A 55,849-nucleotide genomic window follows, 5' to 3' on the forward strand; every position below is an offset into this window, starting at 1 on the left:
CACTTCACCCTCATACATGATCGCCACATGTGTACAGATTTCACGCACAACCGACATCTGATGAGTAATGATCACTATGGTGATTCCAAACTGCTTATTAATCTTTTTCAGCAATTCCAGAATGGAAGAAGTAGTCTGCGGATCCAGTGCACTGGTAGCCTCATCACAAAGTAAGATCTTCGGATCCGATGCAAGTGCTCTTGCAATAGCAACCCTCTGCTTCTGTCCACCGGAGAGCTGTGCAGGATAAGCATTCTGCCTGTCCCCCAGACCAACGATTTCTAAAAGCTCTGCTGCCCTCTTTCTGGCCTCTGCCTTCTTCTTTCCTTTTATATAAAGGGGAAAACAGACATTATCGATCACTGACTTCTGCATCAGCAGATTGAAATGCTGGAAGATCATACCAATCTCTTCCCTCTGTTTCCTCAATTCCTTCTCTGTCAAATCTCCAAGAGCCTTCCCATCTATCAGAACCTGTCCCTCTGTAGGAACCTCCAGAAAATTCATACATCGTACCAATGTACTCTTACCTGCCCCCGACATACCGATAATCCCATATATATCACCGGAATCGATATTCAGGTTCACATCCTTCAAAGCCTCGACCACGCCATCTTTCGTGTCAAAAGACTTCCGGACCTTTTCAATCACAATCCCAGACATCTCATTCTCCCTCTCTCTTATTCCCCGCTCTGTTGAGCATGAACATACTATACCACTACACTTCCGATTATGCCAATTCATAATACCTAGTACCAGTTATAGTTTAAAGTTATATTTTTAATGCTTTACCTCATTGAAATCTATATCTCTTGAATTTATTCAGACAGAAAAACAGCAGGAGAAAGGTCGCATTCCTTTCATCCTACTGCTTTGAAAACGTAATATTCATTAAAGACCATATTCCTTATTTAGTTGCTCACGTCTTTTAGAATCTGTTGATACAATCGGGATTTCTTCCGTTCTCTGATCCTGAATCAGTCGAGTAATCAGACTTCCCAGTCGAACTTCTCCCTGAATCTGCCCGATTGCCTCGCCTCTTGCCTGTCCGATTGCCTCTCCTTCTGCACGTCCAATTGCTTTTCCCTCTGCTTTAAGTCTTTCAGATTCCAATTCCAGAACTTTTCCTCCCATAATATCACCTATTCCTTTCCGAACATTGTCCTCTTCGCGAAAAATATAGTCCGCAATTTTTATAATTAGTTTTGTCAAATCTGTATACAATTCTGACTTTCCTATTTCTGTCAGTTCTTCTTCCAGATTTACAACGAGTTTTATTTTAAGAGTATGTTCGCATAATTTTTACAAAGGAAAGCGTACTGCAGACTTAACTGTTATTCTGTATAAAGCCTCACATTATAAAACTTATTATTTTTTCTGGATTTAATCTGCATAAATATACCGTAAGTACCCTGTGGAAGCTTTTTTCCACTTTTTATATTTTTGACTGCAGAATACTTATCCCCGGTTTTTGTATAGCATAACATGGATACCAGTGTATAATCCGGTTTTAACTTATATACCAGTCTCCCATTCAATGAATCCTCTGACACTGTAACAGTACCCGATTTATTTAACTTTGAGCAGTAATTTTTTGAACCGATTTTAAATGTCTTCAACGGATTTTCCCATTTATATACTGTATAACTGCATGTTCTTGTATAGGATTTCGATCCAACCGTAACCTTAACTTTAATTTTAGTGTTTCCCGGTGCTATTGGTGTTGTCTCATATCCTGCGGAATATTTTCCGTTTCTTTCAAAGGTATAACCCTTTACAGTTACAACCTTTGTATTATAACTCTTTACGCTGATTTTCACCTTTGATGTATATTCAGGTGTGAAATAATCGCACCCCATTCCAGCTGGTGCTGAATATAATACAGCACTGGTCTTCGTTGACATTTGCGCCAGAGGATTCTTCTGTGCTGCCCAGACATTTACAGACATGGCAAGCATTGCTACTACTGTCGCAAGAATCATTACTAATACATTTTTCTTTCTCTGCATAATTTTTTTCCTTTCTAAAATAAGACAAGTTATCATGAATAATTCAGACTTGCATTTTTTATTGTATGCGCTCCCATCCATTTCCACCGTATATATATGATTCCAGGACTTCTTTTGGGGAGGATAAATAAACGCCTCCACATCCGGGAGTTGCATCAAGATAATAGGTCCTTCCGTTCATTATAACCTCGACATTATAATGGTCAGAACCCATAATCATATTGCTGGGATATCTGGACTTTTTATCATGAATGGCTGATCGGACTGTTGCTTTATATCCCATTGCCTGATAAATTCTTGCCATTACCTGACCTGCGGAATAACAGTTTCCTTTCCTTTTTTCAGATCGCCCATCCTCATATTTTTCCCATTGTAATATAACACCCGTCTTATCATCATTCACAGCAATACCGAATAGCAGTGCTCTTTCTGGAAGAATTAACAGATAGCACTTTCTTCCACTTATCTGCGCCAACCTCTTTATAAAACAGAACATATTCTGTAGCATTTGTCGTTTTGTCCCATGTAACATGAACCTGATTAACATCCGGATCAGAATACGCATTTACCATTTTTACTCTTCCAGGTGTTTTTTGCGCAGCATTTACAGTTACTGGCATTATCATACAAAACAGTATCAAAAAAACACCTGTTAAAATCGCTGAGAACTTTTTCTTCATCTTAGCTCCTTATCTTACATAACACTACTGCCCTAATTATTATCTACTCTAATAGAAACATAGGCATTATTTTTAGTATTCTTTAACTTGATAAAAAGTGCCAAAAAATCTTTTGGAAGCTTTTGTCCTTTTTTGATAGAATACATTTTTATGCTTCCGTTGTTAGCATTAACAAATCTGCTGTATTCTATCTTTTCTACTTTATATCCTGCTTTCAGGCTATAAGTCAGTTTTCCATTCAATCTGCTTACAACCCCATATAAATTTGGTTCCGGCTCTTTTGCATAGTAGGAAACCAGGTTCTTTTTCCCGATTTTCAGCGTTTTAAATGGATTTGTATATTTTACAAATGTATAGGTGCAGGTTTTTTTATATGTTTTTCCATTTACTTTTACAGTAACATTAACCTTAGCTGTTCCTTCCTTGATTCCGGTTACCTGGTAAAATGCATTTCTTTTCGCACCACCATCACTGCCAGATACACGTGAAAACACCATCATTACTTTAGGATTACTGCTTACCGCAGAGATTTCTATATTTTCACGATTATAATATACCGGTGTAGAATAATTAGTTACATTATCTACGCTACACCCCAATGTAACTTTCATCTTTGTTGGCATCTTCGCCAATGGATTCTTCTGTGCTGCCCAAACATTCACAGACATGGCAAGCATTGCTACTACTGCAGCAAGAATCATTAATAGTACATTTTTCTTTTTCTTCATGAATTTTTTCCTCCTTGATTTGTGAGTTTTATTATGTGAATTGACAGTTACTTTCCACCTCTGTCAAGCCCCATCATATTTTTTCAGCATCCTGCTGAAGCATTCAGGTGTCATGTTCAGATAAGATGCTATATCTTTTTTGTTCACCTTTTTTTCCAGCCCCGGATAGGTTTCCAGAAAATATTCATACCTCTGTACTGGATTACAGGTAAGAATCATTTTTCTGTATTCATATTCCCTCATAGATGCCACACTCTGCATCCGATTACAAACCAGAGCAATTTCTATATTCTCCATAGCCAGCTTTCGAAGAACATCCGCTGATATCCTTACAATTTCACAATCCGTTATCAACTCCACTGTCAGGAAAGAGGTTATCTGCTTGTCCAAATTCATGATCCCTACCAAAGCTTCCCCCGGAAAATGCGCAAAACAGTGAACCTGTTTTTTTCCATCCGATTTTTCATAATATGACTTTACAAGACCACCCTTTTTATACAAAAAAGAAATCGCATCTACCTTCTCATTCTCTTTCATCAGCAAAGTTTTTGCTTTCAACTTACAGATTTCCGAGTTCTCCGCCAACACCTCCAGCACAGCTTCCGATTTTATTCCTATCACATTATGAAAAAAATCTTTCAGTTTTTCCTCTTCATTTTCCCTTTTTCTTTCATCACTCATACTTTTTCCTTTTTACACGCCCAAAATCAACAGACAAAAACATATTATTTAAAGTTATCGTTTATCCTGTTCCTTTGCAAACAAGATTTTCTCTAATTATACTTTATTGTCTGACAAATAGCAATTTTCCAACTTGATTCAAATCAAGTAATCACAAATATTTTTCCCAAACATACCCTTCACAATTTTTACTGCTACACAAAAATAGCTATAAGACTTCATTTTTGAAATCCTATAGCTTTGCTATTGATAATATTACGTTGTATTTCTAATCATCAATTATTTTCCAGTAACCATTGGAACACGACTAATAAACCGAACAATACTTGTGTCTTTATTCTTTATCATATTCAAAAATAACCGAAATCCTACTCATTTCTAAAACATATTTCGATAAGTCAAAATTACAATTTTCACACTTTAATTGATATAATATTCAACAACTAAACAAGGAGGCCATTTAACCATGAATAATGTAAAAATTCTATGTATCGCAGGCAGTATCGTACTCGGTAGTATATTGCTATCCGGACAAGCTTTTGGCAAAGCCCCCTCAGATCTAATCACCCTTTCCGCCCCTAAGGAGCCTGAGGGGCAACATGTATCTTATGATATAGATGGTTCCGGCTCTTATTATGACAGTGAGTCAGATACAACTTACTATTTTGTCAAGGGGATTGTCACTTCTTATTCTAATCATACAAAAACCTTTTCACTGACTTCCGACGCCGGTGAAACTTATGAGTTACCGGCAGATACGGATATTAATATAACCGACTATCTCAACACAGAAGCACATATATGGTACTCAGAAGACTCTCAAAAAAACTTAAAATTACTTGTGTTCTCTCCTCAAATTTTTTGGGAACATATCAATGAGCTGGAATCAGATGAACAAATTCCGGATGGTGCCACAGAAATTGATGGGACTCTTTCAAAATATATCTCTTTCTGGTTAACAGAAGATAAAATAGATGTTACTCTCTTATTTGTTGAGGACAACGATGGAAACACTCATATATATGCAGAGGATAACACATGCAATAATTGTAATAGTTCTGTTTTTGGCAAAACAATCGGCGACTATATCAAGTTATATGAAGATATGCATTTAAATTCTCAAGTATATGATGATTTTAATGTTGCATATCTTATATCAGAAGCATCATCTTGACTTACCCAAATGTCTGGTTGAGAACCTGATGTTTTTACATCAAACATATCATATATTTTAAATGCCGCAGCCAATATTTTCAAAGGCTGCGGTATTTTTGACTTAATTTTTCTTTCAAACATGTTGCTTCTTCTTTTGACTGCTGCAAATATGTTTATGTCACAAATTCAAAATATCTTTTGCTTTTTCTCTGTCTCTGATAATCATCCCATGGGCAGCTAACTTATCCAATTGCTCATCAAAAGTCAATGGCTTTTTCAAATCCATAAAATCACTCCTTAACGTAAAAAAGCTGAGCACAAGTCTCAGCTTGGTCCCCAATGCCAAAAAGGCTTCGGGCAACTCTGTTACATATAGTATATTCAAAAAGCCACGAAATTGCAATAGTTTTTATTATTTTCATCATCAAAAAAGGGCGCTGCCCAACCAAGCGAATACGCAAAGTTAATACACTCCTCCACACCACAATCCCGACGCTCCTAAAAAGGAAGCGCAAGGGTGGAGTCCAGAGGAGGGACAGCGCTTTCTGTCCTTCCTCTGGGAACCTTCCGTCCTGGAAAGAGTTTATTTAAAATATTCCACACCAGACTCGAATATTTTAATATCCTGCTCTCCATAGATATTAATAGCAACTCCGTCTCCACGACGTTCGCTGTGAGCCATCTTACCAAGGATACGTCCATCCGGACTGGTAATGCCCTCAATGTTCATATAAGAACCATTGACATTCCACTCTTCATCAACACTGAGCTGTCCATCCGGAGTTACATACTGTGTTGCAACCTGTCCATTTGCAAACAGTTTTGCAAGCCATTCATCATTTGCGACAAAACGGCCTTCACCATGAGATGCCGGGTTACAGTAAACACCACCAAGCTGTGCTTTCTGCAGCCATGGAGATTTATTACTTACAACTTTTGTATAAACCATCTTGGAAATATGACGTCCAATGGTATTGAATGTCAGTGTCGGAGAATCTGCCTTCTGTCCGCAGATTTCGCCATACGGTACAAGGCCAAGTTTGATCAGCGCCTGGAAACCATTGCAGATACCAAGTGCAAGACCGTCACGCTCATTGATCAGTTTCATAACAGCTTCTTTGATCTTCGCATTCTGGAATGCAGTTGCAAAGAATTTCGCAGAACCATCCGGTTCGTCACCTGCGGAGAATCCGCCCGGGAACATGATGATCTGTGCCTGATCGATTGCTTTCTCAAAAAGCTCTACAGAGTCATGGATATCTTCAGCAGTCAGGTTCTTGAATACTTTTACATCCACCTCTGCGCCTGCGCGCTCAAATGCACGTGTGCTGTCATACTCGCAGTTTGTTCCAGGGAATACAGGAATAAATACACGAGGTTTTGCAACTTTATTCTTGCATACATAAATGCTGTCTGCTCGATAAAGCTTCTCATCTCTGTCAGCTGCCTCTTTGTCATTCTCAGAAGAAACTGTCTTAAATACTTTTTCCAGAGTACCTTTCCATGCGTTTTCAGCTTCGTCTACAGTGATCACTGTATTTCCATAGGAGAAGTTACCGTCGGCAGTTACTTCACCGATCACTGTATAAGTGATGGAAAGCTCACCAACCTTACCATCCGGAACTTCCAGGATAATATCGCCAAATCCAGGTGCAAAGAAATCTCTTGGATCAAGGTTATGCTCGATCTTCACGCCCATGCCATTACCAAAGGCCATCTTCGCAACCGCAGCAGCAATACCATGACGGTCAAGTGCATAAGCAGAAACAACCTTGCCGTCCTGCATATCTTTATGAAGTTTTTCATACTGATCCATGATTCCTGCATAATCCGGCAGATCGTACTGATCCTTCGGTGCACGAAGCCATACCAGTTTGTTTCCTGCTTTCTTTAATTCCGGTGTGATCACATCCTGGATTTTCGCAACGTCAACTGCGAAAGATACCAGTGTTGGAGGTACATCAATATCATTGAATGTACCGGACATACTGTCCTTACCACCGATGGATGGAAGTCCGAATCCCATCTGTGCTGCATAAGCACCGAGAAGTGCTGCGAAAGGCTGGCTCCATCTCTTAGGATCTTCTGTCATACGACGGAAGTATTCCTGGAATGTGAAACGGATTTTCTTATAGTCACCACCTGTAGCCACGATTCTGGCAACGGACTCTGTCACTGCATAAGCAGCTCCGTGGTATGGACTCCAGGAGGATAAATACGGGTCAAAGCCATAGCTCATCATGGTTACAGTATCTGTTTTACCATTCTGTACCGGAACCTTGGCAACCATAGACTGAGTCTCTGTAAGCTGATATTTACCGCCGTATGGCATAAATACGCTGCCTGCTCCTATAGAACCGTCGAACATTTCCACAAGTCCTTTCTGAGAGCATACATTTAAGTCTGCCAGAGTTTCCATCCATTTAGCCTTTACATCAGCTACATCCGTGCGCTCTTCAAAGAGGTTGCCTTCTTTGTTCGGGATTTCTACTTCTACAGTTGTTTCCTGATGTGCACCGTTGGTATCCAGGAATGCACGGGAAATATTTACGATTTCTTTGCCTCTCCATACAAGTACCAGACGAGGATCCTCTGTTACAACCGCAACAGGAATTGCCTCCAGGTTCTCTTCATTTGCATAGCCAAGGAAGGTATCTACATCTTTCGGGTCAACTACTACAGCCATACGTTCCTGAGATTCGGAAATTGCAATCTCAGTTCCGTCAAGACCTGCATATTTCTTCGGAACCTTGTCAAGGTCTACTCTAAGACCTGCTGCCAGCTCACCGATAGCAACGGAAACACCGCCTGCACCAAAGTCATTACATTTCTTGATGATATGGCTGACTTCTTCACGGCGGAACATACGCTGGATCTTACGCTCAGTAGGAGCATTACCTTTCTGCACCTCAGCGCCGCACACTTCGATAGAAGCTTCTGTATGAACCTTGGAAGAACCGGTAGCGCCACCGATACCGTCACGTCCTGTACGTCCTCCAAGTAAGATAATGATATCTCCCGGATCAGAATTCTCACGGATAACCGCGCGTCTCGGAGCTGCACCCATAACTGCACCGATTTCCATACGTTTCGCTACATAATCAGGATGGTAAACTTCTTTTACATAACCTGTTGCAAGACCGATCTGGTTTCCATAGGAACTGTAACCATGAGCTGCGCTTCTTACCAGTTTCTTCTGCGGAAGTTTACCTTTGAGAGTTTCTTTTACAGAAACAGTAGGATCTGCCGCACCAGTTACACGCATTGCCTGATATACATAAGTACGTCCTGAAAGCGGGTCACGGATTGCGCCGCCAAGACAGGTAGCTGCACCACCAAATGGCTCAATCTCTGTCGGATGGTTATGTGTCTCATTCTTAAAGTTAATCAGCCATTCTTCTTCCTTGCCATCTACATCTACAGGAACTACAATACTGCAGGCATTGATCTCATCTGATTCTTCCTGGTCAGCAAGTTTTCCTTCTGCTTTGAGTTTCTTCATTGCCATAAGAGCCAGATCCATCAGGCAGACAAACTTGTCCTTGCGGCCTTTATAGATTTCTTCTCTGTCAGCAAGATATTTGTTGTAAGTATCTACAATCGGTGCTTTGTAATCACCTTCATCAAATTTTACATTTGTAAGTTCAGTGGAGAATGTTGTGTGACGGCAGTGATCGGACCAGTAGGTATCCAGTACACGAATCTCTGTCATAGACGGATCACGTTTCTCTTCTCCTTTAAAATAGTGCTGGATATGCTGGAAATCTTTGAATGTCATAGCAAGGTTTAAAGAATCATAAAGTGCCTTTAATTCTGCTTCCGGCATATCTTTGAATCCGTCAAAGATCTTTACATCTTCCGGTTCCGGGAATACTGTTACCAGAGTTTCCGGTTTCTGCAGACCTGTCTCACGGGAATCTACAGGGTTGATGCAGTGATGTTTGATCGCATCAAACTCTTCATCAGTGATAGTTCCTTCAATTACATAAGTAGTTGCGGAACGAATAATCGGCTGTGCATTCTCGTCCAGGAACTGTACACACTGAACAGCAGAATCTGCTCTCTGGTCGAACTGTCCCGGAAGAAACTCTACGGAAAAGATATGAGAGTCTTCTGCTGACTCAAATTTCTCCAGATATAAATCGTCTACAGGTGGCTCTGCAAAAACAGTTTTGCATGCTTTATCAAAAACTTCATCAGAAATATTCTCTACATCATAGCGGATCAGCACACGTACTGCTGTTACGGATTTAATTCCCAGATAGCTGCTGATTTCATGTTTTAATTCCTTTGCCTGTACAGCGAAGGCCGGTTTCTTTTCTACATAGACACGTCTTACGTTACTCATAATATAATAGAAACTCCTTTCTTCTGTGTATCATATTCTCATACATCTGCTGTTGCAATCCTTCCTTCTGCGATCTGCATGCATCTCTCTTGTCAATCGGATATCCGCAATTGAAGCAGGGGACTTACTTGATTCGGTTAAATACACATTACTGTATATAAAGGTTACTGTTCACACACCACTATCCCGCGAGGTGTTTTGGCATGAATATGCCAAAATCCCGAGACATACAAGCCAAAATTCCATTGCCGCCGGCAATCTGGAATGAATTTTGGCTACGTTACTGTGAATGGAGTGAACAGTAACATATAAAGCAATATACTTTTTACGCCTGCCATCACAGCTTGAACATTTGCTTTCTATATAGTATCATAAGAAATATCATTAGTAAAATTAATATATCTTATATTATTTATCTGTATATCTAATAAATATTGTAAACAATGAGAAAAGGAGTAATCCCATGGATATCAATCTGGAACTATATAAAGTTTTTTACTATGTTTCCACCACATTAAGTTTCTCCGAGGCCTCCAGACAGTTATTTATCTCTCAGTCAGCTGTCAGCCAGTCTGTCAAAACTTTGGAGAAAAAATTAAATCAGACACTTTTTATCCGAAGTACCAAGAAGGTAGTACTGACTCCCGAAGGTGAGCTATTGCTTCAGCATGTAAAACCAGCTTTGCAGCTTCTGGATGAAGGAGAGTCACTCCTGTCCGGCGATAATCTGTTAAAAGGCCAGCTGCGCATTGCCGCCAGTGACACGGTCTGCCGCTATTTTCTTATTGACTATCTGCAGAAATTTCATCAGATGTATCCAGATGTCAGGATCAAAATTACCAACAGCACTTCTATCGGCTGCGTGGAGCTTCTGGAAAAAGGCCAGGCTGATCTGATTGTATGTAACTACCCAAATTCCAGGCTTGGCAGTCATTTTCGGATTCGTATATTAAAAGAATTTCAGGATATATTTGTTGCAAACACAGACTATTTCCCTGTGCATACCGTACAGACCAAATTACAGGAGCTTTTAAAATATCCCATTCTTATGCTCTCCCAGAAAAGCACGACCAGTGAATATCTGCACGAAGCATTTGCCGCCCACAATCTCAAGCTTCTTCCGGAGGTAGAGTTAAACAGCAATGACCTGCTTCTGGATCTGGCACGGATCGGACTTGGTATTGCCTGCATTCCTGATTATATGCTAAAAGAAAATGATCACCTGACACCTCTGTCATTAAAAGAGCCTCTGCCCAAACGCCAGCTTGTGCTTGCACAGCATAATAATCTGTCTGTTTCACAGGCTGCAGAACGTTTTATAGAAATATTTTAGAGCGTATATACACTTTGTTTTATCGAAATAAATCCCCTGTCAGTTTGTAAAAAGCAATACCAAACAGGGGACTTGTCTGTATCAGATTATCTGATAACCATGATTAAATTTTTAAAACAGCTGCCTTATTTCGGCATAACTGCCAAAGCATCTGTAATATACTGATTGTCAATTGCTGCAAAGAAACCGCCGTCTGCCTTTGTCGCATAGTCTATATCAATTGGCATTTTTCCAAGTACCGGAACGTTCAACTCTGCTGCAATCTCGTCAATATGGCTCTCACCAAATACTTTAATCTCTTTTCCGCAGTCCGGACATTTCACATAGCTGTAGTTCTCCACGATTCCCAGTACCGGGATTTTCATCATTCCAGCCATGTTGAAGGCTTTCTTTACGATCATCTTAACCAGATCCTGTGGTGAAGTTACGATCACAATTCCTTCGATTGGCAGGGACTGGAATACAGTCAGTGGAACATCACCTGTTCCAGGAGGCATATCCACAAACAGATAGTCTACATCGCCCCAGATAACATCTGTCCAGAACTGTTTTACCATATTTGCAAGAACCGGTCCTCTCCAGATTACAGGAGTATCTTCTGTAGGAAGCAGAAGGTTGATGGACATTACCTTGATTCCGTTCTTCGTGATCATTGGATAAATGCCTTCATCATTTGCCATTGCTGCACCTTTTAATCCATACATTTTCGGGATAGACGGGCCTGTGATATCAGCATCCAGAATACCTACCTTGTATCCCTGAGCTGCCATCATATTTGCCAGAGAACCTGTTACGAAGGATTTACCTACGCCGCCTTTGCCACTGACTACTCCGATCACATGTTTTACATTTGAGTGAGCATTCATTTCCGCAAGGAAGCTCTGTGGTCCGTTTGCTTTGGAAGAACAGCCCTCACAGCTTGATTTGTCACATGAAGTATTGCTACATTCTTTTGCCATAATTACATTCTCCTTTATATTTACGTACCATGTAAGTACGCATATTACTTTTTATTCTGTCATTTTTCGATTACTGCCCGCATGCCACTGTCCCGTCAACCATATTACTAAGAACAGGCTGAACAGCAGCTAACAGTTTTCAATAAAATGATACTCTCATCCATACACTGAGGCGACCATTTATTTCATAAATCTATCGATTGCAATCTCAAGTTCCTTAATCGCATCTTTGTCACCATGTTCCACTGCATCTACAATACAATGCTCAATATGATCCTGCAGGATAATCTTGCCTGTATTATTAATGGCAGATTTTACTGCTGAAAGCTGTATCAGAACTTCACTGCAGTCTCGTCCTTCTTCTATCATACGTTTGATAGACTCCATGTGCCCGATTGCCCTGGACATACGATTTAATACTGCTTTTGTATGCGCATGACTATGGTGATGTACATACTCTCCATGAGAATGCTCAACTACTGTACCATCCTCAAGCACATGTACATGTGTCTTTTGTTCTTCACCCATAATAGTTTCCTTTCTTTCTCAGAATAATCTGATTACGTTACTGTTCACTCCATTGTCAGTATCAGAATGCGAACAATAACCGGATTATCTATCAGACGGATCATATATTCAAAGATACAGCTCCATCTGCTTTACTGTCTGTACAGCATAAATATTACTGTTAACTCCGTGTCCAGGTAACACGTAAATAATATTATACCACATTTATCAAATTTCTGTAAAGGAACAGCGCTGTTTTATTTGAGAAGTTATGATATCAAAAATAATCGTACCATCTTCCAGTACGGTTTTCTCGTAAGAAACCTCTTTACCCTTAAATTTGTTCTTAATGTATTCTTCCGGATCATCCAGTTCCAGTTCTTCCACAAAAACATCCCGCATCTGATTGCGCGGACATTTATTAAAAATTTCCCATATTAATTCATATTCTTTCATTATCTTTCCACTTTCTGTATTTGAATATTTATAACTTTTTTTGACTTACAAATCCATAACCGAATAACTGCTTCGCAGTTTATCAGAAGGGGCTTGTACCCCTTCTGATACAAGCAAGTCCCCACCCACTGCTTATTGCTCTTCGCAATTGAAGCAGAGGACTTACTTGATTTGGTTAAATTGTATTGTTTAAAATATTTTGTGTGCATCCATTTTGAACTCATTATAATTATTTTTAGATTTTTTGTCAAAAATAATTGCATGAAATCAAATTATAGCGTATGATAATTTATAATTATCAAAATAGCAAATGTTACTGTATATCTATTGCCGTCAGATTTTATTATCTTCCGGCATATTTGTTATATTCAGTAACTGCAAAATTACATATATAAAGGAGAGAAATCTATGAAACTTTTAAAAGACCGAATTCTTAAGGATGGAATTGTAAAACCGGGAAATATTTTAAAAGTAGACAGCTTCTTGAATCATCAGATGGATATCACTCTCATCAATGAAATCGGCAAAGAGTTCAAACGCCGCTTCTCTGACTGTCCAATTACCAAAATCCTTACAATTGAAGCATCCGGTATCGGTATTGCCTGTATCGCAGCTCAGTACTTTGATGTACCTGTCATTTTCGCAAAGAAAGCACAGAGTGTCAATCTGGATGGAGAAATGTACACAACTAAGGTAGAATCTTTTACTCACAAGAAAGTATACGATGTTATCCTTTCCAAGAAATTCCTTGGTCCGGAAGATCATGTTCTTCTGATTGATGACTTTCTTGCCAATGGATGTGCACTTCTCGGTCTGATCGATATCGTTAAGAAATCAGGGGCTACACTTGAAGGTGCCGGCATTGTAATTGAGAAAGGCTTCCAGCATGGGGGCCAGCAGATTCGTGATATGGGGATCCGTCTGGAGTCTCTTGCAATCATCGATTCTATGTCTGACGATTCTTTAACATTCAGAGAATAATTTTTCTCCTGTAATTTTCATTTTTTAGGGCAGAAAAGATAGTTTCTTCTATCTCTCCTGCCCTTTTTATATTTCCCTATGAATTTTTGTATTACTGTACACAGAGTAGACTGTAATATTTTTGCCACTTTCTGATTCGATGTTTTATCTGTTCTTTAATCTTTTGCCAGCTTCAGTGTAGTCTTCGGAGCTGGTGTTGGTGTTGTTTTCGCTTCCGAATCATCTTTCGACGAATCTTCCGGGGTTGATGTTGCTTCTGGTGTATCAGTTACCTCAGGGGTTGGCGTTGCCTCTGGTGTCGGCGTTGGATCAGGCACAATTTCATCTTCTGTATAAGTTCCGTTATCCACCAGAATCTGATAGTTATCTTTATCGATCACCTGCGCTCCACAGGTAAATGTTCCCACAATTTTCATACCATTATCATACTGTGAATAATCTTTTACATCAACTTTCTCACCCGTCAGATAATCAATTGCCATCTGAGCTCCGCCCTTCGCAAGCTCTTCACGATCCATAAACATGGTAAACGACATCTTACCTGCTGCAATATCTTTTACTGCCCGAACTTCACTGCCATAGCCAGTGATCACCGGCCATTCTTCGCTTCCAGATTCCAGATCATTATCGCTTAGTACTTCCTCTGCTGCATATGCAAATCCATCATACGCTGTACAGATAATATCTGGTGTTTTCTCTTCCATATAGAACTCTTTTATTATCGATTCCAGCTTTGACTTTGCAGATGTCTCACTCCATCTCATGATCGCAGTGTCATCAAATGATGTATTTCCTGATTTACATACAAGAGTTCCATCATCCAGATATTCCTGAAGTCCTTCCTGGATTCCATTGCACAAAAACAGCGCACTGTTGTCATCCGGAGATCCCATAAGAAATTCTATGGTATAAGATTTCTTATCTTCCCTTGCCTTATCCAGATCCATCTTCTTGACTATTTCAGCAGCAATATCTTTTCCGATTGCTCTGGTATCATATGAAGCATAATAATTAATATCTGCAGTATCGCGAATCAATGTATCATAGGAAATAACCGGTATCTCCTGCTCCTTTGCAGTTTTTAAGATATCTGTCAGGCCATATGGATCTACAGGATCAATAATAAGAGCTGAAACCTGCTCATCAATGAACTCCTGTATCTGAGAAATCTGAAGTGCTGAATCGCCGTTTGCATTCTTAATATCAGCCTCATATCCACCATCTGCAATCTGCGAAGTCATTGCCTCACTGTCAATCTTTGCATTCTCATCTTCTTCTGAAAGGAGCACTCCGATTTTTCCAGCCGGAGCTTCTGTCACCTCATCATCCAAAGAATCGTCTGACTGATTCGCATTATTCTCAGAAGAATCCTTACCTGTGGATTCACTCTCAGACGCATCTGAATTCTTTTCTCCTGATTCTTCGCTGCCCTCTGTTTTGCTACTGTCATCAGCATCAGAGGTCTGTTTATTTTCTGCTTCTACTTTCTCGCCTTCCTCTGTTACCTCACCTACACCCTCTTCTTCTACCTGGGCACTTTCATTAGCTGCTTCTTTTGCATCATTCTTTTCACATGCGGACAGGAACATGGAGGATACCATTATTCCAAGCAGAATAGCAGTTGCTCTTCTTTTCATAATATGATCCTTTCTATCTTTATTTATCGGCTTATTTGTCAATTCCCTTATAATCCCTCGCAATGTTTTTGAGATAGTCACGATAAGCAACGGCCACCTTCTTAGGCTTCAGGATATGTACGTTTCTGCCCATTGAAGCCAGCCAGCCAAATAATGCCTTGTCGACTACTGCCTCGACTGTCACAGTAAAACTATCTGCTCCTTTTTCCTTGCAGACAACTTCCGGACCAAATGTACGCAGGATTTTCTTTTTTGCCGAGTTCTGACATATAAGCTTCAGCTCTTTCTTATTCTCGGCATTCTGATCAGGTACCGGTGCCGGCACACGTCCTGACAGAGTCTGCTCTTTCTGAACTGTCGCTTTTGCTGTTATTTCTCCTGTCTCTGACACTGCTTCCTGATGTTTCGTCTCTTCACCTTCATTGGTTATAGCTGAGGAATCTTCTTCTGTTTTTTTCGTATTTTCTGTAAAATATCCGCCTTCGCGGCCTCTTCTATAGTGTATTTCCATTCCAAAATCACGTAAAGTCTCCAGATCATCATAGATACTCTTTCGCTCTGCGCGTATTCCCCGTTCTTCTAACTTTGTCAAAATTTCCTGCATGGAAACCGGCTTCTCACTGGTAGTTTCAGATAACATTCTCTCCAGATACAGGATTTTTCCTTTTTGATTACATGATTTCGCCATAATTATCCTCTCACAAATCTGTGGTATATATAGTCATTTGCTTCTTTTTCCTGACTGTCATCCAATGGTGCAAGTTCTACTTCTTTTCCATACTTTCTTTCCAGCGCATGTCTGATAAGCCAGTCCGCAAGCTGTGGATTCTTCGGGAGTAACGGTCCGTGCAGATAAGTTCCAATCACATTTTTATATACTACTCCTTCGTATCCTGACTGGCCATCGTTGCCTTTTCCATAAAGCACTTTTCCTAATGGTTTATTGCCATTGATGCGGGTTCTGCCACCATGATTTTCAAATCCTACAATTGGCATGTCAAACAAGTCACTTTGCAGCACGATATTCTCGATCAGTCTTCCTTCGCCCTGCTCTGTATAAAGATCTACCAGGTCAAGGCCTTTTATATTCCCCTGTTCTGTTTTATAATACTTTCCAAGCAGCTGATAACCACCGCAGATTGCAATAACAACTCCATTATCCTCCACATAAGCCTTAAAGTCCGGCTGAATCTCCTGGAGCTTCTCACATACGATCATCTGCTCTCTGTCTGAGCCGCCGCCGAGAAGTACGATATCAAGCTTTGAGAAGTCTATTTTATCATCCAGCTCAAATGGAATCGTCTCTGCTTCTATTCCCCTCCACAGGCATCGCTTCATCAGGCACTGAATATTTCCCCTGTCGCCGTAAAGATTCAGAAGATCCGGATATAAATGTCCAATCGTGATTTTCATTATTTCTCGCCCTCCAGTTTCTTCAGAATGTTTCTGGTACTAAACAATGCTGTATAATTTACAAGTACATACAGATTACCCACACCATCCTCTACTCTGTCCCGGATGGCTTTCTCTACATCTCCCTCCAGAATAGACGGAATATCTACATATTTCAGACGCAGACGCATATCCTGACAGCGGATTCCGCTTACCGTAATAGATTTTACTGTGGAATTGCCAAGGAGGTCAAAGTCTACATCCCAGAGCCAGGAAATATCTGTTCCATCCTGCGCATTATCATTGATTGCGATAATAATATCTTTTGGAGACTGATCCTGCATCACCGCAGAAATATTCTGGTTAAATCCCGCCGGATTCTTGGCAAGATTTAATGTCACTCCGGTACCTTTGATGCGGAACTGTTCCATACGGCCATTCTCCGGATTGAACTTGCTAAGCATATCCTCAAAATGTGTTCCATCAAATCCCGCCGTTCTCACACCGGCATATGCTGCCAGAATATTATATACATTGTAGAAGCCCTTATAGTTTGCCACAATATGCTTTCCTTCTACATTAAAGCTCAGCTGGTCACCAACCTTTACATCCTCTGCATCAAAATTCAGCTTCGGTCTTGCAAAACCACATTTCGGGCAGTAATAATCTCCAAGCTGGCTATAATGATAGAATCTGTATTCCAGCTTCTCACCGCAGCATTTACAGAAACGTCCCTCTCTGATCTCGTTTGCCGCAGATTTGATCACAGGCTTGCTGATTCCATAAGTTACATATGAATTTCCTGAATCCATGGCAAGATATGCGGATAATGCATCATCACCATTTACAATGATCTGCATTTTCGGCACTTTACGCATCATTTCTTCCAGAATATTCATGGTAATATCAATCTCACCGTAACGGTCAAGCTGATCTCGGAAAAGATTTGTCAAAAGCATATAATCTGGTTTGATTCTCGGAAAAATATGTCTGGTCGACGCTTCATCAGCCTCAATGCAGGCATAATCTGCGTCAATCTTTCCATTCCATTTCGCCGCCAATACAAAAGCTGCCACAACACCATTAAGCATATTGGAGCCTGTATGGTTACAGATTACCTTCTGTCCCTCCGCCTCTAATGCCGCACAAAGCATATTATTGGTAGTTGTTTTTCCATTAGTACCGCAGGTTGCAAAGATTGCCTTTCTCACCTGCGAAGAAAGCTGCTCCAGGATATCCGGACAAATCTTAATTGCCACTTTTCCTGCCCAGGTTACACCCTGTCTTCCCATTTTCTTACATACATATCCTACAAATTTCGCTGCCAAGACAGCAGTCATTACTCTTATTTTCATTGTGTATTATATTTCCTTTATAATATGATCACCGTTATTATTTCGCTGTACCGACAAGTTGATTTTTGAAACAATCTTGCCGATACGGTAGGTGAAAACCGTCAGGATTTCCGAAACAATAATAAACAGTTGTTTTATTCAAAATCTGTATCCTGCAGATAATCCGAACACACACCAGCCGCACCTTTCTGCATATAGCCCTGCGCTTCCTTCAGATTATTTACAGTATAAATATATAGCTTTATTCCTTTTTTGTCAAAAATCTCCTGAACATCCTCTGACCAGTATTTATAATAAACCGTTGCTGCCTGAATATTTTTCTCTTTGCAAAATGCTGCAATCTCTGTCAGATCTTCTTTGGAATATTCCTGCCATAACGAATAAATATAAGCAGGAAAATTATATAGCAGTGCAGTTCCTGCAAACATGGCCTGATTATAAATTTCCGGTATGACCTGTCCCATCACATCAGGAACACCTGCTTCCTGAGCTAATTCGATATAATCGGCATAATCTTCAAGTGTTTTCTGGTAATTCCGGACAGAATACTGCTTAGAATCCAGCATCACAAACGCATCCGGATAATCACTCAGCAACATTAACAAATCTTTAAATGTCATCGGAGTATATTTTCCACAGACAGGTCTGGATATAAACTCTTCTGAGGACAACACATTCTTTCCATCGCCTTCCCACTGATCCAATGATTGATTCCAGCTATGGCGACATACCCAGACATTGTCAGAAGTCTTCACAAGGTCGACTTCAAATAATCTGCATCCCATCTGATAACTCGCCAGGAAACTCTCTTTTGAATTTAAATATGTCTTATCGCCAATACCACCTAAGGCATGTGCGATCGTCTTATAATTCTCCCAGTTAAATTCAGGGGGAGTGGCAGATATGGAATTGATATCATTCCCCCATAGGAAAAGTGTAACAGCCAGTAATTCTACTAACAGCAGAAATAATCTGATGCAATAACCTAATCCTGATTTTTTCTTTGTAGTATTCTGACTCAATTTCTTATTCTCCTGACTGTCATTTGTATTCCTCTTCTAAACTGCTTATTGCTCTTCGCAACCTCCGCAGGGGACTTACTTGATTCGGTTAACTCAACATTTATATACTCTACGATTTTACGCTATCTGGCACAAATAATCAAGGGCAATAAATAGCGAAAAAACGCTAATTTCAGATAAAATAAAAACTGCACATACATGGCCAACACCATATATATGCAGTCTCATTATCGTTTGGACAAATATAAGTCAGATATAATTATACTAACTCGATCAGTACTTCCATTGCAGCATCGCCTTTACGCGGTCCGATCTTAACGATTCTTGTGTAACCACCGTTACGGTCAGCGTATTTTGGAGCGATCTCATCGAACATCTTGGCAACCATATCTACGTCTTTTGTGTTTTTCTTTCTTCCAGCGCCTTTTGCAGGTACTTCTTTAACTGGATAGAAAACTTTCATCATCTGACGACGAGCGTGAAGTCTGGAAGGAGCATCTTTCTTGATCTCTTTCTGTACTTCATCGTATACAGTTTTCTTCTTTCCGTCAACAACTTCTTTTACTCTCTTGCCTTCAGCGTCTTTACGAGCTACTTTAGCAGTTACAGTAACAGTTTCGAAGTTGTCTTTTTCACGGACAGCCATAGCTACAAGGCTCTCAGCGATTTTACGGATTTCTTTTGCTTTAGCTTCTGTAGTAACGATTTTTCCATTGTATAACAGATTTGTTACCTGGTTTCTCAGTAATGCTTTTCTCTGATCAGAAGTTCTGCTTAATTTTCTATATTTTGCCATTTAATTTTCCTCCATCTGTGGGACAGCCGGGCACGCTTGTTCGGTCTTACTGTCCGACTGCTTAGGCATTCCCACCGTATAATATCTCTTCGTTAAATGTTCTTACTCTTCTGTAGGCTGAAGCTGTAATCCCAGCTCTTTCAGTTTCGCAAGAACTTCTTCTAATGATTTACGTCCAAGGTTACGAACTTTCATCATATCATCAGAAGTCTTGTTACATAATTCTTCAACCGTATTAATGCCGGCTCTCTTTAAGCAGTTATAGGAACGAACAGATAACTCAAGTTCATCAATGCTCATTTCCAGAACTTTTTCTTTCTCATTGTCTTCTTTCTCAATCATAACCTCAGCGGTCTTTGCATTCTCGGAAAGGTCAATGAAAAGGCTTAAGTGCTCGCTTAATACTTTTGCTGCAAGGCTTACAGCCTCGTCCGGATCAAGTGTACCGTTTGTGTACACATCCAGTGTCAGCTTATCGTAATCGGTTACCTGGCCAACACGAGTATTCTCTACGATCATGTTAACTCTTTCTACAGGAGTGTAGATTGCATCAACTGCAAGTACACCGATAGGCATATCATCAGATTTACCTTTGTCAGCACTGATATATCCACGGCCTTTTGTAATAGTAAGCTCCATAGCAAGTCTGCAGTCCTTACCACCATTTAAGGTAGCAATTACCTGATCAGGATTCATAATCTCAATATCCTGATCAGCCTGAATATCAGCTGCAGTTACAACACCTTTACCTTCACACTCAATGTATGCAGTCTTAGGCTCATTGTCTGTGCTGTGGTTCTTAATAGCAAGGCTCTTCAGATTCATGATAATATCACTTACGTCTTCTTTTACGCCCGGAATGGAGCTGAATTCGTGAAGCACACCATCAATTTTAACCTGGCTTACAGCTGCACCCGGCAGGGAAGACAGCATAATTCTTCTTAAAGAATTTCCAAGTGTAGTTCCATATCCTCTTTCCAGAGGCTCAACTACGAATCTGCCAAATTTTTTATCTTCAGATAATTCGGTAATCTCGATTTTAGGTTTATTAAAATCAAACACTATAAGGTTCCCTCCTTCTGGGTTAATAAAAGTTTGAGGGTATTCATTCAAATACTACAATTCAGCGGATGATAAAATCAGCCACTGAATCGCATAATGCAGAAATATTACTAGGTAATCTTCTACGATATAATCCTATGGATTATTTGGAGTACAACTCGACGATAAGCATCTCGTTTACAGGAACGTCGATTGCTTCTCTGTTAGGAAGTTCTTTTACAGTTCCTTTTAAATTCTCCTGATCTACATCAATCCATTCCGGAACGAGACGTCCACCAGTTACTTCAAGGATACCTTTGTATCTTTCAGAACCTTTGGATTTCTCTCTGATTTCGATCTCGTCACCAGCTTTTACAAGGTAGGAAGGAATGTTTACACATTTTCCGTTTACAAGTACATGCTTGTGGTCAACGATCTGACGAGCTTCTTTTCTTGTTCTTGCAAATCCCATACGGAATACAACATTGTCAAGTCTGCTCTCAAGAAGGATCATAAGGTTTGCACCAGTCTGTCCCGGCATTCTGTCAGCTTTGTTGTAGTAGTTGTGGAAAGGTTTTTCCAGAACTCCGTAGATGAATTTTGCTTTCTGTTTTTCTCTTAACTGTAAACCATACTCAGACATTTTACGATTAGCACGTTTTAACTGTCTTGTGGATTTTTTATCAATTCCTAAATAAATCGGATCCAGGCCAAGGGATCTGCATCTTTTCAGAACAGGCACTCTATTTACTGCCATTTCTCAAATACCTCCTAAATTAGACTCTTCTGCGTTTTGGTGGACGGCAACCATTGTGTGGTACCGGAGTTACGTCACGGATGCTTGTTACTTCCAGTCCGCAAGCCTGAAGGGCACGGATTGCAGCTTCACGTCCTGATCCTGGTCCTTTTACCATAACGTCTACAGTTTTTAAACCATGAATAAGTGCAGCTTTTGTTGCAGTCTCAGCTGCCATCTGTGCTGCATAAGGAGTAGATTTTCTTGAACCTCTAAATCCAAGACCACCAGCACTTGCCCATGAAAGAGCATTTCCTTCATTGTCAGTCAGAGTAACAATTGTATTGTTGAAAGAAGACTGAATATGTGCCTGTCCGTGTTCAACGTTTTTCTTGACACGACGTTTTGTAGTCGCTTTCTTAGTCACTTTAGCCATTTTAAAACTAACCTACACTTTCCTATTTATCAATCAAATATATGTTCCAAGAAACACCATGTTCACTAAATTCATTTCCTCGCTTTACTCGTCATTCATTAAGTGACCATGCAAGCTTCCTCATAAGATCGGCTTACGCTTATCAGATGTTTAAAGCTTTATTTATTTCTTCTTATTAGCTACTGTTCTCTTAGGACCTTTACGTGTTCTAGCGTTGGTCTTAGTCTTCTGACCACGAACCGGAAGTCCTTTACGATGACGGATACCTCTGTAGCATCCGATTTCCTGCAGTCTCTTAATGTTGAGGGCGATTTCTCTACGAAGGTCACCTTCTACTGTCATTGTTTCATCAATAACTGCGCTAAGTCTCTTAACTTCGTCATCAGTCAGATCTCTGACACGTGTGTCAGGATTAACTTCTGCCTTTGCAAGGATCTTGTCTGCGCTTGGTCTACCAATACCATAAATGTAGGTAAGACCGATTTCAATACGTTTTTCTCTTGGTAAGTCTACACCAGCTATACGAGCCATGTACTGTTTCCTCCATCTTCTACTTTGAAAGTCCTTGATGCCTGTACATCACTTACATTCGTAAAATACACTCCTGTAAGGTGAAATGGGATGTATCTGTCACTTCACTTTCTTATTTCTTAGTTCCTAATTGGGGTGCCTCGGTAAAACACCCAGCTGCAATTGGCGAAAAGCAGCCTTTCCGAATTATTGCGGCCAACGGGCCAACGTTGCCTCTCGGTATTAGGCAATACATGCTAAAACTATCTTAACAGTCTGAACAACCCTTCCGGGTGTCTCACACTGCAGCCGCACGTTACACAAACTCTAAACTGTCAATTAACCCTGACGCTGTTTGTGTTTTGGATTCTCACAGATTACTCTGATAGATCCTTTTCTTTTAATGATCTTGCATTTTTCGCAGATCGGCTTTACAGATGATCTTACTTTCACTGGAAATCCTCCTTCCGTAAATTCATTAAAATCTGCAGTTTTTTGAGCGCGCAAATACATACTACTCACGCGTTCGGCTTATATACTATCACACCAAAATATAAAATGCAAGCACTTTTTTGCGTAAAATCGCATTTTTTCATTTTCTCCCCCTTTTTCACGCACATAACATCTTAATTCCATCCCCGGAAAATTGTAATTTCTTCCCTAATCTCAGTTGCTTCACCTCCCCCTTTTGCCAATAACCAGCCTTTATCAGCAACCAGCTCTTACCAGTAACCAGCATAGAAAAATAATTCATTTCCTGTGCATTTGCAGGCGTCTTAGATATTCTTAGTACTTAAAAATCTGCGTTATGAGAAGAAAAGTCACTGTCTGAGCGCAGCGAGTAATCCAGACTTTTCTTCTCATGCTTTTAGCAGATTTTTAAGTACTTAGAATATCTTAGACACCGAAACCGCACAGGAAATGAATTATTTTTCTATGCGTCCCTTTATATAAATAAAAAAGAGAGCCAGATTTCTCCAACTCTCTTAGCAGTATAACTATAATCTTCCTATTTATCTCTCCAGATAATTCTGCCCTTAGACAGATCATACGGAGACAATTCAATCGTAACTTTATCTCCAGGAAGAATACGAATAAAATTCATACGTAACTTTCCACTGATATGTGCAAGCACCACATGTTTGTTCTCCAGTTCCACTTTAAACATCGCATTAGGCAGCTTCTCCAGAACAGTGCCTTCCACTTCGATTACATCTGCTTTTGACATTTTAAACCTCCTGTATGTCGTCCAATTATTTCGTAAGAGTCAGAATCTCCGGATCTCCGTCTGTAATAAGAATCGTATTCTCATAATGAGCAGACAAAGAACCATCCATAGTTACAACAGTCCACTCATCATCCAGCCATGCCACATCTGCACGTCCCAGATTGATCATAGGCTCTACAGCAAGTGTCATACCCGGCATCAGACGAACTCCTCTTCTCTTCTGCGGAAAATTCGGGATCTGCGGATCCTCATGAAGGTGAGTGCCGATTCCATGTCCAACCAGGTCACGGACAATTCCGTAATGATATTTTGCAGCGTGTGCACCGATTGCCTTGGAAATATCATTCAGATGATTTCCTGCACGAGCAACTTTAAGTCCTTCAAAGAAACACTCTCTGGTCACATCCATCAGCTTACGCGCCTCCGGTGAAACCTCACCGACCGCATAAGTTCTCGCTGCATCAGAATGATACCCCTTATAAATAAGACCGGCATCAATCTTTACAAGATCTCCCTCCTGAATAATCTTCTCCTCAGAAGGGATTCCATGAACTACTTCATCATTCAGACTGATACAAAATGACGCTGGAAAGCCTCCGTAGTTCAAGAAATTCGGGATACAGCCCATATCACGTATCATCTGTTCTCCGATACGGTCAATCTCCTTGGTGCTCACTCCCGGTTTAATGTACGGGATCAGGCCATCATGCACTTTCTCAAGCAGATGTCCTGCCTCTCTCATAAGTTCAATTTCATGTTCTGTCTTGATAGAAACCGACATTTTACCTCCAGATGGTGTTTAAAAACACCCGATTACTCTCCCAGGATGGCAACAATATCAGCGAAAACTTCTTCGAGATCCTTTGTGCCATCTACTGATTTTAAAATTCCCTCTTTAGTATAATAATCGATCAGCGGCTGTGTCTGCTCATGATATACATTCAGACGTTTCTGAACTGTTTCAGGCTGGTCATCATCACGAAGAACCAGTTTCTCTCCACAAGTATCACAAACACCCTCTACCTTCGGTGCAGCATGCACTACGTGATAAGTAGCACCGCATTTTAAGCAGGCACGTCTTCCGGACATACGGTTTACAATATTGGAATCCGGAACATCCACATCGATTGCATAGTCAACTTTACTTCCCAGTTTATTCAGAGCCTCTGTTAAACACTCTGCCTGAGGAATTGTTCTTGGAAAACCATCCAGCACATAACCATTTGCCGCATCCGGCTGCTGAATTCTGTCTACAACCAGATCACAGGTCAGTTCATCAGGTACAAGAAGTCCCTGATCCATATAAGTTTTTGCTTTTTTACCCAGTTCTGTCCCATTTTTAATGTTTGCGCGGAAAATATCTCCGGTGGAGATGTGCGGAATCTGATATTTCGCAGCAATTTTCTTCGCCTGAGTTCCTTTTCCTGCTCCCGGTGCACCCAACATAATAATTTTCATAAGATATACCCTCCGTTTTCTTTTTTAGCAAATCAAGGCTGTGATGCAATGCACCACAACCTCTCATTTTTAATTGTTCAGGAAGCCTTTGTAATTACGTACGAGAAGCTGTGACTCAATCTGCTTCACAGTTTCGAGGATAACACCAACAACGATGATGATGGACGTTCCACCGAATGAAACATTTGCCCCGAATACACCATTAAAGATGAATGGGATCACGCACACAATAATAAGACCTACTGCACCTATAAATATAATATAATTTAAGATATTAGTCAAATAATCTGACGTAGGTTTTCCAGGACGAATACCTGGAATAAATCCACCCTGCTTTTTGATATTGTCTGCAACTTCCAGCGGATTGAATGTGATGGAAGTGTAGAAATATGCAAAGAAAACGCAAAGTACGATGTAAAGAAGCAGACCCCATGTATACTGAAGCTGTTTCGGATTACACCAGTTATTAGAAGAAAGACCACGAAGAATCTCACTTCCGATTCCCGTACCATTACCTTTTCCTGTTAACTGTGCAATTACAGTCGGGAAAGACATAATGGAGGATGCAAAGATTACCGGGATAACACCTGCTGTGTTAACTTTCAGCGGAATGTTAGTGGACTGGCCACCCATCAGTTTTCTTCCGACCATTTTCTTGGAATACTGAACCGGAATTCTTCTCTCTGCTCCGTTAAGGATAAGTACCAGAACTACTACTACAAGGATAACGGCTGCAATAATGATTCCTGCAAGAGTACCTTTTGCAATTGTTTTTCCTTTGATAAAGTTCTCATACAGTAATGACAAGTCGCTTGGCATTCTGGAGATGATATTAATAGTAAGTACGATGGAAATACCATTTCCAACGCCTTTTTCTGTAATACGTTCACCGAGCCACATCAGCATAGCTGAACCAGCTGTAAGGCAGGCAACAACTACAGCACCTTTGAAGAAGTTCAGATCCGGAATCATACCCTGACGTCCGAATCCGATTGCCATTGCAATTGATTCAAATAAAGCAAGACCTACAGTTACATAACGAGTAATTGCAGTCATCTTCTTTCTTCCCTCTTCACCATCTCTCTGCATCTCTTCCAGTGCCGGAATTGCAATTGTGAGAAGCTGAATGATAATGGAAGATGTGATGTAAGGTGTGATGTTCAATGCGAAAATTGACATTCTTTCAAATGAACCACCGGTAAACGCATCAAAGAAATTGAATGCGTCTCCGGCGTTGCTGCTGAACCACTGTTTGAAGAAGTCACTGTCAACACCCGGTACCGGGATCTGGCAGCCGATACGGATGATAAAAATCATCCATATCAGATACAACAGCTTGCGTCTCATTTCTTTCACTCTAAAAACATTTTTAAGAGTTTCAAACATTAGATCACCTCTACTGTACCACCAGCAGCTTCAATTTTTGATTTTGCAGTCTCGCTGACAGCGTTTACTTTGACATTAAGTTTCTTTGTCAGCTCACCATTTCCAAGAATTTTAACGCCATCGGCGATCTTGGAGATTGCACCGCTTGCAAGTAAGCTTTCTGCTGTAACTTCTGCACCATCTTCGAAACGGTTCAGTACGTCAACGTTGATTGCAATAATCTCTTTTGTATTTCTGTTTTTGAATCCTCTCTTAGGCAGACGTCTGTATAAAGGCATCTGACCACCTTCAAATCCCGGTTTCTTGTGACCGGAACGAGCTAACTGTCCTTTGTGTCCTTTACCGGCTGTTTTACCGTTTCCAGAACCATGTCCACGGCCTCTTCTGAAGTTATCGCTGTGCTTAGAACCTTCTGCTGGTCTTAAGTTTGATAATTCCATGTTGGCACCTCCTTATTATTATTTCAAATCTATAAGTTCAGATCGTATCTTTTCTGAATATGTTTCTGTATGTTCCCGCTACTCTTATGAATAACAGGCTCATATCAGATCCATATCAGAGTTCTCTCTGGTTAAATCGCAGTTAAGCTTCTTCAACCTTTACCAGGTGCTGTACCTGCTGAATCATTCCTCTTGTTGCTGCGTTATCCGGCATTTCAACTGTTTTGTGCATTTTTGTAAGACCCATAGCTGCAACAGTTTTTTTGTGCTTCGGAACTGCACCAATAGGAGATTTTACTAATGTAACTTTTAATGTGTTTGCCATTTTTGTATTTCCTCCTTAAGCCAGAATCTCATCAACAGATTTTCCGCGAAGTCTAGCAACTTCTTCCGGAGTTTTTAACTGTCTTAAGCCTTCGATTGTTGCAAGAACAACGTTCTGTTTGTTTCTGGATCCCATACATTTTGTACGGATGTTTTTGATACCAGCTAACTCAATTACCGCACGGGCAGGACCGCCGGCGATAACTCCAGTACCTTCCGGAGCTCTCTTCAGAAGCATTTCAGCGCTTCCGTATTTTCCAACGAAGTCATGTGTAATAGAGTTGTTCTCGTCTCTTGCTACTGTTACTAATTTCTTCATAGCATCCTCTTTTCCTTTGCGGATAGCTTCAGGAATTTCAGCTGCTTTACCTAAACCTGCACCAACGTGTCCGTTGCCGTCACCTACAACAACTAAAGCTGTGAAACGGAAGTTACGACCACCTTTAACAACCTTGGTAACACGCTTGATTGATACTACTTTATCTTCTAATTCTAACTGACTAGCATCAATAAGATTACGTTTCATGTGTTTCGCTCCTCCTTATTAGAATTTCAGCCCAGCTTCTCTTGCTGCGTCTGCCAGTGCTTTAACTTTACCGTGGTAGATATAGCCTCCTCTGTCGAAAACAACGCTTTCGATGCCAGCTTCAACAGCTTTCTTACCAATAACGGTTCCTAAATGTGCAGCTGCTGCTACATCATCAGTGTTCTCTAACTCAGCTCTTACTTCTTTCTGAAGAGTAGAAGCAGATACTAAAGTTTTTCCTACAGTGTCATCAATAATCTGAGCATACATATGCTTGTTGGAACGAAATACTGCTAAACGAGGTGTTGTTGCAGTTCCGTTTAAATGATGACGTAATCTTCTATGCTTATTCTCACGAATTTTCGCTCTAGATGCCTTATTTACCATTTTCTCACCCTCCTAAATTATTTCTTACCAGTCTTACCAACTTTACGTCTGATAACTTCATCAACATATTTGATACCTTTACCTTTGTATGGCTCAGGTCTTCTCTTGTCTCTGATCTCAGCTGCAAACTGACCGACTTTTTCTTTACTGATACCGGATACGATAATCTTGTTACCATCAACTTTGGTTTCGATTCCGTCTGGATCTTCCATTTCTACCGGATGAGAGTATCCAAGGCTAAGTGTGAGCTTCTTGCCCTGTTTTGCTGCTTTATAACCTACACCGTTAACTTCAAGCTCTTTTGTATAGCCTTCGCTTACACCAACAACCATGTTGTGGATTAAGCTTCTTGTTAAACCGTGAAGAGATTTCATTTTCTTTAAGTCGTTTGGTCTGGAAACTACTACATGACCATCTTCAACTTTGATTTCCATTTCTGTAGGAAGTGCTCTTTCGAGTGTTCCTTTTGGTCCTTTTACAGTTACTACGTTGCCTTCAGCGACAGTTACTTCTACGCCTGCAGGAATAGCAACCGGAAGTCTACCAATTCGTGACATATGTTTGTCCTCCTTACTTAGATTATCGGAGAGGATGCTACATCCTCTCTGTTTTCAGTTTGTTCTCTATAAAAAATCTTGGTTCAAATTACCAAACGAATGCTAATACTTCGCCGCCAACCTGAAGTTTGCGAGCTTCTTTATCAGTAATAACACCTTTGTTTGTAGAAAGAATTGCGATTCCAAGTCCACCAAGAACTTTTGGAAGCTGATCCTTACCTGCGTAGATACGAAGACCAGGTTTGGAGATTCTCTTTAAACCAGTGATGATTTTTTCGTTTTTATCTTCACCATATTTCAGTGTGATATGAAGAGTTTTAACAACTCCATCTTCAACTAAATCGTATTTTGCAATATATCCTTCATCAACAAGGATGTTAGCAATTGCAATTTTCATCTTAGATGCCGGAACATCTACTGTGTCGTGTTTTGCAGTGTTTGCGTTACGAATTCTTGTAAGCATATCTGCGATTGGATCGCTCATTGTCATGTTAGTTTCCTCCTATTATTTCAGACTTTACATGTGCATATATATTAATAATTTACATTGTTACCTAATTTTAAATCTCGTTTGGACACATGATCGGACTGATAAAATCAGCCGATCGTTTATTTATATTTAAATCCGGTTCCTACCAGGAAGCCTTCTTAACGCCCGGGATCTGTCCCTTGTAAGCTAATTCACGGAAGCAGATTCTGCAGATTCCGTATTTTCTTAAAACAGAATGTGGACGTCCACAAATATTGCAACGTGTATATTCTCTTGTGGAGAATTTCTGTTTGCGCTGCTGTTTGATTTTCATTGCTGTTTTAGCCATGAATCGTTCCTCCTATTACTTTGCAAACGGCATATTGAATAATGTCAGTAATTCACGAGCTTCTTCATCAGTCTTAGCTGTAGTAACGAAGATGATGTCCATACCTCTTACTTTGTCAACTTTATCATATTCAACTTCCGGGAAGATAAGCTGCTCTTTGATACCCAGAGCATAGTTTCCACGGCCATCGAATGCGTTCGGGTTGATACCACGGAAGTCACGTACACGAGGAAGTGCAAGGTTGATCAGACGATCAGCGAACTCGTACATTTTTTCTCCTCTTAATGTAACTTTACAACCGATCGGCATACCCTCTCTGATTTTAAAGTTAGCAACAGATTTTTTAGCTTTAGTAGCGATTGCTTTCTGTCCTGTGATAAGTTCCATATCTGCGATTGCAGCATCAAGAAGCTTAGCGTTTTCTTTGGCTTCACCAACACCCATATTGATTACGATCTTGTCGAGTTTTGGCACTTCCATAACATTTTTGTATCCAAATTTTTTGGTCATGGCATCCATGATCTCATTTTTGTACATTTCTTTTAATCTACTCACTTGTCATGCCTCCTCTCTTAATTAATCGATAACCTTACCGGTCTTTTTAGCAACGCGGACTTTTTTGTCGCCGTCCATCTGGAATCCTACTCTTGTAGCCTGTCCATCAACAACCAGCATAACGTTGGAGATGTGCAATGGAGCTTCTTTTGTGATGATTCCGCCCTGCTGATTTGCAGCAGATGGTTTGCTGTGTTTTGTAACTTTGTTGATATTCTCAACAACAACGGTATTGTCTTTTGCGTTAACTGCAAGGACTTTACCCTCTTTGCCATTATCTTTACCAGCGATAACTTTTACAGTATCACCTTTTTTAATTTTCATAGCTGACATTAGGCACCCTCCTATAATACTTCCGGAGCTAAGGAAACGATCTTCATGAATTTCTTCTCACGAAGTTCTCTGGCAACTGGTCCAAAGATACGTGTTCCTCTCGGAGTTAAGTCGTCTTTAATGATTACGGCAGCATTTTCATCGAAACGGATGTAAGATCCGTCTTTACGACGAGCGCCTTTTTTAGTTCTAACTACAACAGCTTTTACAACGTCACCTTTTTTAACAACGCCGCCTGGTGTTGCATCTTTAACAGTAGCAACGATTGTATCGCCAATGCTTGCATATCTTCTTGTAGAGCCGCCCATAACACGAATACAAAGGATTTCTTTTGCACCAGTGTTGTCGGCAACTTTCAGTCTAGTTTCCTGCTGGATCATACTGGTCTCCTCCTTATTTAACTTTCTCTACGATTTCAACCAGTCTCCATCTTTTATCTTTGGATAACGGTCTGGTTTCCATAACTTTTACGGTATCACCGATATTGCACTCATTGTTTTCGTCATGAGCTTTTAATTTATATGTTCTCTTCACGATCTTTTTGTAAAGAGGATGTTTTACATGGTCTTCAATAGCAACTACAATGGTTTTGTCCATCTTATTGCTGACAACCTTACCCACGCGGGTTTTTCTCAGATTTCTTTCCACGATAGTTTCCTCCTATTATTTGGAAGCGTTAGCCTGCTCAGTAATTACTGTCTGGATTCTTGCAATGTTCTTGCGAACCTCTTTAATGCGGCTTGTATTCTCTAATTGATTAGTTGCATTCTGAAATCTCAGATTGAAAAGTTCTTTTTTAGCAGCTACTAATTCTTCATTTAATTCTGCAGCTGATTTTGCCTTTAAATCTTCCACGAATTTATTAATTTTCACTGTTATCACCGCCTTCTAAGTCTGCACGAGAAACGATTTTACATTTACATGGTAACTTGTGCATTGCAAGACGTAATGCTTCACGAGCGATTTCTTCTGAAACGCCTGCAATTTCGAACATTACACGTCCTGGCTTAACAACTGCTACCCAGTATTCAAGGGCACCTTTTCCGGAACCCATTCGTGTTTCTGCTGGTTTCGCTGTTACTGGTTTATCTGGGAAAATCTTAATCCAAACCTGACCACCACGTTTGATATAACGTGTCATAGCAACACGGGCTGCCTCGATCTGATTGGAACGGATCCAACACGGTTCGGTTGCAACAAGTCCGAATTCACCATAATTGATTTTATTACCTCTAAGGGCTTTTCCTCTCATGGAGCCACGGAATTGTTTACGACGTTTTACTCTTTTTGGCATTAACATTATTTATCGCTCCCTTCCTTAGTTCCTTTTGTTGGAAGTACTTCGCCATTGTAGACCCAAGCTTTTACGCCAACTTTGCCGTATGTTGTGTCTGCTTCTGCGAATCCATAGTCAATATCTGCACGAAGTGTCTGAAGCGGAATAGTTCCTTCGCTGTAGAACTCTGTACGAGCCATATCAGCACCGCCAAGACGTCCGGATACGGATGTTTTGATACCTTTTGCTCCGGCCTTCATTGTTCTCTGCATTGTAGATTTCATAGCACGTCTGAAAGAGATACGGTTCTCAAGCTGTAAAGCAATATTCTCAGCTACTAACTGAGCGTCTCTGTCTGGTCTCTTTACTTCTTTGATATCTACGATAAGTTTTTTGTCTGTGAATTTCTTTAATTCAGCTTTAACTTTTTCGATCTCAGCGCCGCCTTTACCGATTACGATACCAGGTTTAGCTGTGTAGATGATGATCTTAACTCTGTCAGATGCTCTTTCGATTTCGATTTTGGAAACACCTGCGCTGTATAATTTCTTTTTAAGGAATGTTCTGATGTTGTAGTCTTCTACCAGGTAATCAGCGAAGTCTGCATCAGCATACCATCTTGAATCCCAATCCTTGATAACACCGACTCTAAGGCCATGTGGGTTAACTTTCTGTCCCATGCTTTTCCTCCTTATCTTTCATCCAGCACGATGGTGATATGGCTTGTTCTCTTTTCGATTCTGTAAGCTCTACCCTGTGCTCTTGGCTGAATTCTCTTCATTGTAGGTCCTTTATCTGCATAGCAGGCTGCAACGTAGAGGTTGTCTGCATTCATTCCGTTGTTATTTTCAGCATTTGCAATTGCTGACTCAAGAAGTTTCTTGATAACGCTGGAAGCGTATCTTGGGTTGTATGTTAAGATACCAAGTGCTGTCTGCACATCTTTACCGCGGATTACATCTAACACGTAGCAGGCTTTCTGAACAGAAATTCTTGCGTAAGATAATTTTGCAGACGGTCTTGTCTCTCTATTACTCTCATTTCTGGCTCTTTTTATCTGGCTTCTATGTCCCTTTGCCATTTTAAAGTGCCTCCTTTCCTTTTTCTCTCAATATCAGGTTAACCTGTCCGCTGTCTCATGGGCAGCAGACAGAATATAAAGTCAAATACTAGCGAACACCGGATTTCTTTTCGTCTTTTCCGTGTCCTCTGTAGGTTCTGGTTGCAACGAACTCACCGAGCTTGTGGCCAACCATATCTTCTGTTACATATACCGGCACGTGTTTTCTTCCGTCATGGACAGCGATTGTGTGTCCTACGAAGGACGGGAAGATTGTAGAACGGCGTGACCAGGTTTTGATAACGGATTTGTCATTTGCAGCGTTTAATGCGTCTACTTTTTTAAGTAAGCTGGCATCTGCAAAAGGTCCTTTTTTCAGTGAACGAGACATGCTTAATCCTCCTTATTATTTCGATAATGCTTTTCCATCGCGTCTTCTTACGATGAGCTTGTTGGACGGTTTGTTTTTCTTTCTTGTCTTCAGACCAAGAGCAGGTTTTCCCCATGGAGTGCATGGACCTGGACGACCGATACCGGTCTTTCCTTCACCACCACCATGTGGATGGTCATTCGGGTTCATTACGGAACCACGAACAGTAGGTCTGATACCCATGTTACGTTTACGTCCGGCTTTACCGATGTTAATCAGGTTGTGATCTCCGTTTCCGACAACGCCTACAGATGCGCGGCATACGATCGGAACCATTCTCATTTCACCAGATGGCAGACGCAGTGTTGCGTATTTGCCTTCTTTAGCCATTAACTGAGCGCCGTTTCCAGCAGAACGAACCATCTGTCCGCCCTTTCCAGGATGAAGCTCAATGTTGTGTACCATAGTACCAACCGGGATAAGCTCTAATGGTAAGCAGTTACCAACACGAACTTCTGCATCAGCTCCGTTCATAACTTTCTGACCTACTTTTAAGCCTTCCGGTGCAAGGATATATGCTTTCTCGCCATCTACATAAGAGATAAGAGCGATGTTTGCTGTTCTGTTTGGATCATACTCGATGGAAACTACTGTTGCAGGGATTCCATCTTTTCTTCTCTTGAAGTCGATGATTCTGTATTTTCTTCTGCTTCCGCCTCCGCGGTGTCTAACTGTGATCTTACCCTGGTTGTTACGTCCAGCGTTTTTCTTTAAAGACACGGTAAGAGATTTCTCTGGTGTAGATTTTGTGATCTCTGAGAAATCGGAACCAGTCATATGTCTTCTAGACGGTGTATATGGGTTATAACTTTTGATTCCCATTTTTGTTCTCCTTTCAAATTTGTCCTCACGCTTTTGAATGCGTATAATCGCTATCTGTTAATTAAAGTCCTTCGAAGATTTCGATTTCTTTGCTGTCTTCTGTCAGAGCTACGATAGCTTTTTTGGTTTTAGCAGTTGTTCCAACTGTCATACCACGGCGTTTTTTCTTTCCATCCATATTCATGGTGTTAACGCTCTTTACTTTTGTTCCTTCGAACATTTTCTCTACAGCTTCTTTGATCTGAGATTTGTTTGCTTCTGGATGAACTAAGAAAGTGTATTTCTTTTCAGCCATTGCATTCATAGATTTTTCTGTAATCACTGGTTTCTTGATTACGTCATAGTACTTGATATCAGCCATTATGCATATACCTCCTCGATGGATGCTACAGCATCTTTGGTTACGATTACGGTGTTGTGGTTCATAACATCGTATACGTTGATAGTACTTGGAGTTGCAGTCTGAACATCAGTGATGTTTCTTGCGGAAAGGATTACGTTCTTGTCATCTGTTGCTGTGATAACCAGAGCTTTCTCAGCTTTCAGATTTGTAAGAACTTTCTGCATTTCCTTTGTCTTAACATCTGCTAATGTAAGAGCATCAACAACTACTAATTTATTGTCCTGAACTTTGGAAGTCAGAGCAGATTTTAAAGCAGCTCTTCTTTCTTTCTTGTTCATTTTTACTTCATAATCTCTTGGTACCGGAGCGAATACAACACCGCCGCCAGTCCACTGTGGTGCACGGATGGAACCCTGTCTAGCATGACCTGTTCCTTTCTGTCTCCACGGTTTTCTTCCGCCGCCGCTTACTTCAGAACGTGTTTTAGCTTTCTGAGTACCCTGGCGATTATTTGCAAGCTGACGAACAACAGCAAGGTGAACAAGATGCTCATTGACTTCTACGCCGAATACTGCATCATTCAGTTCCATTGTTCCAACTTCGTTGCCTTCCATATTATAAACAGTTACGTTTGCCATTTGTGTGCTCCTCCTTTCTTATTATAAGGACTTTACTGTCTCTTTGATTGTTACCAAAGATTTCTTAGGTCCTGGAACAGCACCTTTAACTAACAGTAAGTTATTTTCTGTATCTACGCGTACGATCTCAAGGTTCTGTACAGTAACCTGAACATTTCCCATATGACCTGGCATGTGTTTTCCTTTGAATACCTTGCTCGGATCAGAACAAGCACCATTGGAACCTGCATGACGGTGATATTTGGAACCATGAGCCATAGGTCCTCTTGACTGACCATGTCTCTTGATCGCACCCTGGAAACCTTTACCTTTGGAAACAGCTGTTGCATCAATGTGATCGCCGTCTGCAAAGATATCAGCTTTAATTTCCTGTCCTACTGTATATTCAGCAGCGTTATCAAATCTGAACTCTTTAACGAATCTCTTTACTGCAACGCCAGCTTTGTCAAAGTGTCCTTTTTCCGGTTTGTTAACAAGGCTTTCTCTGATGTCTCCGAATCCAACCTGAACTGCTTCGTATCCATCGTTCTCTTCTGTCTTAACCTGAGTTACGACACAAGGGCCAGCCTGTAAAACTGTTACCGGAATCAACTGGCCGTCTTCATTGAAGATCTGAGTCATTCCGACTTTAGTAGCTAAAATAGCTTTCTTCATTCTTTCTTCCTCCTTATAGCGGATTACCGATTACCGGCAATCATATAGTAAATAGCTTAATGCTTATAGCATTATCATAGTTGAGACACCATCGTCACTAAATTTGTTCTCGCTCATTAAGTGTCGAGGTGGGCTTTCTCACTAAATTCGCATTACATACTCATTAAGTGTTCAATGCCTTATTTAGTCTTCATTTTGATATCGATGTTAACACCTGCTGGCATTTCCAGTCTTGACAGAGCATCTACTGTCTTCTGTGTTGGTGTAAGGATATCGATCAGTCTCTTATGAGTTCTCTGTTCGAACTGTTCTCTGGAATCTTTGTATTTATGAACGGCTCTTAAGATTGTAACAACCTCTTTCTTAGTTGGAAGTGGAACCGGTCCGCTTACCATTGCTCCGTTCTTTTTAACAGTTTCGATGATTTTTGCTGCTGATGCATCTACTAACTGATGATCATAAGCCTTTAATGTGATTCTCATTACCTGATTTGCCATAAAAAAAGTCTCCTCCTATTCGTACTTTTCAAGCAGTACGACAAGCGGCGACTGTACACATCTCCGTGTGTGTCTTTCGAATTCTTACCACACACGCCATCCCTGGATGGTCTTCTGAACTTGTACAGTGACTTGTCGTCAGTTTTCAAACTTGACATTCGCTCCACGGAAAACCTGCCATCTCTGTGGCAGCAACCTCGCGCTTCATTGCTATCAATGTCACAACAATTGAGAGTATACACGACCTCTCAGAAAAATGCAAGTGTTTTTTTCATTTTTTTATTATTTTTTTGTATTTGATTCCGTACAATATTTTTAAGACTTTTTATCCATCATATATGATGTTTCTATATAATTATATTTAGTCAAGCGGATATTCGCAATCCGCTTCGCTACGTAGCTCTACGTAGAACGAACAGTAACCATTAACTCCGATCCTTACAGCTATAATCATCAATATTAATATAGAAAGAACGTGTTTCTTCTATATTATAATAGGAAGAAACACGTTCCATTATTATTTCATTCTTCTGTTTTATTTCTCCAGTGTCTGCCCTTCTGCTCTGACAGGCTTCTCATCTGCAATGATATCAGAATAATCAAACAATGTGACCTTTGTCACATCATCTCTCACGATATCCGGGGCATCGCCCTGATTCTTTGCACTCTCTGCGATCTGCGCAGCTGACCATGACGGAATTACCATTCGTTTGATTTCTACAGGTTTCTCTTCATCTGCTTCTTCCTCTTTCTCTACAGGCTTTCTGTCAGAAGCGCTCATCATCTGTTTGAGCTGTTCTTTTACCTGTGGCACGATCACCTCAGTTTTTCCGGAAATAACTTCCCGCTGCGCCTGTGGTTGCTGCACCACTGGCTGCACTGGTTTTTCAGTTTTGAGTTGCTCATCTGCGGTAGCCGCTGCAATCTCTTTTTTAAGAAGTTCATGTGCTTCGCTTGTAGCTGCCTGTACTGCTGTTGGCTGTTCTGGCTGTGTCGGTTCCAGATCGTCTTCATAGATCTCATCTACAAAGCCACCTGTCTTAATTTTCTTTCTCTCCGGCGCTTTTCCCTTCTTACGTGCACGTTCTTCTTTCTTTATCTGACGTTCTTCTTCTTTGTAGCGTTTTTCTCTTGCTTTCTCTTCTTTCTTAAGTTCCTTTTTGCTCTTGACATAACCTGGTTCTGTATCTGTGTCATCATAATCATCCTGTGGTTCTTTCTTCAAAAGCTCAGCAACTATGTAAAGGATGATAAGGAAAAGAACAGCAAGTCCAAGAATAATAAGACCTTCTATACTCTCTGTAGCAGTCAGAAGATATCCTACATATCCAATCGTGATAACAACCTTCGGAATATACTTCTTTACTTCAACAGTAATAGGTTCTGCATCCTTATCTGTAGAATCTACCACTTTAAAAATATTATTCTTTTTATCCATCTCTGTGATCATATATCGATATGCTTTAGAATCACTCTGATAAAGAATAAAATCGCCTACAGCTGCTTCTGAAGCTTTCGCTGGGATTGCATAAGTAACGGATCCTATCGGCAGGTTTGTCTCCTTGCCGGAATCATCCATGATTTCTGTTGTGATTCCAAAGAACGGCGGAACTGCCAGACCAACAACACAGACAATGGTGCATATCACTATAAAATGTACAATAAATTTCAGAAATTTTGACATCTGTTACGCTCCTCATTTTTATTCTTTCGCATAACTGTTCAACACTTCGCAGTTATCTTTTTGCTCATTATAACCTGTTTTTTTCGTACGGTCAACTTATAATCACCCATAATACGACAAAACACACCCGGAAAGCGGTCTTCCCTTCCGGATGTGTCCGATATTCTGAGAAATCATTTTGAGATTACTGATTACTTAAATACTCCTCAATGCTTGTCATAGCAGCCGCTTCATCATCACCATTTGCAGATAATGTAATTTCTTCTCCCGCATCAAGTCCAAGAGTCATCATGCCCATAATGCTCTTTGCGTTCACGCGTTTCTTTCCAATCTCTACATAAATCTCACTGTTAAACTGGCTTGCAACCTGCACCAGCTGTGCTACCGGACGTGCTTCCAGACCTGTGGATAAATTAATGGTGATTGGTTTTTTGATCATAATAATTCTCCTCCTTGTTTCTCCCGCAGTTCGTCAGCCATTGCACTCAGCTTTCTCAAGCGGTGATTGACTCCCGATTTGCCCACCTGTGGGCTCAACATCATTCCTAATTCTTTTAATGTAGCTTCCGGATATTGCATCCGGAGTTCTGCAATCTGTGCAAGCCCCTCATTAAGCTGTTCAAATCCCATTCTTTGCTGAATCAGCCTGATGTCCTCTATCTGCTTGACAGCTGCATTTACTGTTTTATTAATATTCGCAGTCTCACAGTTAACTTTTCTGTTTACAGAATTTCTCATTTCTTTCAGTATACGGATGTTCTCCAGGTCCATCAATGCTACGTTAGCTTCCATAACTGCAAGCATATCCACGATCTGCGCACCTTCCTTCACATAGACCACATATGATTTCTTGCGCTGTACGATCTTAGCATCTACTGAAAAACTACGAATGACCACCTGTAACTGTTCTGCCTTTCTTACATCAGGACACACAATTTCAAAATGATACCCTTTCTCCGGATCACTGATTGAACCCGATGCCAGAAAAGCTCCCCTGATAAACGCCCGCTTGCAACAATTCTGCTGTACCAGCAGCATATCCGCCAGCATAAGCGCACCATGGCCGACACTGTCCGCGACAAGCCTTAACGCCTGAAAAATTACCTGGATCTCTTCGGGATCAGATATCTCAATCACATATACCTTTACCCGCTTCAGGTGGCTGTTCTCACGTACAGATACTTCTCTCTCTATATTAAATGTTTTTTGTAATAATGTAAAGCACTTTCTTGCAACTGCTTCATTTTCCGTCTGGATCTTTAATTTGCTCTCCCCTGAAAAATATTCCATTTTTCCACAGGAACACAACATTGCAGCCAGTTCCGCCATTTTACAATGTCTGGCAGATCCAATCTGTCTGAAAAGTTCTTCCTTTACCATCCCCGAAAAAGACATCTCTTCTGTATCATCCTTCCTGTTTTTTTACCAGACGGTCTTTCTCTACATCTCTGTGTTCCAGCCTGAAACCATATTTTGTATTCTTTGAAAGTCTGGAGTATAATTCTCTCGCCAGTGTGACAGAACGATGTTTTCCCCCGGTACATCCAATTGCAATCACAAGATTTGTCTTTCCTTCTTTCACATAATTAGGAATAAGGAAGTTTATCATATCCTCCAGTTTATCTGCAAATGCTCTTGCGGTATCACAGTCCATTACATAATTAAAAACACGTTCATCCAATCCTGTCAGCGGCCTTAATTCATCTATATAATACGGATTCGGCAAAAAACGAACATCAAATACAAGATCCGCATCCGCCGGAATTCCATATTTAAATCCAAATGATAATACAGAAATCATCATATTGCAGAATTCCTGATTATCAACGAATATCCTGTCAATCTCCTGTTTCAGTTCCCTTGTCAGAAGATGGCTGGTATCAATAATGTAGTCTGCTCGCTCTTTCAAAAAACGCATCTTTTCTCTTTCCAACCGAATCCCATCATCAACTCTTCCGCCCATAGCAAGCGGATGACTCCTTCTGGTCTCCTTATATCTCTTAACCAGAACGCTGTCCTGGGCATCCAGAAACAGGATTTCAAAATCATATCCTGCCTTCTTCATTCTGTCCAGAACAACTTCCAGTTCATCTAATGAACGTCCGCTTCTGGCATCGATTCCCAACGCAACATTCTGTACATCTTCTCCATGTATCTCCGGCATCAGTGATGCAAATTTTTCCAGCAAAGGAATCGGAAGATTATCTACGCAAAAATAATTTGCGTCCTCCAGCATTTTTAATGCAGCGGTTTTTCCGGCACCTGATACTCCTGTAACTATTACAAAACGCATTTTTTATCTCCTGTCACCTAATACATCGTTTTCGAAATAACTATACCACTTATCTACACACTCAAATCCGCATTCTGCGTAATCGGTATAGTTATTTACGAAACGATGTACTAATCTGTAAGTCTGTATCTTCGAAATCTCCAAGGAACTTTACTTCCGGTTCAAGAGTCACGCCAAACTGCTCTTTTACTTTATCCTGCACATCCTTAATCAGTCTGCACACATCTGTCGCAGTTGCATTTCCCTTGTTAATCACAAATCCGCAATGCTTCTCTGACACCTGTGCACCACCAGTCTGATATCCACACAGTCCTGCATCCATGATCAGTTTTCCTGCAAAATATCCCTCCGGGCGTTTAAACGTACTTCCTGCGCTCGGATACTCTAAGGGTTGTTTGCTTACTCTCTGCTCTGTCAGCTCTTTCATTCTCGCCTTAATTACTTCCTGTTCTCCCTGTTCCAGAACGATTACTGCGCCAAGCACCAGATATCCTTTTTTCTTAATGATACTTGTACGGTACCCCATTTCCAGTTCTTCCGCCGGAAGTGTAAGAATTTCTCCTTTTTCAGTCATAACGGTTACTTCTTTCAGGATGTCTTTCATCTCACCGCCATAAGCACCCGCATTCATGACAACTGCGCCACCTAATGTTCCCGGGATTCCTCCGGCAAACTCAAAGCCTGTCAGAGATGCATTCTTAGCTGCAGCGGCAATCTGAGATAGCAAAGCGCCCGCCTTTGCACGAATCATATTCCCCTCTGCCGTAATCTCACCATAGTTTCTGTAAAGCTGTATGATTACGCCTCTGTAGCCGGCATCACTTACCAGAAGATTGCTTCCATTTCCCAAAATAAAATATGGCAGTTTTTCATCACTGCATATCTTAATAATCTCCTGCAATTCCTCCTGTGAAGAAGGCAATAAAAAACAATCTGCCGGACCACCAATGCGAAATGTCGTGTGACGGTTCATCGGTTCATTTACCTTGACTTTCTCTTTCCCCAGCAGATCAGTAAATTTCTCTATTATATTCTGATTCATAGATTTCATTCCTCAATCTTTCTATTTTATTATTTTGTCACTGAGAACGAAGTAAACAGTAACATTATTTTTTGTATCTGTGCTTCCTGTCAGATTTTCCAAGCAAATCTTTAACCACCACACCGGCCAGCATCATTCCTGCTGCTCCCGGCATGAAAGAAATACTTCCATGCAGCTGTATATCTGATATTTTCTCTCTCGAGGAAAGCACCTTTACTTTTCGGATTCCTTTTTTACGCAATTTTGTTCTTATCTGTTTCGCTATCGGACACAGAACACTTCTGGAAATATCCACGATCTCCAGTTTTGACGGATCCATCCTGTCGTCTGTACTCATACAGGATATGATTGGCGTTTTACTGATCTTTGCATTCTCAATCAGTAAAAGCTTAGATTCCACAGTATTCATGGCATCTATAATATAATCATAATTTTTCAGATCAAACATTCCGGCTGTTTCATTATTATAAAACGTTTCGTATGTGTGCACCAGAATGCCCTCATCAATATCTCGGATCCTCATCTTGGCAATCTGAACATTACTTTTTCCAACAGTAGATCGCAGCGCATATAACTGTCTGTTAATGTCAGTAACAGACACGATCCCATTATCCACAAGTGTAAGGCTCGCCACACCACATCTGGCCAGCGCCTCGGCAGCAAAAGAACCTGCTCCGCCAAGCCCGAAAACAGCGATTCTTGCTTTGCCAAGTTTATCAGCCCCTGCATCACCAAGCAGCATTTCCATTCTGGAAAAAGCATCCGGCATACAAAAACCTCCTACGAATCAATATCTGTACAGGATATTATACTATTTTTCTCCCCAAAAGTACAGTTCTTCATACATTCTTTAGAATTGATGTATATAATTTTATGATTCCGCCATAATACCTATCACAGGCACAGCAATTCGTCATCTTATTCAGGAGGCAGACATGCTACAGCAGATCTTTCTCGGATTTATCGGACTATGCTCCGGCTTTATCATTGCCGGAGGACTGATCGGGCTTCTGATCGGGCTCTCTATTGTCCCGCGTTATGCAGGCATTACACATACCGCAGACCATATCATGCTATATGAGGACATTACATTATTCGGAACAGAGCTTGGAAATCTGTTCTATCTCTTTCAATGGAACATCCCTGCCGGTACTCCTTTTTTGATTTTGTACGGGCTCTTTTCAGGAATCTTTCTCGGAGGATGGATCATGGCACTTGCAGAAATGGCAGATATTTTTCCCATCTTTGCAAGAAGAATCCGTTTCCAAAAGGGCCTCTCCTTTACCATTTTGTGTGTCGCATTCGGCAAAGCAGTCGGCTCACTGATTTACTATTATAACGGATGGCTTCCATGATTTCCAGATAATTATCATAAAAGAAAGGAGAACATAGAAAATCTTATGTCAGGTAATATTTCAACTCAAAAACAACAAAAGCAGCAAAAACAATATCAGGACTACGTAAAAAAAATCACCCCTGTTCACAGCCTGGGGCTAAATATGTGCAAAGCCTTTTTCACAGGCGGTATCATCTGTGTTCTGGGACAGTTTATCCTAAATTATGCCAAAAGTCTCGGACTTGACAAAGATACTTCCGGTTCCTGGTGTTCCCTTATTCTGATACTGATCAGCGTTATCCTTACCGGTCTTAATCTTTATTCCAAAATCGGAAAATTCGGAGGAGCCGGAGGTCTTGTGCCAATCACCGGGTTTGCCAACTCTGTCGCCGCTTCCGCCATCGAATACAAAGCAGAGGGGCAGGTCTTTGGCATCGGATGCAAGATATTCACCATCGCAGGTCCCGTAATTCTGTATGGAATTTTAAGTTCGTGGATTCTTGGTGTTATTTACTATCTTTTCACATAACTGTTCCATGCTTTTGTAGATACAAAATCAATCAGATATTCGCAATTGAAGCAGGGGACTTACTTGATTTGGTTAAAATATTTTGCGAAACAGACAACTACCGAATATTTATCTTTTCAGATTTATCTCACAGGAGGTTTCATATGAAGAATCAACTAACTCTCGGTACATCCAGTGTCTCATTTAAAAATCCCGTCTTTATCCAAAGCTGTGCCTCGATTGTCGGTCAGAAAGAAGGCGAAGGCCCATTAGGATCCTGTTTCGACAAAGTATGCGAAGATCCCTTGTTCGGTACGGATACATGGGAAGCAGCCGAAAGCACTATGCAAAAGGAAACCGCATTGCTAGCAATCCGGAAAGCCGGTCTGCAGGCATCTGATATCCGTTTTCTTTTCGCCGGTGACCTGCTCGCCCAGACTGTTGCATCTTCTTTCGGAACAGCAGATCTTGGAATTCCGTTTTATGGTCTTTTCGGTGCATGTTCCACTATGGGCGAGTCTCTTTCCCTTGGCTCTTTGTGTGTAGCAGGCGGCTACGGAAAGCATATCCTCTGCGCTACCTCCAGCCATTTTGCCAGCGCAGAAAAGGAATTTCGTTTTCCCCTGGGATATGGAAATCAAAGACCCCTATCTGCTACCTGGACGGTCACTGGTTCCGGAGCCTGTGTACTCGGATACGAACCTCCATCCCGTTCTGCTGCCAAAAACTCCAACTCTCTCCGCCATCAAAATACCTGTGCCGTCATAACAGGAATCACCACCGGCAGACTGGTTGACTTCGGATTTAAGGATTCCTTTAACATGGGCGGATGCATGGCTCCTGCCGCGTGCGATACCATAGCCCAGAATCTAAAAGATTTCAACCGCAAGCCTGAAGATTACGATGCTATTTTCACAGGTGATCTCGGCCTGATAGGTCAGAAAATCCTCTTCGACCTTCTCTTAGAAAAAGGATTTGATATCTCTTCCATACATCAGGACTGCGGCATGTTGATTTATGACTCAGAAACTCAGGACACACATTCCGGCGGCAGCGGATGTGGATGTGCTGCTTCTGTTTTAGCCGGACATATATTACCAGGTATCATAAATAATAACTGGAAACGAATTCTATTTGTCCCCACCGGAGCATTGTTATCAAAAGTAAGTTTCAACGAAGGGGACTCTATTCCCGGAATCGCACATGCCGTTGTTATTGAACAATATAAAGTTCCTGAGATGATGTAAATAGAAGGAGGAAAAACATGGACTATTTTAATGCTTTCTGGACGGGAGGACTCATCTGTGCCCTGGTTCAGATTCTGCTTGACAGGACAAAACTTATGCCTGGCCGTATTATGGTACTTCTGGTCTGCACCGGTTCTGTTTTAAGCGCCATTGGCATTTATCAGCCGTTTGTAGAATTTGCAGGAGCAGGCGCATCTGTTCCTTTGCTCGGATTTGGCAATGTATTGTGGAAAGGAATAAAAGAAGCCATCGATGAAAATGGTCTGATCGGACTTTTTATGGGTGGTTTCACCGCATGTGCGGTCGGTGTCTCCGCAGCTCTTATTTTTTCTTATCTCGCAAGCCTTATTTTCAAGCCGAAAATGAAAGGATGATTTGACATGAGCGATACTCTCTATCTGCAATTAGATCAGAATATCCAGGTAACCCACCCGCATATTTACCTGCAGGACATAGCGAAACTCTCCTGCAGCAACAGCAAAATTTTAAACCGTCTGCGTGTAATGCCTGTAGCAAATCTTGCACCTGATAAACCCGGCCGTTACGTGATGTCTGTCATGGACCTGATCACTGAAATTCAGAAAAAAGAACCAGATCTTGAAATCAATACGATTGGTGAAGAAAACTTTATCATTACATTTAAGAATAAGCCTGGTCCCGGCATCATCTGGCAGTGGTGTAAAATTATTTTCGTCGGTCTGGCTACTTTTTTCGGTGCCGGATTTTCTATTATGACATTTAATAATGACGTAGACGTTGGCAGCCTTTTTGATCAGATTTATACACAGGTTACAGGACAGGTTTCCAATCATTTTACTGTTCTGGAAATCACATATTCCATAGGAATCGGGCTTGGCGTCCTGTTCTTCTTTAATCACTTTGGTCATATGAAGATCACCACCGATCCCACTCCTATGCAGATACAAATGCGCCTGTACGAAGATGATGTCAATAAAACTATCATAGAAGATATTGACCGGATGCAGAAAAAGTGATATACTTTCAGCCGAGTGTTCGAAACCTTCCACTCGTAAAAAAAATACTAAAGGAGATAATTGAATATGAAAAACAAAGGTACACAGTTTCTTGTAGAGGCGGCTGCAATCGGAGCTATTTATGTAGTTCTGACAGTTTTATTTGCACCGCTTAGTTATGGCGAAGTCCAGATCCGCTTTTCTGAGGCACTGACAATTCTGCCATTCTTTACACCAGCTGCAATCCCGGGATTATTTGTCGGATGTATCATCGCCAATCTTTTTGGCGGCGCGATTCCGGTAGATATCATCTTCGGAAGCATTGCAACACTGATCGGTGCTGTATTTACTTACAAGCTTCGCAACTGTAATCGTTTTCTTGCACCGATTCCGCCAATCGTGGCGAACGCAGTCATTGTACCATTCGTACTCCGTTTCGGATACGGAGTGAATCTTCCGATTCCGCTTATGATGCTGACTGTAGGTGTCGGAGAGGTTGTTTCCTGTGCTGTAATAGGACTGATTCTTCAGACAGCTCTTCTGAAATACAAGAATGTAATCTTCAGATCTCAGAGAACCATGTAAGTCATCGAAAGCAACCCAAACCATAACCAATATAACTTAACGTATATACGCAAACACAAAAAGAGTATGCAAAACAAGTGATATTTACCTGCTTATCGGGAAATATCACTTGTTATCTGCATACTCTTTTTCTATTTACCACCTGATATATACTATGTCTGGTCTTTTAATTGTTTTAAAATTCTTTTCTCCATTCTGGATACCTGCACCTGTGAGATTCCCATCTCGGCAGCAATTTCTGTCTGCGTCATATCTTTAAAATATCTCATATATATCAGCTGGCGTTCTCTTGCATCCAGCTTCTTTAATATTTCATCCAGAAAAATACGATTCAACGCAGCATCCTGTCCATTTTCTTTTTCCTGAAGCCTGTCCATAAGCGAAATATCATTTCCATCACCCTGATAGATAATCTTATGCAAAGACTCAACTTCTGCCCCCGATTCCAGTGACATCACCACTTCATCTACAGAAAGCTGTGCACTTTGGGCTATTTCCTCCATTACCGGTTCTCTCCCCAGTTCTTTTTCCAGTTTTTCCCTTGCGCTGTAAATCCTGACACAATTTTCTTTCAGGCTCCTGCTTACTTTTAAGATTCCATCATCCCGAAGATATCTCTTAATCTCACCTGCGATCATCGGTACTGCATAAGTTGAAAATTTCACTTCAAACGAAGCATTAAAATGGTCTACCGCCTTAAGCAGGCCAATACTTCCTATCTGAATAAGATCTTCCATTTCCACCCCGCGCCCGACAAATCTTTTCGCCACACTGTATATCAATCCTGTATTTTCTTCAAACACTGTATCTCTTGCCTTTTTATCCCCCTGTTGCGATTTTGTGATCAAAGCAAGAGTATGATCCATTATTACCTCCCGATTGTTTTTTTCATATGAACCGTTGTTCCATCCCCCACCTGTGATTCCACAGTCACCTCGTCCATAAATGCTTCCATAAAGGTAAATCCCATCCCGGATCTGTCCTTCTCCGGCTTGGTAGTAAACATCGGTTCCATGGCTTTCGAAATATTTTCTATCCCTATTCCTTTATCAATTACATCAACCCATATGACCCGTCCCTGCATTCTGCACCGGACTTCTATTTTCTGCACTTTTCCTTCATAGGCATGAATAATGCAATTTGTAACAGCTTCTGATACCGCAGTTTTCAGATCTGACACCTCTTCCAAAGTAGGGTTTAACTGAGTACAGAAAGCAGCCACAGCTACTCTTGCAAGTCCCTCATTTTCAGGCCTGCTGTCAAATACGATCTTCATTTCATTGGTATTTTCCATAATATCTGCCTACCCCCTTCATCTAAGTACCCATTAACAGATTTCCACAAACTTATATACTCCGGACAAATGCAAAAGCTTCTCAATATAAGAATTCACCCCTGTTGCCTGTATACAGTCACCCCTCATTCCCATCATCCGGTATCTTCCCATGAGCAGTCCGATACCCGAACTGTCCATAAATGTCGTTCCAGAAAAATCAAAGGTAATTGTCCGGATATATTTTTTTCTGATGATCTCATCAGAATCTCTGCGGATCTCATCTGTTACCATATGATCCACTTCTTTTGGCAAATGAATAATCAGACAGTTTCCCTGTATTTCAAATCTGTTTTCCATAAAGCTTCTCCTCTCTATAACGCAAAAGAGATGCATATATTACATGCATCTCTTTTGTATCTTTCCATATTATGATATCAGGGTCAAAAGGTCTTTTGTCCCTAACTTGATATTATCAGTAACCTGCATCGTCATAGGAACTTTCATCATAGTTTTCACTATCATAACTTCCATCATCGGAGCCGTCGTCATAACTTCCGCTATCATAAGAGCTGTCATCATAGGAAGTGTCATCATAATTTCCACTGTCATAAGAACTCGTATCATAGCTTCCTTCATCTGTCACATCCGAAGAAGAATTCCCTGATGTATCTGCACTATCTCCATTGTCATTAACATCTGTACTGTCAGTTCCATCTGCTGATGTACCATCCGTAGTTCCTTCGATTCCAGTCGTTCCCGTACTGTTACAGATAGTATTATAAATTCCCTTCAGATCCGCTGACAGCAGATCCGCATAGACATTCTGAATCTTAAGCGCCGCTTCATCCATATTCTGCTGCTGTAACGCCGCATATGCCTCGATCAGAGCTTCATAACTGCTGCTCTTTTTCTTCTCTTCTTCAATCTGCTTTGATGCCGCTTCTACAGTATCCCCGGACTCCTGCGCCTGACTCTGCGCTTTCGTCAGCTCTGCTCCCTGACTCGACACCGCATCACTATATTTCACGATCTGCTGATTCGCTTCTCTGTATATTCCCTGACGTATCGCAGGAACAGCCAGAAGATAAAACGCCAGTAAGCCTGCCGCAAATCCGGCAATCAGAGTAAAGAACAGAGAAACTCTCGATTTCTCTTTATACTGCGGCGTGCGGATTACCATATCACTCTCACTGCTGTCCACCTGTTTTTTACTTCTTTTATTCTGGCGGTCCAGACGTGTTGATACACCGGTCTGCTCATCAATCTCACTTAAAAATCGAAGCGTCGTTGTATTTGTTTTATCAATCTTCGCAGCTTTCCTTAAAGTCCGCCTTGCCTTGTTATATTCTCCCTCTTTAATCTGCACCAGCGCAAGAAGGTGATAGCCCTTTATCAGTTTTGGATTCTGTGTAAGAATCTTCTTCAGTCTGATAGCCGCCATATCCTCATGACCTTCCCGGCAAAGATTCAACGCATCATTATATTTTCTGATCGTCTCATTGATTGCTTCAAGTTTATTGGAATTCGCCTGCAATTTATTAATATATTCCGATGCCAGATTTCTGGACGGCTGCAGATTCTTGCTGATTACCCATTCACTGAGTGCAGCCACAACTTCTCCTGTCTCAAAATACACCAGTCCAAGAAGATTTCTTGCCTGAATATTATGCTTATTATACATGAGGCTCTGCTTCAGACAGCTGATTGCCCCTGAAAGATCGCGGACACTGGCTTTCTCCAGACCCTCGTTATAGCACTTTCTGGAAAGATAATCTACCTTCTTCTGAATCAGTACATTACATCCACATTTCGGACAGTAATCCAGGTCCTTGTCTACCAGGAACGCACCGCAATTCATACAATTCATGTGTTTCTCCTTATTTTACCCGTCTTCCGCTCTTCGCTTCCCGGAGAACCTCCTGAAGAACATCCAGAATATCTGTCAGTTCTCTGTCATAGATTGCGCCCTCCGCATCTGCCACGTCCAGACATGGTTCAAATTTCTTCAGTTCCTCTTCATAGTCTATCATTTCTTATTTCTCCTGATAATATCTTTAATCTCACCAACAAGATACAGTGAACCCACGCAGAAAAGCATGCCATCTTCTTCCTTTGCTTCTAAAGCTTTGGAAAATGCCTGGTTAATATCCTCCACAGCTTCCACTGATGCAGCTCCTGCCCCTGTAAAAAGTTTTGCGAATCTCTCTGCCGGAACTTCGCGGTATCCGCCTACAGAAGTCACCACCACATGACGAAACCTGATTCTGCTACAGATCGTATGTATCATATCCGTATAGTCTTTATCATCTACCGCTGAGAAAAGTAACGTCAACGGACATTCTTTCTGGAAATGTTCCGCTGTTTCCACAAATTTCTCTACTCCATCTTCATTATGCGCACCGTCCACGATCACGCCAGGAAGTACTGTTTCCATTCTTCCCTGCCAGCGTGTTCTGGCTATTCCCTCATGAATCTTATCCACAGACACAGGAATCACACCCTGCAAAACTTCTATTGTCTTCAGGGCAAGCGCACTGTTCATTACCTGATATTTCGCAATAAACGGAATTGAGAAAACTGTATCCCCATAATACTTATTTCGGAATGAAAAATCAATGCCTGACGAAGTATTTCTGATAATTTCCGTATCTGTTCTCTTTACCTCATAAGCCGGACTTCCCATTTCTTTCGCCTTTGCAGAAATCACTTCCGCTGCATCCGGATCATTTCCATCATAGATTACCGGAACACCAGAAACAATAATTCCCGCCTTCTCTCCTGCGATCTTGGCAACTGTGTCACCCAGATACTGCATATGATCCAGACTGATAGAAGTAATGACACATGCAACCGGATTCTCCACCGCAGTCGTTGCATCCATTCTGCCGCCAAGGCCTGTTTCCAGAGTTACATAATCCACTCCTGCCTCTGCAAAAATCACCATTCCCATCAGAAACAGCATTTCAAAATAAGTCGGATGATAGCTTCCCTCTGCAACCAGTTCATCTGCAAGTGCTTTTACTTTCTCAAAAGCTTTCAGAAATGTATCATTGTCAATATTTACTTCATTGATCTGGAATCTCTCATTGATCTCAACCAGATGAGGAGAAGTAAACAATCCGCAGGAGTAACCCGCTTCCCTGAGAATAGATGTCAGGAATGCACAGGTACTTCCTTTTCCATTTGTTCCCGCCACATGGATAACTTTAAATTTATCCTGTGGATTTCCAAGTCTTCTTAAACATTCTTTCGTGTGATCCAGACTGTTTTTCTTTGTAAATTTCGGAGTTTCATCAATATAAGCAACTGCTTCTTCGTAATTCATAAAAAATTCCACCACTTATCTATAATGTATTTGAGATATCCAGGGTCCCAATTTCAAAAAGTCGTTCGTGCCTGCACGATAAGACTTTTGAACTTGGGACCCGCCGGGATAATCCCGTAACTTTTCTAGTTACTCTAACATTATATAATAGTGGTGGAAGATGTCCAGTACCAATCGTAATATTTTATCCGACAAAATCTGGTTTCGCTGTTATTCCGTATCGGTATTGTTATTTAATTTCCATTTATTCTCTGAATAAAGCGCATAGCAGGAACGGTCATAACTCTTACTTAATGGTTTTCTTGTCGAACTGTTACTTCGCTGGATTACCGCCAGCCTGTCAAAATCATTCAGCTCTGTACCCGTAATCATCAGCGTAGTCGGATTGACATAAACCGTATCGTACCATTCTCCGTTCAGTTTCACTTCACTCGACGGCGTAAATTCCGTTCCCTTGATGTAATATGTATGATCTGTCTCCGAAATACACTGAATAGAATCCAATGTCACATCATAGATTCCCATACGCATTCTGGTGCGAAGATAAGGACTCTCACCTCCGTAAGAATAACGTTCTCCGTAAAGCAGGTCATACTGTAAGGTTTCCAGATCCACCTGATAATTCTTGGTATTTCTTCTTGCCTGATGATAACGGAAAATCGTTCCCTCATGGATTCCCACACGGTCCATGACTTCTGCGGCCATCTGGTAGGCAGCCAGGTTTTCCTCCTTCTTCTGAAGCCCGAAATTATCCCACATGACATATTCTGTCTGGAACAGGTACTTATTATCCAGATCCTCGACAGTCAGTCCCATGGTCGGAAGATGGTCACCATACATAACCAGAACAACATCCTCAGGATAATCTGCAAGCTTGTCTGTCAGCTCTTTGACAAAACTATCCATCTCATGGATCTCATTTACGTAATATTCCCATTTATTGTTCCCTTCCTCAGTCGGTGCACCGGAAACTGTAATCTCAGGATCCTCCAGAATCTGCTCATCCGGATATGCACCATGTCCCTGTACGGAAATAGTATATACATAATCCGGTCCCTCAGTGGAATCCAGACATTTCAGGATTTCATCTGTCAGAACCTCATCCTTTACCCAGCCATTTGGATTCTTCTCGTTCTCTCTTGCCATGTACTCTTCGGAAGTAAAGGTATCAAATCCGAGATTCGGAAAAATAGATCTTCTGCCATAGAAGTTTGCCTCATTATTATGAACCGCATGGGTGGTATAGCCCAGATTCTTCAGTACATAAGGTGCACTCTCACAGGTAGTCTCTTTCAGAATACTCTTGTAAGGATACTCCCCGGGTCCGAAATAATGCATACTCATTCCTGTAATGGATTCAAACTCTGTATTGGCAGTACCTGCACCGACAGACGGAACCTTATAATATCCGGAAGAATATTCCTCCATCAGCTTACGGAATGTCGGAATCGGGTCTTCTGAAATATTCAGGTAATTAACCAGCGTAGGATCAAAGAATGATTCCAACTGCAAAAACAGAATATTCGGACGCTTTTCTTCCTGCGTTTCCGGGAGATTCTTTTCCGTTTTCTCAATTCTTTTGATTTCTTTCTCAGAATAATCTCTCGGACAACTGATTCCCGTATTAAAGATCGTAGTCGTCAGACAGTAAGGATATCCATAATCCTCATATGCAAAAGCAATATTTCCAAAGTAATTGGAAAGCACCCTCTTCTCCAGTGCCAGTTGTGTACTTCCTGCAAAAAGAGCTGCCGCCAGCAGGATCAGAGGAATATTATAACGGTACTTTATCTTGTTTTGATACTTCGGTCCTTTGATAAAAAGAATCAAAAGTAAAATAACAAGGATTCCAAACAGGATGCAGACTGCCACAACACCTGCAGCAGGCAGGTATTTGTTGGCAACCTTAAAAGCATCTGTGATCAGATGCAGATCCGGTCCTGTAAACGGTGTAACACGGTTCAGCAGCAGTACGCCGTTAATAATAGCCAATATCAGCCAGAACAGTGTTACCAGGACTCTCCAGAACACCCTTCTGTGAAACAGATAAACAATCAGTGACGAGGTAAAAATAAATGCGGTATTATAGGCAAAAACCATAGGTTTCTGTGTCATATAATTCCATGCTTCTACGAACGAGTGACGACAAATCGCTTCCATAATAAAATATCCCACAGCACTTGCCAGTGCATGCAAAAGAAGGGAAATTTTATTACAAATCCTATATAATTTCATCTAAGCACTCCCTTATTTCTGTAACTGCTCTAACTGTCCTTTAACCTTATCCATCATTTCTTTGTATTTTGCAAGCTTATCCTTCTCCGCATCCACCTTGGCAGCAGGTGCCTTATTTACGAAATTCGGATTATTCAGCATGCCCTCGCATCTTGCGATTTCTTTTGCAAGACGCTCCGTTTCTTTTGTCAGACGCTCAATCTCTTTATCTTTGTCGATCAGGTCTTCCAACGGCATGTATACAACTGCATTGGAAACAACTACAGAAACTGCATCCTCGCTGATTCCGTTCTTGTCTGTCTGTACTAGGATCTCTTTTGCAAATGCAAGATTTACAAAGGATTTCTTACTGTTTTCATACATAGCAGCTGTGTCAGCATCTTTTGCTACGATATGCAGACTTGTCTTGCGGTTGTTCGGAACATTCATTTCTGTTCTTGTATTACGGATACCTCTTACGACCTCTTTAAATCCTTCGATTGCCTTCTCAGCATCCGGGAAGTTTCTCTCTTCTTTGTATACCGGCCAGTCGGAGATCATAATGGACTCTTCTTCCGGAAGAAGTGTACAGTAGATTTCTTCTGTGATAAACGGCATATATGGATGAAGAAGCTTCAGACCTTCTGTCAGTGCTGTTCTTAATGTCCACAGTGCATCGTTTGCTGCCTTCGGATCTTCCTCTGCCTTCCACAGACGAACCTTTGCCATCTCAATATACCAGTCGCAAAGCTCATCCCACAGGAAGTCATAAACCTTCTGTACTGCAATACCAAGCTCATATTTTTCCATATTCTCTGTTGCTTCGCGGATTACTGTATTTAAGTGAGACAGGATCCATTTATCCTCTGCACAGAGATCATTTAAGTTCTCCGGCTCTGTCACTGTCTTGCCTTCCAGGTTCATCATAATAAAACGGGAAGCATTCCAGATCTTGTTTGCGAAGTTACGGCTTGATTCTACCTTTTCCCAGTAGAAACGCATATCATTTCCAGGTGCATTACCTGTCATCAGAGTCAGACGAAGAGCGTCTGCGCCATATTTGTCAATAACTTCCAGAGGATCGATACCATTTCCAAGAGACTTACTCATCTTACGTCCCTGAGAGTCACGTACCAGACCGTGGATCAGTACATGGTGGAACGGAACCTGATCAGTCTGCTCCAGAGCAGAGAATACCATACGGATAACCCAGAAGAAGATAATGTCATATCCTGTAACCAGTACGTCTGTCGGATAGAAATATTCCAGCTCCGGTGTTTTCTCCGGCCAGCCAAGTGTGGAGAATGGCCATAATGCAGAACTGAACCATGTATCCAGAGTATCCTCATCCTGATGAAGATGTGTACATCCACATTTCGGGCATTTCTCTGGCATTTCTCTGGCAACTACTACTTCACCGCACTCATCACAGTAATAAGCCGGAATTCTGTGTCCCCACCATAACTGTCTGGAAATACACCAGTCACGGATATTCTCAAGCCAGTGCAGATATGTCTTGTCAAAACGTGACGGAACGAATTTCAGATCTCCGTCGTCCAGTGCTTTGATTGCTGCCTTTGCCATCTCGTCCATCTTTACAAACCACTGTGGCTTGATCATAGGCTCTACGGTTGTGCCGCAGCGGTCATGAGTTCCAACACTGTGATTGTGGGGAACTACTTTTACCAGAAGTCCAAGTTCTTCCAGATCTGCAACCATTGCCTTACGTGCTTCATAACGATCCATACCAGCGTATTTACCGCCAAGTTCGTTGATTGTTGCATCATCATTCATGATGTTGATCTCTTCCAGATTGTGACGGCGTCCAACCTCAAAGTCGTTAGGATCATGAGCAGGTGTGATCTTTACGCATCCTGTTCCAAATTCTTTATCAACATACTCATCAGCGATAACCGGGATTTCTCTGTCTGTCAGAGGAAGTTTCAGCATCTTGCCGATAAGATCTTTGTAACGCTCATCCTCCGGGTTTACGGCAACAGCAGTATCACCCAGCAGAGTTTCCGGACGCGTAGTTGCGATCTCTACGAAACGTCCCTCTTCCCCTACGATCGGGTAATTGATATGCCAGAAAAATCCGTCCTGATCCTCATGCTCAACCTCTGCATCAGAGATAGAAGTCTGGCATACAGGACACCAGTTGATGATTCTGGAACCTTTGTAAATATAGCCTTTTTCATATAATTTGATAAATACTTCCTGAACAGCCTTGGAGCAGCCTTCGTCCATTGTGAAACGTTCTCTCTCCCAGTCTGCGGAAGCACCCAGTTTCTTTAACTGATTGATGATCTTTCCGCCGTACTCCTCTTTCCATGCCCATGCATGCTTTAAGAATTCCTCACGGCCGATATCGTGTTTGTCAATGCCTTCTTTTTTCAGCTTGTCGATAACCTTAACCTCTGTAGCGATAGCTGCATGGTCAGTTCCCGGCTGCCATAATGCTTCATAGCCCTGCATTCTCTTGAAACGGATCAGGATATCCTGCATGGTTTCATCCAGCGCATGTCCCATGTGAAGCTGGCCGGTTACGTTTGGCGGCGGCATAACAATAGTAAACGGTTTCTTGTCCGGGTTTACTTTTGCATGGAAATAGCCGTTGTCCATCCATTTTTTGTAAAGACGCTCTTCGATTCCCTTAGGATCGTAAGTTTTTGCAAGTTCTTTGCTCATAATGTCCTCCTGATATTCTATCTCTGTAATAAAAGTATCTGCGGATCACTCCGCTGTAAGCAGTCAACGATAAAAAACGCCCTTTACACGCATTATACGTGCAAAGGGCGACATTAATCGCGGTACCACCTTAGTTTGTCTCTCATTCCCTTAACGCGGGATACGTGAAAACCTACCATGCGC

General features: G+C 41.2%; 70 protein-coding genes and 1 other annotated feature (2 of these 71 cut by a window edge). Of the genes, 9 read left to right on the forward strand and 61 right to left on the reverse strand.

The genetic code is table 11. The features are described from left to right. The 7 genes from WKT11_RS00820 to WKT11_RS00850 all read right to left on the reverse strand — a co-directional run. Window positions 1–663, reverse strand: the 5' portion of a protein-coding gene (locus WKT11_RS00820) for a methionine ABC transporter ATP-binding protein (RefSeq protein WP_019162464.1). The gene continues 393 nt to the left of window position 1, outside the view; only the first 663 of its 1,056 coding nucleotides appear in the window; its start codon is at window positions 661–663; the stop codon falls past the left edge of the window. Between the two features lie 228 nt (window positions 664–891). Continuing rightward, window positions 892–1,212 (reverse strand): hypothetical protein, encoded by a 321-nt coding sequence (locus WKT11_RS00825; protein WP_147348957.1) that lies wholly within the window; start codon window positions 1,210–1,212, stop codon window positions 892–894. Window positions 1,213–1,334: 122 nt separating this feature from the next. Next, entirely contained in the window at window positions 1,335–2,009 is a 675-nt protein-coding gene (locus WKT11_RS00830) for a hypothetical protein (RefSeq protein ID WP_117844038.1), read from the reverse strand. Between the two features lie 58 nt (window positions 2,010–2,067). After that, window positions 2,068–2,412, reverse strand: coding sequence for a hypothetical protein (locus WKT11_RS00835; RefSeq protein ID WP_117844037.1), 345 nt, complete (start codon window positions 2,410–2,412; stop codon window positions 2,068–2,070). Beyond that, window positions 2,405–2,689: a fibronectin type III domain-containing protein gene (locus WKT11_RS00840; RefSeq protein ID WP_117844036.1), complete on the reverse strand. Its 285-nt coding sequence runs from the start codon at window positions 2,687–2,689 to the stop codon at window positions 2,405–2,407. Before WKT11_RS00840 ends, WKT11_RS00835 begins: the two co-directional genes overlap by 8 nt. Before the next feature lie 32 nt (window positions 2,690–2,721). After that, entirely contained in the window at window positions 2,722–3,417 is a 696-nt protein-coding gene (locus WKT11_RS00845) for a hypothetical protein (protein WP_117844035.1), read from the reverse strand. Window positions 3,418–3,480: 63 nt separating this feature from the next. Continuing rightward, on the reverse strand, window positions 3,481–4,098 hold the full coding sequence (locus WKT11_RS00850) for a Crp/Fnr family transcriptional regulator (protein WP_117675213.1): 618 nt from the start codon (window positions 4,096–4,098) through the stop codon (window positions 3,481–3,483). Window positions 4,099–4,564: 466 nt separating this feature from the next. On the opposite strand from WKT11_RS00850, the gene WKT11_RS00855 reads away from it, so the two are divergent. Continuing rightward, window positions 4,565–5,272 (forward strand): hypothetical protein, encoded by a 708-nt coding sequence (locus WKT11_RS00855; RefSeq protein WP_117675215.1) that lies wholly within the window; start codon window positions 4,565–4,567, stop codon window positions 5,270–5,272. Window positions 5,273–5,836: 564 nt separating this feature from the next. Here the strand turns inward: WKT11_RS00855 and WKT11_RS00860 are convergent. Next, window positions 5,837–9,601 carry a phosphoribosylformylglycinamidine synthase gene (locus WKT11_RS00860; protein WP_117675217.1) on the reverse strand — a complete coding sequence of 1,255 codons (3,765 nt, stop codon included), beginning with the start codon at window positions 9,599–9,601 and terminating at the stop codon, window positions 5,837–5,839. Between the two features lie 463 nt (window positions 9,602–10,064). Between WKT11_RS00860 and WKT11_RS00865 the strand changes: the two genes are divergently transcribed. Then, window positions 10,065–10,934, forward strand: a complete 870-nt coding sequence (locus tag WKT11_RS00865; RefSeq protein WP_117675219.1) for a LysR family transcriptional regulator — start codon at window positions 10,065–10,067, stop codon at window positions 10,932–10,934. A 125-nt stretch (window positions 10,935–11,059) separates the two neighbouring features. Here the strand turns inward: WKT11_RS00865 and WKT11_RS00870 are convergent, their stop codons facing one another. The 3 genes from WKT11_RS00870 to WKT11_RS00880 form a co-directional block, all read right to left on the reverse strand. Continuing rightward, window positions 11,060–11,893 carry an Mrp/NBP35 family ATP-binding protein gene (locus tag WKT11_RS00870; RefSeq protein ID WP_117675221.1) on the reverse strand — a complete coding sequence of 278 codons (834 nt, stop codon included), beginning with the start codon at window positions 11,891–11,893 and terminating at the stop codon, window positions 11,060–11,062. 180 nt (window positions 11,894–12,073) lie between these two features. Beyond that, window positions 12,074–12,421, reverse strand: a complete 348-nt coding sequence (locus tag WKT11_RS00875; protein ID WP_117675223.1) for a metal-sensing transcriptional repressor — start codon at window positions 12,419–12,421, stop codon at window positions 12,074–12,076. Between the two features lie 207 nt (window positions 12,422–12,628). Beyond that, window positions 12,629–12,856, reverse strand: a complete 228-nt coding sequence (locus WKT11_RS00880) for a hypothetical protein (protein WP_117675225.1) — start codon at window positions 12,854–12,856, stop codon at window positions 12,629–12,631. 408 nt (window positions 12,857–13,264) lie between these two features. Here WKT11_RS00880 and WKT11_RS00885 point away from each other — a divergent pair, with 408 nt between their 5' ends. Next, window positions 13,265–13,837 carry a xanthine phosphoribosyltransferase gene (locus tag WKT11_RS00885; RefSeq protein WP_117675229.1) on the forward strand — a complete coding sequence of 191 codons (573 nt, stop codon included), beginning with the start codon at window positions 13,265–13,267 and terminating at the stop codon, window positions 13,835–13,837. Window positions 13,838–13,992: 155 nt separating this feature from the next. On the opposite strand, the gene WKT11_RS00890 is transcribed toward WKT11_RS00885, so the two are convergent. From WKT11_RS00890 to WKT11_RS01095, 42 genes are all read right to left on the reverse strand, one after another. Further along, window positions 13,993–15,474 carry a substrate-binding domain-containing protein gene (locus tag WKT11_RS00890; protein WP_242986740.1) on the reverse strand — a complete coding sequence of 494 codons (1,482 nt, stop codon included), beginning with the start codon at window positions 15,472–15,474 and terminating at the stop codon, window positions 13,993–13,995. A 31-nt stretch (window positions 15,475–15,505) separates the two neighbouring features. Further along, window positions 15,506–16,162, reverse strand: coding sequence for a WYL domain-containing protein (locus WKT11_RS00895; protein WP_117675231.1), 657 nt, complete (start codon window positions 16,160–16,162; stop codon window positions 15,506–15,508). Window positions 16,163–16,164: 2 nt separating this feature from the next. Continuing rightward, the gene (locus tag WKT11_RS00900; RefSeq protein WP_117675233.1) at window positions 16,165–16,887 is read right to left on the reverse strand and encodes a type 1 glutamine amidotransferase; all 723 of its coding nucleotides are present in this window, start codon (window positions 16,885–16,887) and stop codon (window positions 16,165–16,167) included. Then, entirely contained in the window at window positions 16,887–18,221 is a 1,335-nt protein-coding gene (locus WKT11_RS00905) for a MurT ligase domain-containing protein (protein WP_117675235.1), read from the reverse strand. Before WKT11_RS00905 ends, WKT11_RS00900 begins: the two co-directional genes overlap by 1 nt. A 134-nt stretch (window positions 18,222–18,355) precedes the next feature. After that, window positions 18,356–19,243, reverse strand: coding sequence for a phosphatidylinositol-specific phospholipase C/glycerophosphodiester phosphodiesterase family protein (locus WKT11_RS00910; RefSeq protein WP_118136638.1), 888 nt, complete (start codon window positions 19,241–19,243; stop codon window positions 18,356–18,358). A gap of 259 nt (window positions 19,244–19,502) precedes the next feature. After that, window positions 19,503–20,039, reverse strand: a complete 537-nt coding sequence (locus tag WKT11_RS00915; RefSeq protein ID WP_117675239.1) for a bL17 family ribosomal protein — start codon at window positions 20,037–20,039, stop codon at window positions 19,503–19,505. Between the two features lie 102 nt (window positions 20,040–20,141). Next, complete coding sequence (locus tag WKT11_RS00920; protein ID WP_117675241.1) at window positions 20,142–21,101, reverse strand: DNA-directed RNA polymerase subunit alpha; 960 nt, start codon at window positions 21,099–21,101, stop codon at window positions 20,142–20,144. A gap of 142 nt (window positions 21,102–21,243) precedes the next feature. Next, window positions 21,244–21,837, reverse strand: a complete 594-nt coding sequence (rpsD, locus tag WKT11_RS00925) for a 30S ribosomal protein S4 (protein ID WP_117675243.1) — start codon at window positions 21,835–21,837, stop codon at window positions 21,244–21,246. A gap of 19 nt (window positions 21,838–21,856) precedes the next feature. Then, complete coding sequence (rpsK, locus tag WKT11_RS00930; RefSeq protein WP_019162483.1) at window positions 21,857–22,252, reverse strand: 30S ribosomal protein S11; 396 nt, start codon at window positions 22,250–22,252, stop codon at window positions 21,857–21,859. Between the two features lie 162 nt (window positions 22,253–22,414). Next, a complete protein-coding gene (rpsM, locus tag WKT11_RS00935; protein ID WP_008707282.1) occupies window positions 22,415–22,783 on the reverse strand; it encodes a 30S ribosomal protein S13 in 369 nt (122 codons plus the stop codon). A gap of 318 nt (window positions 22,784–23,101) precedes the next feature. Then, window positions 23,102–23,215 (reverse strand): 50S ribosomal protein L36, encoded by a 114-nt coding sequence (rpmJ, locus tag WKT11_RS00940; RefSeq protein WP_003497809.1) that lies wholly within the window; start codon window positions 23,213–23,215, stop codon window positions 23,102–23,104. A 556-nt stretch (window positions 23,216–23,771) separates the two neighbouring features. Then, on the reverse strand, window positions 23,772–23,990 hold the full coding sequence (infA, locus tag WKT11_RS00945; protein ID WP_005428560.1) for a translation initiation factor IF-1: 219 nt from the start codon (window positions 23,988–23,990) through the stop codon (window positions 23,772–23,774). Between the two features lie 25 nt (window positions 23,991–24,015). Then, entirely contained in the window at window positions 24,016–24,771 is a 756-nt protein-coding gene (gene map / locus WKT11_RS00950) for a type I methionyl aminopeptidase (RefSeq protein ID WP_117675245.1), read from the reverse strand. A 32-nt stretch (window positions 24,772–24,803) separates the two neighbouring features. Then, window positions 24,804–25,448: an adenylate kinase gene (locus WKT11_RS00955; protein ID WP_008707277.1), complete on the reverse strand. Its 645-nt coding sequence runs from the start codon at window positions 25,446–25,448 to the stop codon at window positions 24,804–24,806. Between the two features lie 69 nt (window positions 25,449–25,517). Further along, the gene (secY, locus tag WKT11_RS00960) at window positions 25,518–26,834 is read right to left on the reverse strand and encodes a preprotein translocase subunit SecY (protein ID WP_117675247.1); all 1,317 of its coding nucleotides are present in this window, start codon (window positions 26,832–26,834) and stop codon (window positions 25,518–25,520) included. After that, a complete protein-coding gene (gene rplO, locus WKT11_RS00965) occupies window positions 26,834–27,274 on the reverse strand; it encodes a 50S ribosomal protein L15 (RefSeq protein ID WP_008707274.1) in 441 nt (146 codons plus the stop codon). The genes secY and rplO overlap by 1 nt, the downstream gene beginning before the upstream one ends. Window positions 27,275–27,416: 142 nt before the next feature. Continuing rightward, window positions 27,417–27,599 (reverse strand): 50S ribosomal protein L30, encoded by a 183-nt coding sequence (rpmD, locus tag WKT11_RS00970; RefSeq protein ID WP_008707273.1) that lies wholly within the window; start codon window positions 27,597–27,599, stop codon window positions 27,417–27,419. Between the two features lie 15 nt (window positions 27,600–27,614). Beyond that, window positions 27,615–28,124: a 30S ribosomal protein S5 gene (rpsE, locus tag WKT11_RS00975; RefSeq protein WP_117675251.1), complete on the reverse strand. Its 510-nt coding sequence runs from the start codon at window positions 28,122–28,124 to the stop codon at window positions 27,615–27,617. Window positions 28,125–28,142: 18 nt separating this feature from the next. Then, the gene (gene rplR / locus WKT11_RS00980; RefSeq protein WP_019162491.1) at window positions 28,143–28,511 is read right to left on the reverse strand and encodes a 50S ribosomal protein L18; all 369 of its coding nucleotides are present in this window, start codon (window positions 28,509–28,511) and stop codon (window positions 28,143–28,145) included. 17 nt (window positions 28,512–28,528) lie between these two features. Then, on the reverse strand, window positions 28,529–29,068 hold the full coding sequence (rplF, locus tag WKT11_RS00985; protein ID WP_008707270.1) for a 50S ribosomal protein L6: 540 nt from the start codon (window positions 29,066–29,068) through the stop codon (window positions 28,529–28,531). 88 nt (window positions 29,069–29,156) lie between these two features. Next, entirely contained in the window at window positions 29,157–29,558 is a 402-nt protein-coding gene (gene rpsH / locus WKT11_RS00990) for a 30S ribosomal protein S8 (protein ID WP_019162493.1), read from the reverse strand. A gap of 142 nt (window positions 29,559–29,700) precedes the next feature. Further along, window positions 29,701–29,886, reverse strand: coding sequence for a type Z 30S ribosomal protein S14 (locus WKT11_RS00995; RefSeq protein ID WP_008707268.1), 186 nt, complete (start codon window positions 29,884–29,886; stop codon window positions 29,701–29,703). Between the two features lie 15 nt (window positions 29,887–29,901). After that, window positions 29,902–30,441 (reverse strand): 50S ribosomal protein L5, encoded by a 540-nt coding sequence (gene rplE / locus WKT11_RS01000; RefSeq protein ID WP_117675253.1) that lies wholly within the window; start codon window positions 30,439–30,441, stop codon window positions 29,902–29,904. 21 nt (window positions 30,442–30,462) lie between these two features. After that, the gene (gene rplX, locus WKT11_RS01005; RefSeq protein ID WP_008707266.1) at window positions 30,463–30,774 is read right to left on the reverse strand and encodes a 50S ribosomal protein L24; all 312 of its coding nucleotides are present in this window, start codon (window positions 30,772–30,774) and stop codon (window positions 30,463–30,465) included. An 11-nt stretch (window positions 30,775–30,785) separates the two neighbouring features. Then, the gene (gene rplN, locus WKT11_RS01010; RefSeq protein WP_008707265.1) at window positions 30,786–31,154 is read right to left on the reverse strand and encodes a 50S ribosomal protein L14; all 369 of its coding nucleotides are present in this window, start codon (window positions 31,152–31,154) and stop codon (window positions 30,786–30,788) included. A gap of 13 nt (window positions 31,155–31,167) precedes the next feature. Then, entirely contained in the window at window positions 31,168–31,422 is a 255-nt protein-coding gene (gene rpsQ, locus WKT11_RS01015; RefSeq protein WP_008707264.1) for a 30S ribosomal protein S17, read from the reverse strand. A gap of 15 nt (window positions 31,423–31,437) precedes the next feature. Next, window positions 31,438–31,647 carry a 50S ribosomal protein L29 gene (gene rpmC, locus WKT11_RS01020; RefSeq protein ID WP_020994114.1) on the reverse strand — a complete coding sequence of 70 codons (210 nt, stop codon included), beginning with the start codon at window positions 31,645–31,647 and terminating at the stop codon, window positions 31,438–31,440. Beyond that, complete coding sequence (rplP, locus tag WKT11_RS01025; protein WP_008707261.1) at window positions 31,637–32,074, reverse strand: 50S ribosomal protein L16; 438 nt, start codon at window positions 32,072–32,074, stop codon at window positions 31,637–31,639. Before rplP ends, rpmC begins: the two co-directional genes overlap by 11 nt. Then, window positions 32,074–32,730: a 30S ribosomal protein S3 gene (rpsC, locus tag WKT11_RS01030; RefSeq protein ID WP_117675254.1), complete on the reverse strand. Its 657-nt coding sequence runs from the start codon at window positions 32,728–32,730 to the stop codon at window positions 32,074–32,076. Before rpsC ends, rplP begins: the two co-directional genes overlap by 1 nt. 11 nt (window positions 32,731–32,741) lie before the next feature. After that, window positions 32,742–33,131, reverse strand: a complete 390-nt coding sequence (gene rplV / locus WKT11_RS01035) for a 50S ribosomal protein L22 (RefSeq protein ID WP_008707257.1) — start codon at window positions 33,129–33,131, stop codon at window positions 32,742–32,744. 88 nt (window positions 33,132–33,219) lie between these two features. After that, window positions 33,220–33,501 (reverse strand): 30S ribosomal protein S19, encoded by a 282-nt coding sequence (gene rpsS, locus WKT11_RS01040; RefSeq protein ID WP_008707255.1) that lies wholly within the window; start codon window positions 33,499–33,501, stop codon window positions 33,220–33,222. 15 nt (window positions 33,502–33,516) lie between these two features. Beyond that, window positions 33,517–34,362, reverse strand: coding sequence for a 50S ribosomal protein L2 (rplB, locus tag WKT11_RS01045; protein WP_008707253.1), 846 nt, complete (start codon window positions 34,360–34,362; stop codon window positions 33,517–33,519). 61 nt (window positions 34,363–34,423) lie between these two features. Then, a complete protein-coding gene (gene rplW / locus WKT11_RS01050) occupies window positions 34,424–34,723 on the reverse strand; it encodes a 50S ribosomal protein L23 (protein WP_117675256.1) in 300 nt (99 codons plus the stop codon). Continuing rightward, complete coding sequence (gene rplD, locus WKT11_RS01055; RefSeq protein ID WP_008707249.1) at window positions 34,723–35,343, reverse strand: 50S ribosomal protein L4; 621 nt, start codon at window positions 35,341–35,343, stop codon at window positions 34,723–34,725. Before rplD ends, rplW begins: the two co-directional genes overlap by 1 nt. A gap of 21 nt (window positions 35,344–35,364) precedes the next feature. Continuing rightward, window positions 35,365–35,997 carry a 50S ribosomal protein L3 gene (gene rplC, locus WKT11_RS01060; protein WP_008707247.1) on the reverse strand — a complete coding sequence of 211 codons (633 nt, stop codon included), beginning with the start codon at window positions 35,995–35,997 and terminating at the stop codon, window positions 35,365–35,367. 179 nt (window positions 35,998–36,176) lie between these two features. Beyond that, on the reverse strand, window positions 36,177–36,494 hold the full coding sequence (rpsJ, locus tag WKT11_RS01065) for a 30S ribosomal protein S10 (protein WP_008707245.1): 318 nt from the start codon (window positions 36,492–36,494) through the stop codon (window positions 36,177–36,179). Window positions 36,495–37,029: 535 nt separating this feature from the next. Next, window positions 37,030–38,178: a hypothetical protein gene (locus tag WKT11_RS01070; RefSeq protein ID WP_118609305.1), complete on the reverse strand. Its 1,149-nt coding sequence runs from the start codon at window positions 38,176–38,178 to the stop codon at window positions 37,030–37,032. A 184-nt stretch (window positions 38,179–38,362) separates the two neighbouring features. Next, on the reverse strand, window positions 38,363–38,617 hold the full coding sequence (locus tag WKT11_RS01075) for an HPr family phosphocarrier protein (RefSeq protein WP_117675260.1): 255 nt from the start codon (window positions 38,615–38,617) through the stop codon (window positions 38,363–38,365). Continuing rightward, the gene (whiA, locus tag WKT11_RS01080) at window positions 38,614–39,573 is read right to left on the reverse strand and encodes a DNA-binding protein WhiA (RefSeq protein WP_118410872.1); all 960 of its coding nucleotides are present in this window, start codon (window positions 39,571–39,573) and stop codon (window positions 38,614–38,616) included. The genes WKT11_RS01075 and whiA overlap by 4 nt, the downstream gene beginning before the upstream one ends. Before the next feature lie 10 nt (window positions 39,574–39,583). Beyond that, window positions 39,584–40,471: an RNase adapter RapZ gene (gene rapZ, locus WKT11_RS01085; protein WP_118410873.1), complete on the reverse strand. Its 888-nt coding sequence runs from the start codon at window positions 40,469–40,471 to the stop codon at window positions 39,584–39,586. A gap of 91 nt (window positions 40,472–40,562) precedes the next feature. Then, window positions 40,563–41,513: a UDP-N-acetylmuramate dehydrogenase gene (gene murB / locus WKT11_RS01090; protein WP_117675315.1), complete on the reverse strand. Its 951-nt coding sequence runs from the start codon at window positions 41,511–41,513 to the stop codon at window positions 40,563–40,565. A 64-nt stretch (window positions 41,514–41,577) separates the two neighbouring features. Then, a complete protein-coding gene (locus tag WKT11_RS01095; RefSeq protein ID WP_117675264.1) occupies window positions 41,578–42,282 on the reverse strand; it encodes a tRNA threonylcarbamoyladenosine dehydratase in 705 nt (234 codons plus the stop codon). 166 nt (window positions 42,283–42,448) lie between these two features. Between WKT11_RS01095 and WKT11_RS01100 the strand changes: the two genes are divergently transcribed. The 6 genes from WKT11_RS01100 (at window position 42,449) to WKT11_RS01125 (ending at window position 46,163) form a co-directional block, all read left to right on the forward strand. Then, window positions 42,449–42,868 (forward strand): stage V sporulation protein AB, encoded by a 420-nt coding sequence (locus WKT11_RS01100; protein ID WP_117675266.1) that lies wholly within the window; start codon window positions 42,449–42,451, stop codon window positions 42,866–42,868. A gap of 45 nt (window positions 42,869–42,913) precedes the next feature. Next, on the forward strand, window positions 42,914–43,378 hold the full coding sequence (locus WKT11_RS01105; RefSeq protein ID WP_117675268.1) for a SpoVA/SpoVAEb family sporulation membrane protein: 465 nt from the start codon (window positions 42,914–42,916) through the stop codon (window positions 43,376–43,378). A 143-nt stretch (window positions 43,379–43,521) separates the two neighbouring features. Next, window positions 43,522–44,604, forward strand: a complete 1,083-nt coding sequence (locus tag WKT11_RS01110) for a stage V sporulation protein AD (RefSeq protein ID WP_117675269.1) — start codon at window positions 43,522–43,524, stop codon at window positions 44,602–44,604. Window positions 44,605–44,621: 17 nt separating this feature from the next. Next, window positions 44,622–44,978 (forward strand): SpoVA/SpoVAEb family sporulation membrane protein, encoded by a 357-nt coding sequence (locus WKT11_RS01115; RefSeq protein WP_117675272.1) that lies wholly within the window; start codon window positions 44,622–44,624, stop codon window positions 44,976–44,978. Window positions 44,979–44,984: 6 nt separating this feature from the next. Next, entirely contained in the window at window positions 44,985–45,599 is a 615-nt protein-coding gene (locus WKT11_RS01120) for a stage V sporulation protein AA (protein ID WP_117675273.1), read from the forward strand. A gap of 66 nt (window positions 45,600–45,665) precedes the next feature. Beyond that, window positions 45,666–46,163 (forward strand): QueT transporter family protein, encoded by a 498-nt coding sequence (locus WKT11_RS01125; protein ID WP_117675275.1) that lies wholly within the window; start codon window positions 45,666–45,668, stop codon window positions 46,161–46,163. A gap of 152 nt (window positions 46,164–46,315) precedes the next feature. Here WKT11_RS01125 and WKT11_RS01130 read toward each other — a convergent pair whose 3' ends face one another. The 8 genes from WKT11_RS01130 to WKT11_RS01165 all read right to left on the reverse strand — a co-directional run bounded on the left by WKT11_RS01130 (window position 46,316) and on the right by WKT11_RS01165 (window position 55,666). Continuing rightward, complete coding sequence (locus WKT11_RS01130; RefSeq protein WP_242986741.1) at window positions 46,316–47,029, reverse strand: SigF/SigG family RNA polymerase sporulation sigma factor; 714 nt, start codon at window positions 47,027–47,029, stop codon at window positions 46,316–46,318. A 2-nt stretch (window positions 47,030–47,031) separates the two neighbouring features. Beyond that, window positions 47,032–47,457 (reverse strand): anti-sigma F factor, encoded by a 426-nt coding sequence (spoIIAB, locus tag WKT11_RS01135; RefSeq protein ID WP_117675279.1) that lies wholly within the window; start codon window positions 47,455–47,457, stop codon window positions 47,032–47,034. Between the two features lie 33 nt (window positions 47,458–47,490). Beyond that, entirely contained in the window at window positions 47,491–47,796 is a 306-nt protein-coding gene (locus tag WKT11_RS01140) for an anti-sigma factor antagonist (RefSeq protein WP_117675281.1), read from the reverse strand. Window positions 47,797–47,911: 115 nt separating this feature from the next. Beyond that, complete coding sequence (locus WKT11_RS01145; RefSeq protein ID WP_117675283.1) at window positions 47,912–49,306, reverse strand: tetratricopeptide repeat protein; 1,395 nt, start codon at window positions 49,304–49,306, stop codon at window positions 47,912–47,914. Window positions 49,307–49,316: 10 nt separating this feature from the next. Next, complete coding sequence (locus tag WKT11_RS01150; RefSeq protein WP_181977667.1) at window positions 49,317–49,469, reverse strand: hypothetical protein; 153 nt, start codon at window positions 49,467–49,469, stop codon at window positions 49,317–49,319. Next, window positions 49,466–50,764, reverse strand: a complete 1,299-nt coding sequence (locus WKT11_RS01155; RefSeq protein WP_340281819.1) for a bifunctional folylpolyglutamate synthase/dihydrofolate synthase — start codon at window positions 50,762–50,764, stop codon at window positions 49,466–49,468. Before WKT11_RS01155 ends, WKT11_RS01150 begins: the two co-directional genes overlap by 4 nt. Window positions 50,765–50,974: 210 nt before the next feature. Beyond that, entirely contained in the window at window positions 50,975–52,999 is a 2,025-nt protein-coding gene (locus WKT11_RS01160; RefSeq protein ID WP_340281822.1) for an LTA synthase family protein, read from the reverse strand. A gap of 12 nt (window positions 53,000–53,011) precedes the next feature. Further along, on the reverse strand, window positions 53,012–55,666 hold the full coding sequence (locus WKT11_RS01165) for a valine--tRNA ligase (protein WP_118609308.1): 2,655 nt from the start codon (window positions 55,664–55,666) through the stop codon (window positions 53,012–53,014). Window positions 55,667–55,766: 100 nt separating this feature from the next. Beyond that, window positions 55,767–55,849, reverse strand: a binding site (T-box leader) (it continues 152 nt past the right edge of the window).

Origin of the sequence: Blautia sp. HCN-1074, from assembly GCF_037890165.1 — a bacterium.
GTDB lineage: Bacteria > Bacillota > Clostridia > Lachnospirales > Lachnospiraceae > Blautia_A.

Bases quoted from the DNA above. Each gene is read 5' to 3' on its own strand.
- rpsJ (WP_008707245.1), bottom strand. From the start codon at position 36,494: ATGGCAAATCAGGTAATGAGAATCACATTAAAGGCTTATGATCATCAG.
- rplB (WP_008707253.1), bottom strand. From the start codon at position 34,362: ATGGGAATCAAAAGTTATAACCCATATACACCGTCTAGAAGACATATG.
- WKT11_RS00860 (WP_117675217.1), bottom strand. From the start codon at position 9,601: ATGAGTAACGTAAGACGTGTCTATGTAGAAAAGAAACCGGCCTTCGCT.
- WKT11_RS01140 (WP_117675281.1), bottom strand. From the start codon at position 47,796: ATGGAAAACAGATTTGAAATACAGGGAAACTGTCTGATTATTCATTTG.
- WKT11_RS00915 (WP_117675239.1), bottom strand. From the start codon at position 20,039: ATGGCAAAATATAGAAAATTAAGCAGAACTTCTGATCAGAGAAAAGCA.
- WKT11_RS00830 (WP_117844038.1), bottom strand. From the start codon at position 2,009: ATGCAGAGAAAGAAAAATGTATTAGTAATGATTCTTGCGACAGTAGTA.
- rpsD (WP_117675243.1), bottom strand. From the start codon at position 21,837: ATGGCAGTAAATAGAGTGCCTGTTCTGAAAAGATGCAGATCCCTTGGC.
- WKT11_RS01120 (WP_117675273.1), top strand. From the start codon at position 44,985: ATGAGCGATACTCTCTATCTGCAATTAGATCAGAATATCCAGGTAACC.
- rpsE (WP_117675251.1), bottom strand. From the start codon at position 28,124: ATGAAACGTAATCTTATTGATGCTAGTCAGTTAGAATTAGAAGATAAA.
- secY (WP_117675247.1), bottom strand. From the start codon at position 26,834: ATGTTTGAAACTCTTAAAAATGTTTTTAGAGTGAAAGAAATGAGACGC.
- WKT11_RS01160 (WP_340281822.1), bottom strand. From the start codon at position 52,999: ATGAAATTATATAGGATTTGTAATAAAATTTCCCTTCTTTTGCATGCA.
- WKT11_RS01150 (WP_181977667.1), bottom strand. From the start codon at position 49,469: ATGATAGACTATGAAGAGGAACTGAAGAAATTTGAACCATGTCTGGAC.
- murB (WP_117675315.1), bottom strand. From the start codon at position 41,513: ATGAATCAGAATATAATAGAGAAATTTACTGATCTGCTGGGGAAAGAG.
- rplX (WP_008707266.1), bottom strand. From the start codon at position 30,774: ATGTCAGCTATGAAAATTAAAAAAGGTGATACTGTAAAAGTTATCGCT.
- rpsK (WP_019162483.1), bottom strand. From the start codon at position 22,252: ATGGCTAAAGTGACTAAGAAAGCGACTACAAAACGTCGTGTCAAGAAA.
- WKT11_RS01165 (WP_118609308.1), bottom strand. From the start codon at position 55,666: ATGAGCAAAGAACTTGCAAAAACTTACGATCCTAAGGGAATCGAAGAG.
- spoIIAB (WP_117675279.1), bottom strand. From the start codon at position 47,457: ATGGAAAATACCAATGAAATGAAGATCGTATTTGACAGCAGGCCTGAA.
- whiA (WP_118410872.1), bottom strand. From the start codon at position 39,573: ATGTCTTTTTCGGGGATGGTAAAGGAAGAACTTTTCAGACAGATTGGA.
- rplR (WP_019162491.1), bottom strand. From the start codon at position 28,511: ATGGTAAATAAGGCATCTAGAGCGAAAATTCGTGAGAATAAGCATAGA.
- rplV (WP_008707257.1), bottom strand. From the start codon at position 33,131: ATGGCAAAGGGACATAGAAGCCAGATAAAAAGAGCCAGAAATGAGAGT.
- rapZ (WP_118410873.1), bottom strand. From the start codon at position 40,471: ATGCGTTTTGTAATAGTTACAGGAGTATCAGGTGCCGGAAAAACCGCT.
- rplC (WP_008707247.1), bottom strand. From the start codon at position 35,997: ATGAAGAAAGCTATTTTAGCTACTAAAGTCGGAATGACTCAGATCTTC.
- WKT11_RS00880 (WP_117675225.1), bottom strand. From the start codon at position 12,856: ATGAAAGAATATGAATTAATATGGGAAATTTTTAATAAATGTCCGCGC.
- WKT11_RS01075 (WP_117675260.1), bottom strand. From the start codon at position 38,617: ATGATCAAAAAACCAATCACCATTAATTTATCCACAGGTCTGGAAGCA.
- WKT11_RS01095 (WP_117675264.1), bottom strand. From the start codon at position 42,282: ATGCCGGATGCTTTTTCCAGAATGGAAATGCTGCTTGGTGATGCAGGG.
- WKT11_RS01105 (WP_117675268.1), top strand. From the start codon at position 42,914: ATGTCAGGTAATATTTCAACTCAAAAACAACAAAAGCAGCAAAAACAA.
- WKT11_RS00885 (WP_117675229.1), top strand. From the start codon at position 13,265: ATGAAACTTTTAAAAGACCGAATTCTTAAGGATGGAATTGTAAAACCG.
- WKT11_RS01130 (WP_242986741.1), bottom strand. From the start codon at position 47,029: ATGGATCATACTCTTGCTTTGATCACAAAATCGCAACAGGGGGATAAA.
- rplW (WP_117675256.1), bottom strand. From the start codon at position 34,723: ATGGCTGATATCAAGTACTATGACGTAATCAAGAAACCAGTGATTACA.
- rpsM (WP_008707282.1), bottom strand. From the start codon at position 22,783: ATGGCTCGTATAGCTGGTGTAGACTTACCAAGAGAAAAACGTATTGAA.
- rplO (WP_008707274.1), bottom strand. From the start codon at position 27,274: ATGGAATTATCAAACTTAAGACCAGCAGAAGGTTCTAAGCACAGCGAT.
- rplP (WP_008707261.1), bottom strand. From the start codon at position 32,074: ATGTTAATGCCAAAAAGAGTAAAACGTCGTAAACAATTCCGTGGCTCC.
- rpsH (WP_019162493.1), bottom strand. From the start codon at position 29,558: ATGACAATGAGCGATCCAATCGCAGATATGCTTACAAGAATTCGTAAC.
- WKT11_RS00890 (WP_242986740.1), bottom strand. From the start codon at position 15,474: ATGAAAAGAAGAGCAACTGCTATTCTGCTTGGAATAATGGTATCCTCC.
- WKT11_RS01145 (WP_117675283.1), bottom strand. From the start codon at position 49,306: ATGAATTGTATGAATTGCGGTGCGTTCCTGGTAGACAAGGACCTGGAT.
- WKT11_RS00870 (WP_117675221.1), bottom strand. From the start codon at position 11,893: ATGGCAAAAGAATGTAGCAATACTTCATGTGACAAATCAAGCTGTGAG.
- WKT11_RS01125 (WP_117675275.1), top strand. From the start codon at position 45,666: ATGAAAAACAAAGGTACACAGTTTCTTGTAGAGGCGGCTGCAATCGGA.
- rpmD (WP_008707273.1), bottom strand. From the start codon at position 27,599: ATGGCAAACACATTAAAAGTTACATTAGTAAAATCTCCTATTGGTGCA.
- infA (WP_005428560.1), bottom strand. From the start codon at position 23,990: ATGTCAAAAGCAGATGTAATCGAAGTGGAAGGCACTGTTCTGGAGAAG.
- WKT11_RS00865 (WP_117675219.1), top strand. From the start codon at position 10,065: ATGGATATCAATCTGGAACTATATAAAGTTTTTTACTATGTTTCCACC.
- WKT11_RS00840 (WP_117844036.1), bottom strand. From the start codon at position 2,689: ATGAAGAAAAAGTTCTCAGCGATTTTAACAGGTGTTTTTTTGATACTG.
- WKT11_RS01115 (WP_117675272.1), top strand. From the start codon at position 44,622: ATGGACTATTTTAATGCTTTCTGGACGGGAGGACTCATCTGTGCCCTG.
- rpsS (WP_008707255.1), bottom strand. From the start codon at position 33,501: ATGTCTCGTTCACTGAAAAAAGGACCTTTTGCAGATGCCAGCTTACTT.
- rplF (WP_008707270.1), bottom strand. From the start codon at position 29,068: ATGTCACGAATTGGTAGACTTCCGGTTGCTATTCCTGCAGGCGTAGAA.
- WKT11_RS00905 (WP_117675235.1), bottom strand. From the start codon at position 18,221: ATGAAAATAAGAGTAATGACTGCTGTCTTGGCAGCGAAATTTGTAGGA.
- WKT11_RS01155 (WP_340281819.1), bottom strand. From the start codon at position 50,764: ATGAATTACGAAGAAGCAGTTGCTTATATTGATGAAACTCCGAAATTT.
- WKT11_RS00855 (WP_117675215.1), top strand. From the start codon at position 4,565: ATGAATAATGTAAAAATTCTATGTATCGCAGGCAGTATCGTACTCGGT.
- WKT11_RS00895 (WP_117675231.1), bottom strand. From the start codon at position 16,162: ATGGCGAAATCATGTAATCAAAAAGGAAAAATCCTGTATCTGGAGAGA.
- rpsC (WP_117675254.1), bottom strand. From the start codon at position 32,730: ATGGGACAGAAAGTTAACCCACATGGCCTTAGAGTCGGTGTTATCAAG.
- WKT11_RS01100 (WP_117675266.1), top strand. From the start codon at position 42,449: ATGCTACAGCAGATCTTTCTCGGATTTATCGGACTATGCTCCGGCTTT.
- map (WP_117675245.1), bottom strand. From the start codon at position 24,771: ATGTCGGTTTCTATCAAGACAGAACATGAAATTGAACTTATGAGAGAG.
- WKT11_RS00875 (WP_117675223.1), bottom strand. From the start codon at position 12,421: ATGGGTGAAGAACAAAAGACACATGTACATGTGCTTGAGGATGGTACA.
- WKT11_RS00845 (WP_117844035.1), bottom strand. From the start codon at position 3,417: ATGAAGAAAAAGAAAAATGTACTATTAATGATTCTTGCTGCAGTAGTA.
- WKT11_RS01070 (WP_118609305.1), bottom strand. From the start codon at position 38,178: ATGTCAAAATTTCTGAAATTTATTGTACATTTTATAGTGATATGCACC.
- WKT11_RS00955 (WP_008707277.1), bottom strand. From the start codon at position 25,448: ATGAAAATTATTATGTTGGGTGCACCGGGAGCAGGAAAAGGAACTCAG.
- WKT11_RS01110 (WP_117675269.1), top strand. From the start codon at position 43,522: ATGAAGAATCAACTAACTCTCGGTACATCCAGTGTCTCATTTAAAAAT.
- WKT11_RS00900 (WP_117675233.1), bottom strand. From the start codon at position 16,887: ATGAAAATCACGATTGGACATTTATATCCGGATCTTCTGAATCTTTAC.
- rplN (WP_008707265.1), bottom strand. From the start codon at position 31,154: ATGATCCAGCAGGAAACTAGACTGAAAGTTGCCGACAACACTGGTGCA.
- rplD (WP_008707249.1), bottom strand. From the start codon at position 35,343: ATGGCAAACGTAACTGTTTATAATATGGAAGGCAACGAAGTTGGAACA.
- WKT11_RS00850 (WP_117675213.1), bottom strand. From the start codon at position 4,098: ATGAGTGATGAAAGAAAAAGGGAAAATGAAGAGGAAAAACTGAAAGAT.
- WKT11_RS00995 (WP_008707268.1), bottom strand. From the start codon at position 29,886: ATGGCTAAAACAGCAATGAAAATCAAACAGCAGCGCAAACAGAAATTC.